Genomic DNA, 57,671 nt, shown 5'->3' on the forward strand with positions numbered 1-57,671 from the left:
AGTATGCTGAGCTAGAATGGCCTATTGATATCGCAATTGCGCTAGTATGGGTATCATATGCGGTGGTGTTCTTCGGCACACTAGTGAAGCGAAACACGTCACATATTTATGTGGCAAACTGGTTCTTCGGTGCCTTTATTATCACAGTAGCAGTACTTCACATCGTGAACAGCATGGCTATTCCTGTGTCACTTGGTAAATCTTACTCGATTTACTCGGGCGCAGTGGATGCGATGGTTCAGTGGTGGTATGGACACAATGCGGTAGGTTTCCTACTGACCGCTGGTTTCCTAGGTATGATGTACTACTTCGTTCCTAAACAAGCTGAACGTCCTGTTTATTCTTACCGTCTATCTATCGTTCACTTCTGGGCACTTATTTCTCTATATATTTGGGCAGGCCCTCACCACCTTCATTATACAGCGCTACCAGACTGGACTCAGTCTCTAGGTATGGTTATGTCGCTGGTTCTATTTGCTCCTTCTTGGGGTGGTATGATCAACGGTATTATGACGTTATCTGGTGCATGGCATAAGCTTCGTTATGACCCTATCCTACGTTTCCTAATCGTTTCACTGTCGTTCTACGGTATGTCTACCTTTGAAGGCCCGATGATGTCGATTAAGACGGTTAACGCACTTTCTCACTACACAGACTGGACCATTGGTCACGTTCACTCTGGTGCGTTAGGTTGGGTTGCGATGGTTTCTATCGGCTCTGTATATCACTTGGTACCTCGCCTATTTGGCCAAGAGCGTATGTACTCTGTTGGTCTAGTTAATGTGCATTTCTGGCTAGCAACAATCGGTACCGTTCTTTACATCGTTGCGATGTGGATCTCTGGTGTAATGCAAGGTCTTATGTGGCGCGCGGTTAACTCTGACGGTACGCTAACTTACAGTTTTGTTGAATCTGTAGAAGCGTCTTATCCGTTCTACTTTGTACGTTTCCTAGGCGGATTTATCTTCCTATCTGGTATGTTCCTAATGGCATACAACACGTACAAAACGGTAAGTGCACCTAAAGAAAGCCTAAAAGCTATCCCACATCCGGCATAAGGAGATTTAAGAATGAGTAATAATTCTAATAATCGCCATGAAATCTTAGAACGTAATGTCGGTTTGTTGGCTATTTTTATCGTGTTTGCTATCAGTTGGGGTGCTCTTGTAGAGATCACTCCTCTGATTTTCCAAAAGCAAACGACTGAACCTGTAGAAAATCTGCGCGCTTACACTCCTTTGGAGATGGAAGGCCGTGATATCTACATCCGTGAAGGTTGTAACGTCTGTCACAGCCAGATGGTTCGTCCTTTCCGCTCAGAGACTGAACGTTACGGTCACTACTCTGTTGCTGGTGAGAGTGTTTGGGAACACCCATTCCTTTGGGGCTCTAAGCGTACAGGCCCGGATTTAGCTCGTGTTGGTGGTCGTTATTCTGACGAATGGCACCGTGTTCACCTGTTAGATCCTCGTGAGCTTGTACCTGAGTCAAACATGCCAGGTTTCCCGTGGCTAGCTGAAAACGTTTTAGACGGTAAGCTAACTCAGAAGAAACTTGAGCTATTTCGTGATCAGTTCGGCGTTCCATACACTGATGAAGAGATCGCGAATTCGGCTAAAGAAGTAGAAGGTAAAACAGAGATGGATGCAATCATCGCTTACCTTCAGTCTCTTGGTCATGCAATGAAGTAAGGGGATCATATGGATTTCGGTACAATTCATAGTATTTATACCGTTGTACTCTTCGCTAGTTTTATTGGCATCGTATGGTGGGCATTTAGTAAAAAGCGTAAAGCACGCTTTGAAGAAGATGCCAACTTGGTGTTTGCTGACGAAGAACAAAAGACCCCTAATAACCAAGGAGTGAAGAAGTAATGACTACATTCTGGAGTCTCTGGATTATCGTGATTACTGTCGGTACGCTAGTAGGCTGTGCGATTCTCCTGACTTGGTGCGCTAAAGATAAAATGGGCGTCGAGGAAGGGGAAGACATGGGCCACGAGTACGATGGTATTCGCGAGCTAAACAACCCTCTACCAAAGTGGTGGACTTACCTGTTTGTAAGCACATTTGTGTTCGCAGCAGTTTACCTTGCCCTATTCCCAGGTCTAGGTAGCTTCAAGGGCTTTTTAAACTGGCAGAGTTCGGCTCAAACCGTTCGCTCACTAGAAGAGTCAAAAGAAGCCATCGCTGCAGCACAAGAGAACAAGCAACTAAACCAATATGCAAAAGAACTGGATGATGCCGACGCTTACTTCGGCGAAGCATTCCGTAAACTTGCGCACAATGACAGTGGTCTACGCCCAATTCCTGAAATTGCGCAAGATCCTGAAGCATTAAAAGTTGGTCAGCGTTTGTTTTTGCAAAACTGTTCTCAATGCCATGGCTCTGATGCACGTGGTCAGAAAGGCTTCCCTAACCTGACTGATGATGCATGGCTATATGGTGGCGAGCCAGCAGCGATCGTTACAACCATCATGCACGGCCGTATTGGTCAAATGCCAGCATGGAAAGATGCCCTTGGTGAGCAAGGTGTTCAAGAAGTTGTAAGTTACACACTTAGTCTATCTGGTCGTAAAGTAAATGCTCGTGAAGCCGCGGCAGGTAAAGCACGCTTCGTAGTGTGTGCTGCTTGTCATGGTACCGATGGTAAGGGTAACCCTGCAGTCGGTGCGCCTGACCTTACAGACCAAGACTGGTTATTTGGTGACTCTCGTGCAGCTGTAACAGAAACCGTAATGAACGGACGCTCAGGCGTAATGCCTGCGTGGAAAGACATTTTGGGTGAAGATAAAGTTCAGCTCGTTGCCTCATATGTCTGGAGTTTAAGTAACTCAGAGAGTAAGTAACTGAGATATTACGTAACATAGCAATAACAGCCCCTTTCATAGGGGCTGTCTTTCCTTTAAATTTAACGCCTTACATTTTTTCATTTAGCTGTTGAGAACTTTTTTATGGTAAAGCCTTGGTATAAACAATTTTGGCCGTGGTTCCTAATCATCCTTCCTCTTACTGTCGTAGTTTGGACTGTGATTACTGTGGTCGTTTTCTCGAACAACTCTGTTTCTTTAGTCGCCGAGGATTACTATAAAAAAGGCAAAGGCATTAATATCGACATTAGTAAAATGAATGTCGCTCGTGACCTAGGTCTTAACGCTGAGATTTCCTCTGAAAATAACAATGTTGTGATTGTTTTCGCTAAAGGGAAGCTACCTCATTACCCTGCTCTAACGGCCACTTTCACTCATCGTACTCTTCCTGATCGTGACTTCACAAAGCTTGTAACAGCGGATGCATCTGGTAATTACCGACTAAAAGCTGAGGAATCTATTCAAGGACCATGGTTTGTTGAACTACAACCACACGACAAGCAATGGATGATCCAAGGTAAAGTTGAGTTTCCTGCCTCTTCAACACCGTTAATGAAGTAAGCATATGTGTAAATCCTGTTATCACTGCGGTGAAGATGTACCAGCCAACACGGATTTCAAAGTAGAAATATTGGGTGAAATTCGCGACATGTGTTGTCCGGGCTGCGAAACTGTGGCGCAGACTATTGTCGATAGTGGTCTTGTATCATATTACCAATACCGCACTGCGCCTGCAGAAAAGGCAGATCTAGTACCAGAGCAACTCCAAGCTTTAATTCATTATGACAATGCGGATGTACAATCTGAATTCGTACGAAATCGCGAAAATGTTTCTGAAGTAACCCTTTCTTTAGAAGGCGTTTCATGTGCTGCTTGTGCGTGGTTAATCGAAAAGCAAGTTTCCAATACAGCCGGGTTGGTATCTATTCGTGTTAATACAACCACCAATCGAGCGTTACTAGCCTGGGATAAAACTCAGGTACGGTTAAGCGAGCTCCTTTCCGTTATTCATAAACTTGGTTACAAAGCTGCACCTTTTGAAGCAGATAAGCAAGAAGCCTCTTACCATCGAATGATGAAGCAATATCTATATCGGCTAGGTATTGCAGGTTTAGCAACCATGCAGGTCATGATGCTCGCCGTTGCACTGTATCTCGAAGTCTTTGGTGATTTAGAGCCAGAGTTTAAAAGTTACTTTCGTTGGGTAAGTTTGATTTTTGCTACTCCTGTTTTGCTTTATTCCGCTCTTCCATTTTACTTAAACGCATGGCGCAGTATCAAAGGCCGAACCCTTGGTATGGATGTCCCGGTTTCTATCGCGTTGATCTTTGCCTATGTTGCAAGTTTAGTTGCAACAGTAACTGAACAAGGCGAAGTCTTCTTTGAATCTATCTCGATGTTTACCTTCTTTTTGTTAGTAGGTCGATTCTTAGAGATGCGCGCTCGTCGCAAAGCTGCTGCAGCGAGTGGTAACCTTCTTAAGTTGATTCCGGCAATTGCTACAACGCTGGACGGTGATCAGATACCCGTGAAGACGCTAAAAGTTGGCGATCGTATTCGCGTTCTACCTGGTGAACATATCCCCGCTGACGGTAAAGTTATTTCAGGCCGTATTCATATTGATGAATCCATGCTAACGGGTGAGTCAGTGCACGTTGTGAAACGAGAAGGCGATATTGTTTATGCGGGAACGCTAAACGGAGACGAATCATTTGAACTTGAGGTAGTAAGCTCAAAGGCCGATTCAATGATTTCTAACATCGTGCGTTTACAAGATGAAGCTCAACACTCCAAACCTAAAATTGCGGAAATTGCAGACATTGTCGCCCGTTACTTTGTTGGTGTGATTCTTATTATCTCTGCTGGTACTTGGTTTTACTGGCATCAAACAAAACCAGATGATGCGTTTTGGATCATGCTGTCTGTGTTAGTCGCTACGTGTCCATGTGCGCTATCTCTGGCCACACCGACCGCACTCACTTGTGCTACCTCTAGAATGGGTAATTTTGGCATTTTACTTCGTAAAGGCCATGTGTTTGAGACATTATGTAAGATCAACCACTTAGTTGTAGATAAAACAGGCACTCTAACGAAAGGTGATATTGAGATCTGTGAAACAAAGGTACTTAGTGATCTCCCACAGAAAGATTGTCTATCACTAGCTGCAGCTTTAGAGGCTCATGCAAACCACCCTATCGCTCGTTCTTTTGCAACTTTCACCAATGATGACTTTATCGTGTCTGATGTGCAAAACGTGATTGGGTCAGGGATTGAAGGGATATGGAATGGCAAAATCGTTAAGATAGGTAGTGCTGCTTTTGTTCAAGGCAAAGAAAGTGGTGAAAGCCAGGCGGTCTATCTGTCGGTTGATGGCAAGCATGTCGCTAGCTTTTACTACCGCGACCCTATCCGAAAAGAAAGCAAAGCCTTTATTCAACGCTTTGCTGACGCTGGAATTAAGACAACCCTGCTAACTGGTGATTCTCTTTCAAACGCCCAACCAGTGGCGAATGAAATTGGTATCGATCACATCGTCGCGTCAGCAAAGCCAGAAGATAAGCTTGCATACCTTAAGAGCTTGGACGAAAACAGTATCACTATGATGGTTGGTGATGGAATCAATGACGCGCCGACTCTCGCCGGAGCTCACCTTTCTGTCGCAATGGGCGGTGGTACAGATGTCGCTAAAGCTTCTGCAGATATGACGTTACTTGGGGATAATCTCGAAAAGCTACTAGAGGCACGTTTGCTTGCACTGCGTACAAGAAAGATTATTCGAGAAAACTTGGCTTGGTCTTTGGGTTACAACCTGTTAATTTTGCCTTTGGCGGTCGCAGGTTTAGTGGCTCCCTACATTGCAGTAGTTGGCATGTCTGCAAGCTCAATTATCGTTGTATCTAACTCTTTGCGCCTGCTCAAAGAGAAATAAGTAGAGAAAGCAAACATGGAAAGTCTTTATATATTGATTCCCATCGCTATCGTTCTCGTTTGTGTTGCTGTCGCCGTTTTTCTTTGGGCGGTAAGAAGCGATCAGTTTGAAGATCTTGAACGGCAAGGGCACAACATTCTTCTCGACGAAGAAGACCAATCTAATAGTGATAAAAAGTAGCGACCTTTATGACTCCTGATTTTATCGGTGCGTTGATGATCGGCTTAGTAGGGGCCGGTCATTGTATGGGTATGTGTGGTGGTATCGCGTCTCTACTTACCATGGGCTCTTCTGCTAAAAATAAAACCACCCCTCTTATCCCCCTCTTCTACAACCTCGGACGATTGTTCAGTTATACCTTAATAGGTGCATTAGTGGGTGGTGCTATATCAGGTTTATCTGAGCTTAGTGGGTTAACGCACTCTCTTGCTTGGTTAAGGCTGATTGCTGCGTTATTCATGATCCTGGTCGCGCTGTATATTGCTAAATGGTGGCAAGGCTTACTTTTAATAGAAAAGCTAGGGCAGTATCTCTGGCGCTTTATCTCGCCGGCAGGGAAGAGTTTGTTACCATTAAAGCATCCTCTTCACGCGTTGCCATTTGGCTTTATTTGGGGTTGGTTACCATGTGGTTTAGTTTATTCAGCGCTTACTTGGTCGGCGGTTTCTGGTAGTGCGATGAACGGCGGCCTAATTATGCTTGCGTTTGGGCTCGGAACGCTACCTGCAATGCTTATTATTGGATACGGTGCCAATCATTTTCAGAAATTACAAAAATCATTAATATTTAGAAATATTTCAGCATTAATCCTTATTGGCTATGGTACGTATACCGCTGTAGGAGCCTTAGCGTTACTCGGTTTCATATAACGTTAAACTCTATTGAGGTGACATTTTTGCTACCCTTTAGGATTAAGCGATGCTAAAATATTGATGTATATCAAATAGTGAAAGGTTGTTATGATTTCTGAAAAACCTGCAACAAAGCGTATCCAATCAGGCGGTTGCGCCATTCATTGCCAAGATTGTAGCATTAGTCAACTGTGTATCCCGTTCACTCTAAATGAGGCAGAACTTGACCAGCTTGACCAAATCATCGAACGTAAGAAGCCTATTCAAAAAGGACAAGAGCTTTTTAAGGCCGGTGATGAGCTAAAATCGCTATACGCTATCCGCTCTGGTACCATCAAGAGCTATACGATCACAGAGCAAGGTGATGAGCAAATCACAGCGTTTCACTTAGCTGGAGACTTAGTCGGTTTCGATGCTATCACTGGTGACTCCCACCCTAGCTTTGCTCAAGCACTCGAAACGTCGATGGTATGTGAAATCCCATACGAAATTTTAGACGATCTATCGGGTAAAATGCCTAAGCTTCGCCAGCAAATCATGCGTTTGATGAGTAACGAAATTAAAGGTGATCAGGAAATGATTTTGCTTCTTTCTAAAAAGAACGCAGAAGAGCGACTAGCTGCTTTCCTTTACAACCTATCAACGCGTTTTTCTCAGCGTGGCTTCAGCCCTAGAGAGTTTCGTTTAACTATGACTCGTGGTGATATTGGCAACTACCTTGGTCTTACAGTCGAAACGATCAGTCGTTTGTTAGGTCGTTTCCAGAAATCTGAGATCCTAAGCGTAAAAGGTAAATATATCACTATCTTAGACCACGATGCATTGATGGAACTTGCTGGTGTAACTAAAGAATAATACACCCTAATTATTGATGTAGCTCGAAAATGAGCTACATCATATTTCTCATAAATTCCTTTCGAAAGTCCTCAAAAAGTTCTCCAAACTAAGCTACAGTAAAAATGTACGGTGAGTACTCCAAAATACTGATTTAATTTACATTCAGTATCTGGTTTTGCAATAGAAGTGGGCTTAGTTATGAGTATATACAGTAAGATCCTTGTTGTAGCTGACATCAATAATGATGAGCAGCCCGCACTTGCAAGAGCTGTTCAATTAGCTCAGAAAAGTGTATCTAGAAGCCGAATCACTTTCTTTTTATCCATTTACGATTTCTCGTATGACATGACGTCAATGCTATCAGTGGATGAAAGAGATGCTATGCGTCGAGGTGTCATTCATCAGCGTGAGCAGTGGATGCGTAAAATTGCTCAACCATACCTAAACGATGGCTTCGACTTTGATGTTTGTGTTGTCTGGCACAACCGCCCTTATGAGGCGATTATTGCTGAAGTCTATGCAGGCAATCATGACCTAGTCATCAAAGGCACACGTAAGCATGATGTTTTAGAGTCTGTCATTTTCACACCGACAGATTGGCACTTGTTGCGAAAATGCCCTATTCCAGTGCTTCTTATCAAGAATGCTGCTTGGCCGGAACAAGCAAGTATCCTTGCCTCAGTACATGTGGGCTCAGAAAACCCGACTCATATTGATCTCAACGATACGATGGTCGAGCGATTAAAAGAAATCACCACTCGGCTTGAGGCCAAGCCATATCTTGTAAACGCCTATCCCGTTACACCGGCGAATATTACGATTGAACTTCCTGAATTTGACCCAACGACTTATACCGATGCAGTGCGAGGTCATCATTTAACGGCTATGAAAGCACTACGCCAAAAACATGGTCTTGATGAAGAACAAACGATAGTTGAGCAAGGTTTACCTGAAGATGTCATTCCGGCAGCTGCAGAGCGCTTGAACGCAGCAATGGTTATTTTAGGTACCACAGGGCGAACAGGGCTTTCTGCTGTCTTTATTGGTAATACAGCGGAGCACGTAATTGATAAAATAAATTGCGACGTGTTGGCTCTAAAACCAAAAGGCTACATTAGCCCTCTCGACCCAAATACAGCAACCTAATCTCTCTTTAGTATTGCTATGTATTGAGCGCTTTCAAATAAGCGCTAATAAATCCCCCGAATACAGGGGGATTTTTGTTTGGGAACAGTTAAAGCGTTGGGTACAAAAAAGGAGGTCTAATTGACCTCCTTTTTTACGAGTTAGATGTTCGTAACATCGATGAACATCGATTCATCAATATTCGTCGAAGAAACGACAGCCTCATTAAATTCATACTCTTCGCGGTTACCTTCACGATCTAGCGGTAAGTTAACAAAGTCGAACAATTCGCGGTCTGCTAGTTGGCTTGGGCTTACGTTTTGAATTGATTTAAAAATTGCTTCCACACGCCCTGGCGTCTTCTTATCCCATTCAATCAACATTGCTTTTATAGATTGACGCTGAAGGTTCTCTTGAGAGCCACAAAGGTTACACGGAATTATTGGGAAATCCTTGTGCTCAGCGTATTTGATCAGATCTTTTTCACGACAGTAAGTCAATGGACGAATGACCACGTTACGGCCATCATCAGAGCGTAGCTTTGGTGGCATCGCTTTAAGGCGAGAGCCGTGGAACATATTCAAGAACATTGTTTCGACGATGTCATCCATGTGATGACCTAGCGCAAGCTTAGTTGCACCAATCTTCTCTGCAAATGAATACAGCGTACCACGTCGCAGGCGTGAACACAGACCACAAGTGGTTTTGCCTTCTGGTACCTTCTCTTTTACGACGGAATACGTGTCCTTATCGACGATATAGTAAGGGATATTCAGTGTTTCGAAATACTCTGGCAGAATGTGCTCAGGGAAGCCCGGTTGTTTTTGGTCTAGGTTTACCGCAACCACTTCAAATTTGATCGGTGCGGCTTTTTGAAGATTCAGCAGGATATCAAGCATCGCGAATGAATCTTTACCACCGCTAATACATGCCATTACAACATCGCCTTCTTCGATCATGTTGTAATCAGTAATGGCATTTCCAACATGTCTTCTTAGGCGTTTCTGAAGCTTGTTGAATTCTAGGGTTTCTTTTCTTGTATCTATTTGGTTCATTGCGGGCTCTCACATCGCCGATAAATCGACTAGGACTTCCTAACATGGGTTTCTTTGGGGCGTGGATTATACGAGCTTTTTACGCAGGATTAAATGCTTGTCTTATTGAGTCTTTAAGAAAAGAGTGTGAAAGATACTTTAGTTACGGTCAAAATTAAAAAAGAGCTGCGATTGCAGCCCTTTCTAAACGTTCAGTGTTCATTTCTTTGCGTTAGGTAGATAAGGTAACACTCGCATCGTCGGTTCTGGTAGTGTCATTGTGCCACCTTGCCCTATTTCACTTAGTGCGACTTGTATCTTGCCATTGACAATTGGCTTTTCGGTTCCGTTTGAGAAAATCACTTTATCATTCAGTTGATTTGCAAACTCCATCGTCACACCTTGAACTTCCGGTGTAAACCAACCCGCAAACATACCGCCTAAATCTTCCAGCATCGTCTGCATTTGAGGTAGAAGAGGCTTAAGTTGCTCGTAAGAAACGTTACCCTGTAATGGTTCTTTGGTCATCACGACAAGTGAGTAATCGCAACGTGTATCTTTTGGGGTATCGATAAAAACCAACGGATTCGCTGACTTTAAGTTTTTATCAACAGGTAAAGGCAACTCTTGTGAAGCAGGGATAACAAACTCTTCATAGTGCTCTTCTTTTTCCATCCAAGCTTTTTCTATCGTACAAATTTGTTTAGTTTTTGCGTCCACAAAAAAGACACCAACTTTCACATCGTCATGCCCTTCTTTATTGTTGTTTTTTAGTTGAGTGTATAACTTTGAGTACGTGAACATGTACTCTTGAGCTTGGGTTATCGGCGATACAAGAATTAGCGCCGCACTTCCCAATAGACTTAGGCTTAACTTTTTCATTTTATCCGTTATTTTATTGCGTCCAGTAGGCGTTGTTATGACGAATCATAGCGCGAAGATCGTGTACATAGGCGATGCCACGTTCAGAATAGGCTAGCAACCCATGCGTTAACTCTGACGCGGTTGCAACCGTTAACAAGCCCTTGTTCTTTTCAGCCAGAGATGTTCTGATTTCACGCAGGTCTGCATACGCTGGGTTTCGATTAACATTCATAAAGTAGCCATGAACAGACTGTTGTACAGAATCGAATTTTTCAACTTCATGAACTTTGTTAGCGCCACGTTGCGCTGGAACAATTCCACAGCCCTTTTTATAACACCATTGGCCGAACAAGTTGTTTGCTTGAGTAGCAAAACGAGAAGTGCCCCACGCAGATTCATTTGCCGCTTGAGTTAGAACCAAGGCTTCAGGTAAGACGTTCACTCGCACAAGCATCTCGTCTAGCCATGCTTGATCAATCTTATCGTTACTCAAGGGCAACGAATACAGAGATGATAACCGCTGAGCATACTCTTGTTGTTCTTGCGTCACTTGTCCCACCTTTAAAGAGGTAAGAAAGGCCCGCTCATGACGAATTCGTTGATTCTCAAGAGCAATTTTAGGCCTTAAAAAATCAAAAAAAGCAGCTTTTTTCTCTTTCGTATCTTTTATTGAATTGAAGTCTGGGATATCACCGATGTATGGCAAGTGTGATAAATCGACATGCTTAATCTTGCCAGAGAGTACGTCAGGATTTTCCACATATTTAAACTGTTTCTCGTAGTGTAAATATGGGCCTATAGAAATAAAAGTGGCGGCTATACAGGTTGCCGCCACTCGTAAACTTATTGATTTCAAAGAATTAGGCATCAAACACCTGTGAGTTACCATCGTGATCATTATCGTTTTTCTGTGTTGTAACGATCTTAAGCTTAATTCCAAACATTTCGCGGTAGAGTATGCCTTTCAAATGGAAGAAGAATGGCAGCACAAAAATCAAGCCAATACCGTAGAACATTGCTGCAATAATAAACATTAACATCACGCCTAAGTAAAGCCCCGCGACCACAAAAATCTTCTTGTTGATTGCGCGAAGTGATAACAGCAACGCTTGCATTGGTGGCACCCTTTTCTCACAAATCAACAAAATAGAGTGACTAAATGCCAAGGAAAGATACAGCGACAGTAAAGGAAAAATCATACCAACCACACCTTGTAGCATTAAGCTCATGAGCGTTGCTAGAATAACAGGAATGGTGAACTGCAACCCCTTTCCAACATGGCGCAACTTAGTCTTCAGGCCGGCGACATGGCTCATAGCCATCAAGCTGATCCCCGCATAAATTGGTGCGCTAATCACCTCATAACTGAAATTCGCGACATAAATAGAAGACACAATATCGTTTGTGAACGACTCTGGGTTCTCAAATGCATCAAGAATAACGCTCAAATCGCCCAACTGCAGTTTTAATGCAATATAGAAAATACCTAACTGGACAAAAAGCAATACAATAATGGCAGGAGAAAATGATAAAAAGTGCTGGATGGTTGCTCGCCAAGCTTCGTTAAAAACCGCGCCAGCTTTAAGCTCGTAGTTGCCAGACAAAGCTCGCTCTACACTCCCCCCAAGATTGAAATCTTTCTCAAAATCGTCGTTCATAGTTTATCCAAGACTAACTTGTAAAATTTTGACTGGAATTCCAGTCAATTAATGTAATCGTCATTATAAAGAAATCTTTCCACATCTAACATCACAACTCACCTACAATCCTTGCAATCTCAACTGTATGGTTGATAATTGACCACTTTCAAGGTCATGAAATTGAAACAATTGTTGAACAAAGTTTAGTGCTATCAAACTGTGTCTAGATGCCAATTAATCTCATAAAAACAGTATGGTAAGGAATGATGGCTTTTTCCTGCAAAATTATTTCTGTTTCAAGATAAGAAAATGCTTTAATTTCACACTTTTGGTGATTATGATGCGCGCCTCAAAAGTGAATGGTTAGTGTCACATCAGCTGGGATAATCCCGGCTTGAACGTGGGGGAAATACAGACGTTGAACGCAAAACCGCAAGCAGGAAAGCCAGTTATTCGTTTATCTGGTATTAGTAAAAGTTTCGATGGTAAGGAAATCATCGGTAATTTAAATCTGGATGTTAATCATGGTGAATTTCTGACGATTCTCGGGCCTTCTGGTTGTGGTAAGACAACAGTTTTACGCATGATTGCAGGTTTTGAAACGGCAGATAACGGTCAAATTATTTTGGATGACCAGGATGTAACACAGGTTCCTGCAGAGCAAAGGCACGTCAACACGGTATTTCAGAGTTATGCACTCTTCCCTCATATGACCGTATTTGAAAACGTTGCTTTTGGTCTTCGCATGCAGAAAACACCTGCAGCAGAGATCGAGCCACGAGTTATGGATGCGCTTCGCATGGTTCGCCTAGAAAAAATGGCACAGCGTAAGCCTCACCAACTTTCTGGTGGTCAACAACAACGTATCGCCATTGCGCGTGCGGTTGTGAACAAGCCAAAAGTACTGCTGCTAGATGAATCTCTATCTGCACTTGATTACAAACTGCGTAAGCAAATGCAAATCGAGCTTAAACAGCTTCAGCGTCAGCTTGGTATTACCTTTATCTTCGTTACGCACGATCAGGAAGAAGCCCTATCGATGTCTGACCGCATTATTGTAATGCGCGATGGTGTTATCGAGCAGGATGGTTCTCCACGTGAGATTTACGAAGAGCCGAAGAACCTATTTGTTGCTCGCTTTATCGGTGAGATCAACGTATTCAACGCAACCATGCTAGAGCGTATCGACGAGAAACGTATCCGTGCAGAAATCGAAGGTGTCGAGTCTGTTGTTTACTACGATCAGGAAGCGCAAGCAGGTGAAAAACTGCAAGTACTACTTCGCCCAGAAGACTTACGTATCGAAGAGATCAAAGAGTCTGAAGAAAAAGGCATCGTAGGTCACGTAACAGAGCGTACCTATAAAGGTATGACGCTTGATTCAGTTATCCAATTGGATTCAGGCATGCGTGTAATGGTTAGCGAATTCTTTAACGAAGATGATCCTGATGTGGACCACTCACTTGGCCAGAAAGTCGCTATCACTTGGGTTGAGAGCTGGGAGGTAGTCCTCAATGATAAGCAAGAAGATTAATCTTCAAAACGCGATCATTACCTTAATCGTCGGTTGGTTAACACTTTTCGTGTTGGTACCAAATGTGATGATTATCGGTACGAGTTTCTTAACGCGTGATGAAGCAAACTTAATCGAAATGACATTTACTTTCGACAACTACTTACGTCTACTCGATCCCTTGTATGCGAAAGTGCTGATGCACTCGTTCTACATGGCGATTGTGGCGACGTTGTTGTGTTTAGTAATTGGTTACCCATTTGCTTACATCATAGCGAAAATGCCAGAGAAATGGCGCCCATTCATGTTGTTCTTAGTTATCGTACCTTTTTGGACAAACTCTCTTATCCGTACTTACGGCCTGAAGATTGTTCTGGGTACACAAGGTATTTTGAACAAATCATTAATGGCGATGGAAATCATCGATAAGCCATTACGTATTATGTACACCGAAACAGCAGTAATGATTGGTCTTGTGTACATCCTGCTTCCATTTATGATTCTGCCGCTTTACTCGGCAATCGAGAAGTTGGACAACACTTATATCGAGGCGGCGAAAGATCTTGGTGCGAACAAGTTCCAAACCATTACGAAAGTGATTCTACCTCTTACAATGCCTGGCATTATCGGTGGTTGTTTGTTGGTTCTGCTACCAGCACTAGGTATGTTCTACATCTCTGACCTTCTTGGTGGTGCGAAGAACCTACTGATTGGTAACGTTATTAAGAGCCAAGTATTGAACGCTCGTGACTGGCCATTTGGTGCTGCGACCAGTATCGCCCTCACCTTCGCAATGGCTGTGATGCTTTACGCTTACTACAGAGCAGGCAAACTATTGAATAAGAAAGTGGAGCTAGACTAATGGGACGCACAGTTAGATTTAGCTTTATGGCGCTGGTATATGCATTTTTGTATCTGCCAATCATCGTCTTAATTGTTAACTCATTTAATGCCAATAAATTTGGTATGAAATGGGGCGGTTTCACCACGAAATGGTACGAAACTTTAGTAAATAACGACAGCCTAATGCAGGCTGCATGGCATTCATTGAGCGTAGCGGTATTTTCAGCGACAGCTGCAACCATTATTGGTAGCTTGACGGCTGTTGCTTTATTCCGTTACTCGTTCAAAGGTAAAGGCGCGGTAAACGGCATGCTGTTTGTCGTAATGATGTCTCCAGATATCGTAATGGCGATTTCATTACTTGCTCTGTTCCTTGTATTGGGCGCACAGCTAGGCTTCTTAACTCTATTGATTGCTCACATCACCTTTTGTCTACCATTCGTTGTGGTAACTGTATACAGCCGCTTAAATGGCTTTGATGTGAAAATGTTGGAAGCAGCAAAAGACCTTGGTGCAAGCGAGTGGGTTATCTTGAAACAGATCATCCTTCCTCTCGCTAAACCAGCGGTTGCCGCAGGTTGGTTATTGAGCTTTACCCTGTCTTTGGACGATGTGATCATCAGCTCGTTTGTAACGGGTCCAACATACGAAATCTTGCCATTGAAGATTTACTCCATGGTTAAGGTGGGCATTTCACCGGAAGTGAACGCCCTAGCAACGGTGATGTTGATTGTTTCTTTGGTCTTGGTAGTAATTTCTCAGTTGCTAGCAAGAGAAAAAGTGAAGTAGAATCCGCACCTGTTAACATCACGAAACAGAATGGTTACATGCCATTCTGTTTTTCTATCTATCGTCCAAAATTGGACAACGTTTGGTTTGGAGCTAACGTCAATGAAAAAATGGGCTACTCTATTAGCTGGTAGTGCATGTGCGCTTTCTCTGTTCTCTGGTACAGCGACAGCGGATGATAAAGAATTAGTATTTATGAACTGGGGTCCTTACATCAACAGTAATATCCTAGAGCAATTTACTAAAGAAACTGGCATCAAAGTAATCTACTCGACTTACGAGTCGAACGAAACTTTGTATGCAAAGCTAAAAACCCATAACCAAGGTTATGACCTAGTAGTACCTTCAACGTACTTCGTGGCGAAGATGCGTGACGAAGGCATGCTACAAAAGATCGATAAGACTAAGCTGAAAAACTTCGGCAACCTAGATAAAAACTACCTAGACAAGCCTTACGATCCAAGTAACGACTACTCTATCCCACACGTTGTTGCGATTACAGGCCTAGCGGTTAACGCAGATATGTACGATCCAAACGACTTCCAAAGCTGGGCTGACCTATGGAAGCCTGAGCTTGAAGGTCAAGTAATGTTGATGGACGACACTCGTGAAGTGTTCCATATCGCTCTGCGTAAACTTGGCTACTCAGGTAACTCAAAAGACCCTAAGCAAATCGATGAAGCGTACGCTGAGCTACAAAAGTTGATGCCTAACGTTTTAGTTTTCAACTCTGACAACCCTGGCGCACCTTACATGTCTGGTGAAGTGGGCGTTGGTATGCTTTGGAACGGTAGCGCCGCAGCGGCACAAAGTGAAGGCCTGAACCTTAAACTCGTTTTTCCTAAAGAAGGCGGTATCGGCTGGGTTGATAACTTCGCTATCTCTTCCGGTGCGAAGAACGTAGAAGCCGCTCACAAGATGATTGACTTCCTACTGCGCCCAGAAATCGCAGAGCAAATCTCTCGTGATACTGGCTACCTAACGGCGGTGGAAGAATCGAATGCTAAGTTTAAAGACGTTGCCCCACTGTTCCCTTCTCAAGAAGACCTTGACCGCGTTGAATGGCAAGATGCGGTTGGTGATCTAACCGTTAAGTACGAAGATTATTTCCTCAAGCTGAAAGCGGGACAATAATCTAGCTTGTGTAACAAGTCATCAACCATAGGAAAATAGGCAGCAATACGCTGCCTATTTTTGTCTTAGGCTGATATAATCGCGCGTTGCTAGGTTTATTTGTCTTGGTATCATAGATTTATCGTCTCATAACAAGGAGACAACGATATTCAAGCTAAATGAACATATTTGTGCTTACTGCGATTTGGCTCAACTTGATAACTCCAGCTAGTATTGACTTGTCCAATCGCGAAACAAAACGGAAAACAAATGAAAAGTAAATTCTACGCAAGCGCTCTATGTGCAGCGACGCTCATCGCTACCCCTGCAATGGCTGCTGATCAAGAACTGTATTTCTACAACTGGTCGGAATACATTCCAAACGAAGTTCTTGAAGACTTTACAAAAGAAACCGGAATCAAAGTTATTTACTCTACATACGAATCTAACGAGAGTATGTACGCAAAACTAAAAACTCAAGGTTCTGGTTACGACTTGGTAGTACCGTCTACCTATTTCGTCTCTAAAATGCGTAAAGAAGGCATGCTACAACAGATCGACAAAGAGAAATTATCTCATTTTGCCGATCTTGATACTAACTTCCTAAACAAACCGTTCGATCCGAACAACAACTACTCTATCCCATACATTTGGGGTGCGACCGGTATTGGTATCAATGCTGACATGCTAGACAAGTCATCGGTTTCTAAATGGGATGATTTCTGGGATAGCAAGTGGGAAGGTCAACTAATGCTGATGGATGATTCTCGCGAAGTATTCCACATTGCATTGACTAAGCTTGGTTACTCACCAAACACGACTAACCCAGAAGAAATCAAAGCCGCTTACGAAGAACTGAAAAAGCTAATGCCAAACGTATTAGTATTTAACTCAGACTTTCCTGCAAACCCTTACCTTGCGGGTGAAGTTTCACTAGGCATGCTTTGGAACGGTTCTGCATACATGGCTCGTCAAGAAGGCGCGAACATCGACATCATCTGGCCAGAAAAAGGCACTATCTTCTGGATGGACAGCTTAGCTATTCCAACTGGCGCGAAGAACGTTGACGCCGCTCATAAGATGATCGATTTCCTACTACGTCCTGAGAATGCAGCTAAAATCGCACTAGAGATTGGTTACCCTACTCCAGTTAAAACGGCACACGATCTGCTACCGAAAGAATTTGCTAATGATCCAAGCATCTTCCCACCACAAGAAGTGATGGACAGCGGTACTTGGCAAGATGAAGTTGGCGAAGCGAGCGTAATGTACGATGAGTACTTCCAAAAGCTAAAAGTGAATAACTAATTCGTTAGTTTTAAAGATATGAAAAAGCGGCTCATGAGCCGCTTTTTTGCTCTTAATGACAAGACAAAAACTCTTCCTGTTGAAGTTATTACGCTCTTTCTTTTCCTTCTAGAGCCAGTATCTCGTCAACTAATTTTGGAACCTCAACGCTTGCTTTTCCGTAGCGTTTTTCCTCAAATTCACTTTCTACCGCACTAGGTTCTAGGTTAATTTCAATGGTATGTGCGCCGTGCATTTTTGCATCATGAACAAAACCTGCTGCGGGATACACAACGCCAGAAGTCCCAATAGAAATAAACAAATCTGCTTCTTCTAATGACGCGTAGATATCACCCATTCGCAGTGGCATTTCACCAAACCAAACAATATGTGGTCGCATTTGTGAAGGGATCTGACAACAGTGACAAAGTTCGCCTGTCTTAATGTCCTCATTGTGCTCTACTACTTGGTTAGATTCACTACAGCGCGCCTTGAGCAACTCACCATGCATGTGAATCACATTCTGACTGCCGCCTCTTTCGTGAAGGTTGTCTATATTTTGAGTGATGACCGTCACTTTACCTTCTAACTCAGCCTCTAAACGACCCAATGCTTCATGCGCTGCATTAGGCTTTATCGCATTATCTTGAAGTTTCTTGCGGCGTTGGTTGTAAAAGTCTTGAACAAGGTCCGGATCGCGAGCAAACCCTTCAGGCGTTGCTACATCTTCGATACGGTGATTCTCCCATAGGCCATCTTGCGCACGAAATGTTTGAATACCAGATTCGGCCGAGATACCTGCACCAGTAAGTACTACAATATTTCTATAAGGGAAATTCATAACTCATCCTTGCTGTTTTTTCATTAGCTTAACACTGAAAGAATAGCAACAGTAGTAATATGGATTAGACCATAGTCGTAATGGTCACTATTAGAATTACAATTTAAGAGGAACAGCAATGAGACAAGTATCTCTAGCGTTTATATTGCTTATGACTTTGGCAGGCTGTCAACTTACCAATGTTGAAGGCGAAGTCGATGATGTAAAGGTAAGAGTCAGCACCAATGATGATGACCATCGAGGTAATGGTAATTTCTGTCCTCCTGGCCAAGCCAAGAAAGGCAATTGCTAACAGAGCGGCTTTATGCCGCTCCCATATTGGCCTCAATCCTCGTTGGTCGAAGATATTTTATGAATGGCTAGGTCAGCGCCATTGAATTCGTCTTCTTCTGAAAGCCTCAGTCCCATACTGGCATTGATCGCACCGTAGACTACAAGTGCACCAAGCACTGCGATGGAAAGGCCCAAAAGCGTTCCTAGAAGCTGAACGATAATACTCACGCCACCTAGCCCACCCAATGCGCTTTGACCAAAAATCCCAGCGGCAATACCACCCCAAGCGCCACATACACCGTGTAAAGGCCAGACACCTAGCACATCATCAATCTTGGTTTTGTTTTGTAGGTGGGTAAAAAGATAAACAAATAGCACGCCAGCAATCGCACCTGTCACTAAAGCACCGATAGGATGCATTAAGTCTGAGCCCGCACATACAGCAACCAAGCCAGCTAGTGGGCCGTTATGAATAAAGCCAGGGTCATTCTTACCAGCCAACAGTGACGCGACAATGCCCCCGACCATTGCCATCAATGAGTTCATAGCCACCAAGCCACTTATGCCTGACACAGTTTGAGCTGACATGACGTTGAAGCCAAACCACCCCACACATAAGACCCAAGCTCCCAAAGCCAAAAACGGAATATTCGAAGGTGCAAAGTTGGTGTGCTTTCCTGCTCGAACTCTGCCTTTTCTCATGCCCAAAAACACGACGGCAACAAGCGCTATCCAGCCGCCAACACCATGCACAACGACTGAACCTGCAAAATCGTGGAAGCCATAACCAAAGGTATTTTCAAACCAACCTTGAACACCAAAGTTTCCGTTCCAGATCATTCCCTCAAATAACGGGTATACGATGCCGACAGTGAAAAATGTTGCGATTAGAATCGGATAAAAACGAGCTCGCTCTGCGATACCACCAGAAACAATAGCAGGAATCGCTGCAGCGAAGGTCAGCAAGAAAAAGAACTTCACCAACTCGTAACCATTGCCTTGAGATAACGTCTCTGCATCAGCAAAGAAGGTGCCGCCATAAGCGACCCAGTATCCAATGAAAAAATACGCAATGGCGGAAATACCGAAATCGGCCAAGATTTTAACTAAAGCATTAACTTGGTTCTTTTGGCGCACGGTTCCTACTTCAAGAAAAGCAAAACCAGCATGCATCAAAAAAACCATGATTGCGCCAAGTAGTAAGAAAAGTGTGTCGGAACTTTGCGTGAGAGTTTGTACAGCGCCGTGTACCTGATTGGCAGTTACACTCATTATGATTGTCTCCGTTGATCTGTAGCGCACTTATCCTGTGCATCAAAGTTAGGCTCATCACCAATTTGGTGAACTTAATTTATAGAGCGTCTATCAGAGCAATTCTCATTCCATAATTTACATTTCTAACACTTACGATTTAATTTATTGTTTTTTATGAACTTTAATAAAATTAGGCATTCTTAAAATGGCGCTTAACACGCTAATAAGTGCACCAATATGGTTTTAGTGCACCAACATGATGCGCACCATATAGCTCAACAAACAGCAAACTTTATACGATAAACGTAAAGGCCACCCCATGAGAGGTGGCTTATATACGGAATTGCTAACTAAAGGAGTTTATCGAGTGATCTTCCCGGCTTTTACTTCTTCTAGCCAACGTCCTTCAACGAGATAGGGGGGGAGCCAACCAGTTTCAACAGATAAACGGTTACCTTTGTCATACCACATACATGCCATACCAAGCAGAGGGAAATTAATGAACGTGCGGATCCCTACTCTATCTGGTCCCAATTCTCTAAGATGATATTTCTCTTGAAACTGTAGGTTTTTAACGAGCACTTCCTCAAAATCATAACCAATATTAGTAGTGAGCGCTGCGAAGGTTTCTAGGATCCCCATCGCAATTTCCAACGCCCAGTTATCTCCTTGAGCTACCGCTGCGTCCATTGCTGCAACCAACTTATCAGGATAATCCGGTGCGCGGTTGTGAAACGACTGAATTACGTCTACTAGCATATAAGACAGCTCACCCGCTTTGGTAGAGCTCTGCCTCATCAAAGAAATTGGAAAGTTCGCCAATACGTCCATACTTGGCCTGTCACGCACAATTGTCGATATGAAATACATATCAATCCATCTATTAGGATTTATGCACCCCGTTTTTAAAATGCCTTCCCCGTCCCACTTTACTTCAGGATAGTCGAGAATCTTGATAGTTAATTCATCATTGGGATTCATAGCAAGTCGATGATAACAAGCGCCCATTAGAGAAGTTTCGTAAAGACGTAATGTACAAATTTGTTCGTCTTCATGCGAGGTTTGAAACCAGGTATACCAGCGAACCTGATCAATGGCGAAATCACCAAGACTGACCAGGTTTTCCCGCCTGATTTTAAGACCCTCTTTTCGCTGATCTAGTATCTTATTGATAAATTCTTTCTCAGAAGAAACTCCACTTTCACTCAACTCAGGGTTTGCTTTGCGTTCTACAACTTTACTTTGCATTTTAACTTAGTCCTTTGGAATCAATTTTAAATTCTGCCACTTCTACTTTTACATCTGAGACATTCCCACCTTCAGGGATGTTTGCTTGAGTATGTATATATCGAATAGGTATACCGAACGAAGCTGCATGTTGAATTTTTCTTGCTGTTATTTTTTCAGTCGTCCCTTCCTTTTTTTCAGACATTAGGTTGGTGATTTCTGCAGTGTATTCCGTTGTCCCTTGCTGATATGCCATATTTCCAATCTTGCGGCTGCCCAGCGGGCTGCTCCCTCCTTTGGCCTCAACAATGATAATTTCACCTGGTGGTGGCTCTTCCACCTCGTAAACCATATCAAAGTCGCCCGGCTTCGAAATTGAGGTTCCAATATCTTTAGGATGAAGCAGCTTAGCATTAGGACGTTTACTCCGGACAAAGTCATCCGCGGCCAACTCACCTACTTTTGCAGACTGTTGGTTAATATTACCAATTTGAGCGTTATATCCCTCTTCGCCAGATCGAGCGTCCATTGCCTCTTGACGCTCTTTCAAGCATTCATCAATTTTTGCTTTGTTTCTTTCTGTTAGCTCATAATCACTCGTATTGAGTTCAGAGTTTTCTTTATACTCTGCTTTATTTAGCACAAGATCTTCAGTAAAGATCGTGCAACCTTCTTCCCCGCCAACTTTCTCTGAGTCAAAAACATGCGCATTGACAAACTCCTCAATCCCAACAACATACTGCACTTCGTGTCGGCTGCCATCTGAATGATTGATATGACGATAAAAAGTAATCTCGTTTCTTTCGCAATCAATATGGTCTAAATCGTATTCATATCGAATATGATTTTTACCATTGGGTTTTCGGATTTTGACTTGCGAGCGAACGCCATCTTCTCCGACGGATGATTCTTTTGCTGCCTCTAAAATCTGATCGCAAACCTCTTGGGGGACATCGCTTTGCGCCTGATACTCTGCCAACATTTGACCCAAGCGTTTTAGCCCTTCTTCACATAGGAAACCTGTTGGGTCAATCCATTGAATTGGGTTGACTGCATATTGGTAATGATTAATACCACCAGCAATAGATATCGGATCTTGTTGGATGAAACGTCCTAGCTTAGGGTCGTAATACCGAGCGAGGTTGTAATGTAAGTTGGTTTCTTGATCGAAATACTGCCCTTGAAAACGTAATGGATTTACTACTTTTTCAATATGTACATGAGCAAAGCCGTGAACATCGTAACTTGCACTCCATACAACATTCCGTTCGCAATCGATTAGTCGCTCTGGCTTACCAACTTGATCGCACTGGTACCAATAAATAACGTCATTTTCTAGCAGTGCCACTGGCGTGTAGGTTTCGGGTTGATATAGGTACCAGCGGAAAGCACCTGAAGAGCGTTCACCAATTAAACGTTCACCTTCCCACAAGAACTCTGTAACGCCTTGTTGTGTAATTTTCTTCGTTCTGCGCCCTAGAGCATCATATTCATATTGACTGATGCCATCGTCGGTGTGAACTTCAATGAGCTGATTTAACGCATCAAATACGCGAGTCTGAACGTGTCCTTGCCCCTCACGTTTTGTCTGATTTCCTTGCGCGTCATATTTGAACCGGACATTATCGTGCACTTCAATACGATCAGCGAATACCTCTGAAGATGGCAAAGTAGGATTGCCAAAACTATCGTATTCAAACTTAGTCACTTCTCCGGAAGCATTGACTCGTTTCAGTTGCCCTAAGGCATCGTACTGATAGTGTGTTGCTCCTGCCGTATTATCAATGATTGATGAAATACGGTTTTGCGCATTGTAAACGTACTTTTTCTCTCTATCAGGCCAATGTTGTTCGACCAAACGACCAACACCATCATAAATGATGCGCTCATTAAAATGTGCCGTTTCAATTTGGGAAACTCGTCCCATTTCATCGTAATGAAATTTGATTTGAGGTAAATCTAGGTTTCCAAACCGAATCGCTGAAAAACGCCCATATCGATCGTAAGAGAAGTTCAGCTCCGTATTATCTGGCAGTACCTGAGATACGCGTTGGCCAACTCTGTTAAACTCCTGCGCTATCTCAAACTGACCTTGAATGCGCTTTGTTAAATGCCCGAATGAAGAGTATTGGTATTGCAATGTTTGATGGCGATTGGATGCGAAAGTAAGTCGCCCACCAAGCGTATAATTGAAGTGGTTCTCTACAATACTGCTACCATTTCCTGCTTTGACGTGCTTGAGATAACCCGCAGCGTCATAGCGATACAGCACCGTCCTATCGGCGACTTGCTTACGATGGATCCGCCCCATATCGTCATAATCAAATTGGCTTTGTAGATTATCAAACCCGACAGTTCCTGACAGCTGGCCTTCATCGTCATACAGGAATTCGAACTCTAAGCCGTCACTCCGAACTAATTTAGTCAGGTTACGTTGTTGATCGTATTCGTAAGAAATATGGCTGCCATCGGGAAAGATGACTGCTTCTTGTTGCGCGAGTGCTCCCCATTGATATGAGGTAATGCCTGCTGGCGTTCGAATCTGAGCAACACGGCTGTGCTCATCGTAAGAATATTCTTCGCTATAACCGACTTTGTCTTCGTCGTTAAAATAACGAACTGATGTACGCCTGCCAAATTGATCATAAGCGAGTTGAGCAATACACCCATCGGGATAAGCAACGCCATTCACCAGATCTTCTTCGTTGTAGCTGTAACGAAGTAATGTACCGTCTATTTCATTCGCGATAAGTCTTTGTTGTTCATCCCACCACCATTGACTTTTCTTACCATCTTCAGACTCTTTTTTGACGACTTGACCGTGTTTATCGTAATCATATTCCGTGACACAGCCGAACTGATCGGTATCCCAAACTCTTTGACCGAGGCTATTGTAGTAAGCCTTCTCGATATCCCCATCAGGTGAAACCGTTTTAACTAACTTACCTAAGCCGTCATAACCATATTGAATTTCTTTTCCAGAGGAATGAAACTTAGAGACTAATTGACCATGCTGATTATATTGATAATTGACCGTTGACTGATCAGGATAGATAGCTTGTGCTTTTCGTCCTAATTCATCATATTGCCATCGCCAAGTTTTACCTGTGGGGCTTATTTTCTCGAGTAAGTTACCCTGCTCGTCATGCAAGAAAGACCATTGATGATCTAACGAGTCAGAATAAGAAGAATGATTTCCCTGATAATGGAAGCGATAGTCATAAATTCCTGCGTCCCCAACGTTCCTGATGCATTTCGCGTTAGCACCTTCGCCATCCCATTCAAAATAATGAGTAAAGCCAGTTGGTCGTACACGCTTAACAATTAAATGGCCGCGGTATTGATACTGTTCCTTTAAGCCTAAATGATTAGTTGCACTGACCAAATCATCGTGCTCATCATAGGTATAAGTTGCCAGAACTTTTTGGGACTTTGCATTAAGCAGTTCTACAAGCCGTCCTTGCTTATCATATTGACATTCAAGAACCGGACGCTTGTTATATGCGATCTCGATCAATCGATGGTTTCGAGAATACTGCAATTGAAACGTTGAAAACGTGCCATTTCTAACTTGTTTAACAAGCCAGCGATCATCTTTTTGCTCAAACCGATATTGATGCCCATTAGCGAGCGTTACAATCCGAGTTGTTGAGCTCAGGAAATAACAGCTCGCACCAGCGTATATTTGATAACTTGTTGCTCCAATATCTACTGGCTCAAATTCTGTGATATCGGCCTTATCGTCAACAAACTCCCAAGCGATAACATTGTCTTTCTCGTTCGTCTTTTCGCGTAATTCAAACTGAAATGCATGTCGCCAACCAAAGCCCATTCCATGATTTACATCCGACTGCGAAGAGCGGTAAGTACGCTGCCAAGTAGTACCTTGTTGTAGCTCGATATCATAGAGTTCGAGAATTTCTTCACCCGTCACAAGTGATACAGGATCACAGGCTTTCTCATGTTTTTCGCTGCTTTGTTGCTGAGGCTTGTCGGATGCGGCACTTCTGCCACTCTTTTTATTCGACTTCCCCTTTCCCTTCGATGGTTTTGCATTGACGGTATTTTGAGTCGGTGGAGGCGTAACCGCTGACGAGAGTGCGTAGTTTTCGCCGGTAGGTACAATTCGAGCGACATGCAAGTCACCGTTCACCAAAGCATTGGCAAACGTTGAATTATAGTGTTGGGAAGTAAGCTCACCGTCAGGTATGTTTGGCTTGAATTGACCAATCGTATAGAACAAGTCCTCGACAGAGCGAAGGTCAAGCTCACCAAAGCTCTCAAGAAACTCTATTGCCTCTTGTTTGGTCACGAATGTTTTAGGTTCGCCGCTAGTAAGTAACTGACCAGAGAAGTGATAACTTTCGCCAAAGCGATTCGTGATAGGAATGACGAATTGAGGGATCATAGCCGTAACGTGTTTGTCCTTTTCTTACCTTGCCGCATCATTTAATGCTCGTTTCGCTCTTTTTATTTGTGAGAGCAAGATGCCTTAATCAAACATCCTCCGATAGAGATTCCTCTGTATGCGTAGACTGAATGTATTGATGGCAATTTTCACGTATGCAACTCTTTGAATTTCTGAGCGCAGCGTACTTTAACGGGACGATGAATCCTGAGTAAATGAACAATAGCGTGAGTGAGACTAATGTCTCATCGTGACGCGATTTTTTTACATGTTTCTTACTTAACTATGATTTTCTGCCCAGTTACGTAAATTCACTCAATAAGTTGCATCAAGTATCACCACTGCGACTCAACGCTTCATATTTGAGACAAAACAGCAACAAAAAAACCGCCTATTACGGCGGTTTTGCTTAAAGAATACTGATTAAAGGTTTGGACCTGTCGATGGTCTGTGTGGTTGGTTATTGAGCAGTTGCTGCATCCCTTGAAACATTCGCATAAACCACACCAAGATGGCTAATGCAGCAAACACCATCCCTACCCAAGGAATAAAGTAAGCGATGGTTTCAAGCAAAGTACTATGCAACCAATAATCACTCACGCCAACGAGTACACCGTTAGAAGTCGCGACGGTGACGATCAACACAACAAAAAACGTCAGGTAGAGAAAGAAGGTGCGAATTAAACCGTAGTAATGAGAAATCACTACGTCGCTGTCTTCTCCCTTATCTAATCGGTAACCCGCATAGATAATTGCGATAACGCCTGAGATCAGAAACGTAAACGGGGTCAGACAGCTCAGGATGTACGCAACCCAAATCCCGTTATGAGGTTTGTTCATTCGCTTTCGCTCCTTTTACTTCCGTTTGTGCCGTATCTGTTTCACCCATCGCTTCTTTGGACTTCACTTCCTCATACCAAAGATCGTGATGCTCTTTCGCCCATGTTTCATCAACTTCACCTGTCACCATGCCTTCTAGCGCACCTTCCATACCGAATAGACCAATATAGATGTGGAAGATAAAGCCACAGATTAGAATCAGCGCCGAAATCGCATGAACTAAGTTAGAAAGCTCCATGTCACGGCGAGTTTGGCCAAAGATAGGAAAGTCCAGAACTAAGCCACTCACTGCCGCGATAGCACCAAAGAAGATTAACAACCAATAGATTGCCTTCTCACCACCGTTTGAGAAACCAGCTGACGGATGTGTGCCTTTGTGTTTACCAACCATGCCGCCCATTTTCATAAACCAACGAACATCTGTCATGTTTGGAATCGACTTGCGCCACCATTTAAAGAGCACGAGCATCAGTAAAATGAAGAACAATGGTCCCATGTAATTGTGGTACTGCTTCGCCAACATGACGATAAAGCCCCAGAACTCAGTAGGAACGTACGGTTTTAAGAAGTGCTTACCGTAAACCAGCATCAAACCACTGAATGCCAACGTTAAGAATGTAAACGCCATACTCCAGTGAAGCGCGCGGTCTAAACGAGACCAACGCTTCATCTTTTTGCCTGTACGAGGCTTACTTAGCATCAAAGGGCCAACAAATACGTAAGCCATGATAACCATCGCGATACTGCCGAAAATCGCGACAGCACCAGCAGGAGACATCCATTTCTCTTTTAGAATGTACCAAGTCTCACCGGGTTTACTGATCAATACGCCATGTTCTGGCGATTGAGACGTGGTGTAGCCTTCTTGCCCCTCTCTGACTTCGCGCCAATAGTCTGCCCCGGCGAGTTGCGTGATCTCCTGTTGAATAACTTTAGAAGATTGTTCCTCTGCTGAAGCAGGCATTGCAAAAGTCAGCAGCAATGCCGTCATCATTGACAGCATTGCTAGAGATGCACGTTTAAGCGTGTTTAACATGTGCCTCTCCTTACTTAGCTTTTCGTCGCATCGTAAGAAAGATCGTTTCCGTCTGTCCAACCTGCGTTTTTCGCGCCGCGTTCTACCACACGTTGACGGAAAATGTCAGAGACTTTCTCTGCGTCACCCGCAAGCAGCGCTTTGGTTGAACAAAGCGATGCACACATCGGTAACTTGCCTTCTGCGATACGGTTCGCACCGTATTTTTGACGTTCTTCCTCAGAGCCAGGCTCTGTTTCTGGGCCGCCCGCGCAGAAAGTACATTTATCCATTTTGCCACGTTCACCAAATGCCTCTTGTTTAGGGAACTGAGGCGCGCCAAACGGACAAGCAAACAAACAGTAACCACAACCGATACACAGATCTTTATTGTGAAGAACGATGCCGTCTTCGGTATGTTCGAAACAATCAGCTGGACAAACTGCCATACAAGGCGCATCGGTACAGTGCATACAAGCAACAGAGATAGAGTTTTCACCAGCTTCACCGTCGTTTAGTGTTACCACGCGGCGACGTTGAATTCCCCATTCAAGCGCATCGTCGTTTTCGTTCTTACATGCAGTAACACAGCCGTTACACTCGATACAGCGTTTGGTGTCACATAGAAATTTCATTCGTGCCATTGTCAGACTCCTTACGCTTTACGAATGTTACATAGGGTTACTTTGGTTTCCTGCATCAAGGTAACCGGGTCGTAACCGTAAGTGGTAGCCGTGTTAGCCGATTCGCCAACAACGTAAGGCTGTGTACCTTCTGGGTATTTAGGACGTAGGTCTCCACCTTCGAACTTACCGCCAAAGTGGAACGGAATGAACGCCAAGCCAGGTTTCACACGACGTGTTACCATCGCTTTCACCTTGATTCTTCCCTTCTCTGCACCTTCAACCCAAACATCATCACCATCTCTAAAGCCAAGATCGTTCGCGTCTTTCGGGTTCACTTCAACAAACATTTCTTGTTGAAGCTCGGCAAGCCAAGGGTTTGAACGCGTCTCTTCACCACCACCTTCGTATTCAACCAGACGGCCAGAAGTCAGAACGATTGGGTACTCGCCCGATTTGTCCTGCTCTTGAATGGATTTATACAACGTAGGTACACGGAAGATTGCATCTTTGTCTTCCCAAGTTGGGTAATCCGTTACAAGGTCACGACGTGGTGTGTAAAGTGGTTCACGATGCAGTGGCACACGGTCTGGGAACGTCCAAACAATCGCACGCGCTTTCGCGTTACCAAATGGAATACAACCGTGCTTGATCGCGACACGCTGAATACCGCCAGACAGATCTGTTTTCCAGTTTTTACCCTCTGCTGCCACTTTCTCTTCAGCAGTTAGATCGTCCCACCAACCAAGTTGTTTCAACAACTTGTCAGTGAACTCTGGGTAACCGTCTTTGATTTCACAGCCCTTCGAATAGCTGTCTTCAGCAAGTAGGCTCTTGCCTTCAAATTCCACACCAAAGCGCGTACGGAAGTTACCGCCACCTTCTGCAACCGTCTTAGACGTATCGTACAGAATGTGCGTGCCTGGGTGTTTCATTTCCGGTGTACCCCAACATGGCCAAGGTAGACCGTAGGTTTCACCGTTGACAGGGCCACCTTCCGCTTCCAATGTGGTTTTGTGGAACGTATGCCAGTTTTGTTGGTGCGCTTTCAAACGCTCTGGGCTTTGGCCTGTGTAACCAATCGTCCACATGCCTTTGTTGAATTCACGCGTCAGGTCTTCAATCACCGGCTGGTTGTTTTCAACACGGATGTTTTTGAACAGAAGATCGGAATAGCCCAGTTTCTTCGAAAGCAGGTACATGATTTCGTGGTCTGGTTTTGATTCAAACAAAGGTTCAATCACCTGATCACGCCATTGTAGAGAGCGGTTAGAAGCGGTAACACTGCCGTGTGTTTCAAACTGTGTTGTTGCAGGAAGCAGGTAAACGCCGTCGGTACGGTCGTTCATTACCGCAGCAACCGTTGGGTAAGGGTCCACAATCACCATCATGTCCAACTTCTGCATCGCTTTTTTCATCTCAACACCACGTGTTTGAGAGTTCACTGCGTGTCCCCAGTAGAACATTGCACGGATGTTTTCGCGTTGACGAATGTTGTCTTTGTTTTCCAGTACACCATCTACCCAACGAGATACTGGGATACCTGCACTGTGCATTGGTTTCTGACCGCTGTAAGCATTGTCATCGAAACGACCTTTGATCCATTCGTAATCGATTTCCCACACTTTTGACCAATGACGCCAAGCGCCTTCAGAAAGGCCGTAGTAGCCAGGTAGCGTGTCAGAAAGTACGCCAAGGTCGGTTGCGCCTTGTACGTTATCGTGACCACGGAAGATGTTTGCGCCGCCGCCTGATTTACCAATGTTACCAAGCGCTAGCTCAAGCACACAGTAAGCACGTGTGTTGTTGTTACCAGTAGTATGCTGAGTACCACCCATACACCAAACAATGCAGCCTGGGCGATTTTCAGAAAGCAGTTTTGCTGTTTGGTAAACGTCTTCTTCGCTTACGCCTGTTACGCGCTCAACTTCTGCTGGCGTCCATTTCTCCACTTCAGCACGGATTTCATCCATACCGAATACACGTTGACGGATGAACTCTTTATCTTCCCATTGGTTTTCGAAGATGTGCCACAACACACCCCAAATAAATGCTACGTCAGAACCAGGACGAAGTGAGACATAGTGATCCGATTTTGCTGCCGTACGTGTACGACGCGGATCCGCTACGACGATCTTACAGTTGTTCTTCTCTTTCGCGATCAGAATGTGCTGCATCGCTACTGGATGTGCTTCAGCTGGGTTTGAACCAATGAACAGCATCGACTTACAGTTGTGCATGTCATTGAAAGAGTTGGTCATCGCACCGTAACCCCAAGTGTTCGCTACACCCGCCACGGTTGTTGAGTGACAAATACGCGCTTGGTGGTCAACGTTGTTCGTACCCCAAAGTGATGCCATTTTGCGGAACAAATACGCTTGTTCGTTGCTGTGCTTTGCGCTTCCCAAGAAGTAAACCGAATCAGGCCCAGACTCTTTGCGGATGCCCATCACCTTGTTACCGATTTCTTCGATCGCTTGATCCCAAGAAAGCTTTTTCCACTTACCGTTTTCAAGCTTCATTGGGTATTTAAGACGGCGCTCACCGTGACCATGTTCACGCAGTGCTGCGCCTTTTGCACAGTGACCACCGGCGTTAAATGGGTGGTCGAATGCAGGCTCTTGACCCGTCCAAACACCATTTTGAACTTCTGCGTAAATACCACAACCCACTGAACAGTGAGAACAGATAGTACGTTTTACTTCTGTTTTCGCTTCTGGATCGACTGATTTTGCTTGCGCTTTTTTCATCATTCCCGGTGCGAATAGACTAGCACCAACCACTGCGCCACCAGCGGCAAGCGAAGTGTTTTTCATGAATGCACGACGAGATACGCCAAGCTGGTTCGTTTCTTTGCTCACACTGTCGGAGCGTTTGACAAGTTTCATCCGTTATCTCCTAAAGTGTGTCGTAGTAATCGCGAATGTGTTGAGTTTCACGATACCCTTTCTTCTTCACATCGTTTTCAGAAGGCTCAACCGTTTCTGAAGCAACGGCCACTTTCGTGGTTCCCGCAACAACAGCACCGGCAACGGCAGCGGTTGTGAAGCCTTTTAGGAGATCCCTACGGCTTGTGTTTATTTCTTTATTATCTTTCATCATTGCTTCCTTACCTTACGGTAGATCTTTGGAGACTCATGCCTCTCTATCGATATGACCAAGTACTGCTCGATTACTCGTAATCAGTGACGTTTTTCACATCAATTTTTAATTTGTTCTTACTGCTTTTGGTGTTCACGCTAAAGCGCACTTGCTCTAACGTTAAAAACGCATCGCAAAGCTGTGCAGCTGGCTTGTAGAAGTTCACGCTTTCTGCGCTCTCTAGTTGGCGCGTAAAAGATTGGAACCAAGGGGCGATGTGTTTGTTAAACACCGCTTGTTGAAGTTCTTCCTCTTCACCTGTCAGCATTGCCATCACTTCGCACAGTGCAGAAATATGGTCTTCAGGCTCTTTCACGTTCTCTTCTCGTTCGATGCCTAAAAGATCCAAATCGCGACGAATTTCCGCTAACGGTTTTTCCATCATCGAGCCAGTGCGATGCCAAGATCCGAATGGCACAACTTCACCACGTCCAATGCCAATAAACAGATCTTGATATTCTTCTTCTAACGCTTCTCGCTGCGCTTCGTTCGCGGCTTGTTGCAGTGCGAGCCAAGCTTTTTGCATCGCGCTCTCAGACGGCTCAATTTCTAGCGATTTCAGGAACGCCAGCATTTCATCACTAGGCGCACTACGAAACAGTGCAGATAGAACGAGATAAATGTCTGTTCTCAGTGTTTGTTCTTGTTGTGTGTCCACTGCGAGCTCCTAGTATTTCAATTGTTTCATTGGGTCTTCTGCCATCGACTCAAACATGTCGATCACACGGCAGTCTTCACACATCGCGATACGATTGATCGCCGCTTCATCAGAGAAATGAGAGTGACCGCGTAACTTGTTTTGTAGCATGTCGATCATCGATTGCGGAGCAAAGGGCTTGTGACAACGAATGCACTCGGCTGCCTTTTCTGCATGAATCACAACCGCTTTCTGGCGTTCTTCTTTCACCCAGTTCATACGAGGAGTAAGCGTCAGCACTTTCTCTGGACACGCTTTCTCGCACAGCCCACATTGAATGCAGTCTTGCTCGACGAATTTAAGCGACGGAGATTGACCATCGGTATGAAGTGCACGTGTAGGACAAACTGCCACACAGCTCATACACAACGTACAATCTTTGCTCTCACAAGAAACAGTGCCGTAAGGTGCGTTTGCTGGCAGTTCAACAATATTCTCAACTGGAATACGAGAAGACGACATCGCATCAAGCGCCGTAAATAGACGCTGACGTTTGTTACCTTGCAAATCACCTAATGCCAAATCAAAAGACTCGGTACAAAGTGTCGGAGCACCTTCACGTAGTGACTCTAGATACAGAATGTCGATGGTTTCTTTGGCGATACCAAGCTGACCGAGCAGCTCTTGAGCAATACCTACTTCGCTATTAAGCACACGAATAATGGTTTGAGGCATAAAACGTGAAGCCGCAAACAGCACCTGAGTAGCACCATTCACAAGCGCGGCGAACCAAGTATCAATACCAACCGAAGGCAGTTCTTCCACCACAATTGGAATCACATTATCTGGCAGTGCTTTTAGTGCCATCACGTTGTAGCTCTCGTGGCGAGAACTACAAATCAATACGATAGGATCTAAACCACCCGCTTGCTCATAGTTAGCTAGCGTACGTTCAATAAACTTTTGCGTATCTTCAGGGTTTGGCAGTGCGTAATGAATCGCTTCTGTCGGACACGCTGTAGCACAAGTACCCACGCCTTGACATAGGTATGGATTGATCTCGATGCGATGGCCCGTTCTGTCGCTGCCTTCACTCGATAGTGCCCCTGCCGGACAAGCATCCACACACCGTTCGCAACCTTTTACGCCACGAGAGCTGTGTGCACATAAATCGGTATCTAAACGGAAGAATTTCGGTTTATCGAACGTCCCCATTAAGGTTGGAATCTCTTCCAACGCTTCAGCCAGTTTCGGATAGCCACGACCTACTGGGTAGTAGCCCGGTACTGGGACTTCTTCCGACATGCAGCTGTTAAGGCAAAGATCGAGTACGATATCGAAACAATCGCTATTGATCGCGACCTTGGCAAGATTGTTGGTCGAACCATGATTTTCAATCAGAACTTCAAACGTACCTAAGAACCCTGAAACCTGAACCGAATTGGCGTAATAAAGCTCGGGATTTGTGCCCTTTTCGCCATCGGTAGAAAGCAGCGTTAGGCTGTTCATTTGCGACAATTGTACTGCCGCACTTTCGATGATTGCCGTTGGGCCCACAATCAAAGTGTTACCGCCGCTTTCATAGCTTACGGTTGGTGGAATAAGATTGGTCAACTCTACGGTATTTTCGAAAGCGTACAGCCTCGCTTTACCGTTATTGGAAGTTGCTTGTTCTAATAATTGTTTCAGCATTGCTCAATTCCATTTATGAACATGGATAGTCTTTTCCATCTCTTAGTGTAGTTAGCGCCGGAGATTCTGCTGATTAACTTATCAATGAGCATTCTTATTCCGCCGTCTACAGGCGATGAATACTACGCAGTGCGTCCGTACTAACTTCAACCAGATTGGTATTGAGCAACAGATAGCAAGTGTCATGCCAATAAAATATCAACTAAAAATCAATAGGTTATAAACTTTACTGACAAATAGTAGGGATAAAAAAACCGGTTGAGACATTTTGTCTCAGCCGGCTCATTGAGTGTTTAGTCAAAATGTACCTATTCTTTGTGTGGTATATTTTGTCTCACCTCGTTAGGCTGTGATTCTTCAGCAAAAGTATCACTTTCACTAGATACTGTGTTTATATACAGCTCACTTTCATCTTGAGTAATTTGGCCACTTTTGTCGGTGTTTGACTCTGCGTCTTCAACTACCTCAGATGCGATATCGTTAGCGTTAAGCTCAGACCCTTGCGCAGTTTCGGCGCCTGGTTCGTCTTCCACTTTGTCTTTAACCCAATCACGCAGCGTCTCAGCGACGTCTTGAGAAAGTGACTTTAAGTTACTGTAATCATCATCGTAATCGTCTAGGCCGTCACGCACGTTAAATTCTTCGGACAAGAACATTTTGCGCAGCGCGGCTTTCTTAACACTTTCTGAAGCTTCAGAAACCAGCAGTTGCGCCACAGACATTTCTTCGGTTTTTTCAGTCTCTACACTCGCGGTAATGTCTGGAGCCTGACTATCCTCATTGACGTTCAAAGCATCTAAGCTTTCGTCAGCGTTTGAAAGCGCTGTGACACTATCTTCGGATTGCTCCGTCTCTGCTATCGGCGTGATCTCTTCAGCATGTTGGGAAGATTCTTCTAGTTTACGTTTCGACCAACGGCTTAAAAAACTAGTTGCCATTTGCTCTGCCTGCTCCTTTGCGTTTCTTGCGTCTTACTTCTAACAACTCACCGTGACGACCAATAAAGGCTTCCATCCAAGCCTGAACGGCTAACGGCATATCGTTAGATAGTACAAGGTTATCACCATCCATATATTGCGCCGCAACAGATTGTGAAGCCGTCAGTAACTGTATCGCTGGTTTTTCACCAGACTCGACGTTATCCATCACTAAAAAGAGTTTAGGTTGCTGAGAGCTTAAGTTAAAGCGGTAGTCTGTACGTTCATCTTTATGTAATTGCAACGGACAAACATCTGGAGTCTCTTCCGTCGGATTCAGCGCAAATCCTGTCAACTGCCATTGGGTTGTCACCCAAATCCCTGTACTGATCTCATGCTCAACAAGCTCTACGCCGATTGGCCATGTATCCTCAGTCTTTTCGTAATTTTTTTCGAAATCTTTCTTATCCGACATAACTCACCCAGTCTTTCTATTTTTGGCCTGAAAACACACAAGAGATTTTGCCCCCGTTTTCGACCATTTTTATTGTCTTCGAAGCAATAAACGCGCCAAGCTGATATAACTTAGTCTATATACTCCCTCAGGCTATAAGTACCAAACTAGACGAAACTCAAATGTATTGATGTGTCATTACTGCGAACTCGCAGTTTTAATGCATTGTTGACATAAAACCTCGCAATTTCTGTGGGAACCGCTATTTTGGAATGAGATTTGCTAGCCACTTAACAAGCTAAAATGCGTAGCAACCTAACGCTCTTAATCACTAGGACACGACTGTGCTGAAACCAAATATTATTAAAACCAGTGAAAATCCCCTGCAAACCATTGAAGTCGATGTGTACGACGAGTACGGCGAAAAGCTCACGAAGCAAATCGCTTGCGAGCGTCCTCTTACGGTCATGCTGAACTGGAAAGAAGTGGTCACGCTCATGACGCTAGGTTCGCGTCCAGAAGCACTAGTACTGGGTTATTTAAAAAACCAAAGCTTCCTGTCCGATCCAGCCGCGATTGAATCCGTTATTATTGACTGGGAAACGCATTCCGCAGCGGTGATTACTAAAGAAAACACTGAACACTTAGAAGGCGCCCTGAAAAAGAAAACCGTCACCTCAGGTTGTGGCCAAGGCACCATGTATGGCAACGTGATGAAGCAGCTTGAAAATTATCAAGTGCCTCAAGTTTCTCTTAAGCAGTCAGAAATTTATTCTGCGCTGGAAGCGTTAACTCATTACAACGACACCTACAAAAAAGCGGGCGCAGTACACGGCTGTGCGGTTTGCAAAGGTAATGAAGTGTTGTCATTTGTGGAAGATGTCGGCCGTCACAACGCAGTGGATACACTTGCAGGTGAGATGTGGCTCAAAGAAGAAACAGGTGAAGATAAAATTTTCTACACAACTGGTCGCCTTACATCAGAGATGGTGATTAAAGTGGCTCAAATGGGCATTCCTGTTCTGCTTTCTCGCTCTGGCGTTACTCAAATGGGGTTAGATCTAGCGAAGCAATTTGGTATTACGACCATTGCGCGTGCGAAAGGTTTGCGCTTCCAAGTGTTTACAGGAGCCGACAAGGTTGAATTTGATGTAAAAGGCAACCAATAACACCTTTTCAGTGTAAACTAAAACCAATAATGCGGATTCACAGAGGATGTGGACTATGAATAATGACCAATTGTGGAATTTTCTGCTTACGCCCAGCGGTATCATGCTTTCTATGATTATTACCTTTGGCGTGGTCGGGCTCTATGCGTATATAACCGGTCAGTTTAAGGATTAAGGCCAAATATCAAAAAAGCCTCGCTAAATAGCGAGGCTTTTGCTTTTTAAACGCTTTGCGAGTAATTACGCGTCAACGCCACGAGATTTTAGGAACTCAGAGTAAGTGCCTTTAAAGTCTGTGATTTTACCATCGCGGATTTCGATAATACGCGTTGCTAACGAGTCTACGAATACACGGTCGTGAGAGACGAAGAACAACGTGCCTTTGTATTGCTCAAGCGCGGTGTTCAAAGATTCAATTGATTCCATGTCCATGTGGTTGGTTGGTTCGTCCATTAGCAGCATGTTTGGCTTGTGCATCATTAGCTTACCAAGCAGCATACGACCTTGCTCACCACCAGACAGTACTTTTACTGACTTCTTAATGTCATCTTGACCAAACAGCATACGACCAAGGAAACCACGAACGACTTGCTCGTCATCACCTTCTTGACGCCATTGACCCATCCAATCCGTTAGATTCATATCTTCTGCAAAGTCATGCGCGTGGTCTTGCGCGTAGTAACCGATGTTTGCATTTTCAGACCATTTGAACTCACCAGCACGCGGTTCAAGTACACCAGCAAGCGTGTTTAGAAGTGTTGTTTTACCCACACCATTTTCACCGATGATCGCAACGCGCTCTCCCACTTCAAAAATTGCATTGAAGTCTGAGAACAAGTCCTCTTCAAAACCTTGGCTCAGGTTTTCTACAATCAGAGCGTTACGGAACAGCTCTTTAGACTGTTCAAAACGAATGAATGGGTTTTGACGACTAGACGCTTTCACTTCGTCCAATTTGATCTTGTCGATTTGCTTAGCACGAGATGTCGCTTGTTTTGCTTTCGATGCGTTTGCAGAGAAACGCGCAACGAAAGTTTGTAGCTCAGCGATTTGTGCTTTCTTCTTAGCGTTGTCGTTTAGTAGACGTTCGCGAGCTTGAGAAGCCGCCGTCATGTACTCGTCGTAGTTACCTGGGTAAACACGTAGTTCACCGTAGTCCAAGTCAGCCATGTGTGTACATACTGAGTTTAGGAAGTGACGGTCGTGCGAAATGATGATCATTGTGCAGTTACGCGCGTTTAGCGTGTCTTCCAACCAACGGATTGTGTCCATGTCCAAGTTGTTGGTAGGTTCGTCAAGAAGCATCACATCTGGGTCTGCGAATAGAACCTGCGCTAGAAGCACACGAAGTTTCCAGCCTGGTGCTACTTCACTCATTAGACCGAAGTGTTGCTCCATTGGGATACCTACAGCAAGAAGAAGCTCGCCCGCTTTGGCTTCTGCCATGTAGCCGTCCATTTCAGCAAACTGAACTTCTAAGTCAGCCACTTTCATGCCGTCTTCTTCGCTCATTTCAGCAAGTGAGTAGATGCGGTCACGCTCTTTCTTCACTTCCCATAGCTCTTTATGACCCATGATAACGGTATCGATTACAGTAAATTCTTCGTAAGCGAACTGGTCCTGGTTCAGTTTTGCAACGCGCTCGTTTGGATCGTAGCTTACGTTACCACTGGTTTGCTCAAGCTCGCCGCTGAGGATCTTCATAAAGGTTGATTTACCACAACCGTTAGCTCCAATTAAGCCATAGCGATTGCCTTCGCCGAACTTAACTGAAATGTTTTCGAATAGCGGCTTAGCGCCGAATTGTTGAGTAATATTCGCTGTGGAGATCAAAACCTTTACCTTAGCAATTGGGGTGTATTTAGAAAAACCGGGCAACGGTACTTGTTCATGCTACATACTGCAAGTGTTGTTTTTATTAATTCACTCCAAGTGAAATCATTGTAAGGTTTCTAAGAAGCAAAAGCGTAAACATAAATGCTTCATCAAATACAAAAAAGAGCCACTATCGTCAGTGGCTCTTTTTCCATTAATACTTCAAAAAAGTGACTAAGCGATGTTCGTCACCTCTAGGATCAGTTCGGCTTTTTTAGGTAAATAAATACTGAATTTACTGCCTTTTCCCCATTCAGACTCTGCTTTTAACTCACCACCCGTTTGGCTGAGAATACTTTGGGAGACCGATAGCCCTAACCCTGTGCCTTCTCGTTTCGTTGTGTAAAATGGCGAGAAGATTCGACTCAAGTTTTCTGGTTTAATACCGCAGCCCTCATCGATAACATGAATCGCGGCTCCTTTCACTTCGCCCTCTTCAATCCAGTCTTCACTGACTACTGTTAATGTTCCTTTACCGCTCATTGCGTGAATGGCGTTCATTTGCAGGTTAACTAAGATTTGTAGCAAATGATGGCGGTTTATCTCAACTGACGTATGTGCTTGTAGATCAGTCACAAACTCGACGTCGCGTTTCTTGGTGCCAGTTTTAACCAAGGTGATGCTTTCATCAATGATAGGATTGACATGTTGCCAAGTGATTTCATCTTGAACACCGCCTTGGCGACTGTATTGCAATAAACTGCGTGTGATATTGCGGATACGATCAATTTGCGCGTGAATCGCATCAATTTCTTCTTGTACTCGACTTGCATCGTCACCCAATTCAAAATGGATCAATTCTACGTTGCCAAGAATCACGGCGGTTGGGTTATTAATTTCGTGAGCAATCCCCGCGGTGAGTTCTCCCAGTGCTGCCAGTTTTTCATGAACAACGAGTTTGTCGCGGGTTTGGTTGAGCAATTGAATATGCAGTTCAAGATCTTGGGTTTTTTCTCTCAGGCTTGCCGTACGCTCTTGAACTTTGCATTCAAGTTGAGCTGCGGAGTTTTTCAGTTCAATTTTGCGCTCTTCTAGCGCGTCTAACATATCATCAAACTGTCTGGCTAACTGCGCAAGTTCATGATCGGCATCTAATCCTAACGGACCAATCCGTTTTTCTTTACCTTGTTGGACCTGCTTCACCACTTTGTGAATGCGTTCGATCGGTCGAAACAGATCATAAGAACCGCGATATACCATCACGCCGGAAACCAGCAATAACATAACCGTAATCAAGCTGATTTCGGCAATGTTGGTCATGTAGGCTTTAACGAATGGCCACATTAGGTAACCGGTATAAAGCATACCAATGACGTTGTCGTATTGGTCTTTGATCGGTTGATACGCCGTAATATACCAAGCGTCATACACATATGCTCGGTCAACCCACTGTTCACCCTTCGAAAGTACTTGGTTATACACTTCTGCGCTCACGCGAGTGCCTATGGCGCGCCCTAGTCTATGATCGCTGTCTAGAGGAACGTTGGTGCTCACACGCAAATCATCGAGAAATACCGTCAACGTACCCACAGGGCGAAGGCGGTCATTATCACTTAAGTAAATGAGGTCGCGGATTTGATCCACCAGCACTGTGCTGTTGTTAAGGAGCAAACCACCATCAAGAAAGCCGATCAAATCGTTCGCTTGGCTGTATACCGGAATCACGGTCCGACTGACTAACCCACGCACCTCCCTGTCACCATCAGCAAGAATAGGCACTTCTGCTCGTTTGGCGAGTTCAGGATCGAGGCGTTCGAGTTCTTCTTTATTGAGCACATCAAAAAACGATTCGCGCTTGGTGAGATCCATAAAGCGGAATTTGTTTTCCATGGAATTAACGCGTTGGAAAGAGAGAAAATCTAAAGCATATCTTTTCTTCTGCTCTGTGACCCACTTTTGCAGGTCACCTTGTGGCGTTCCTTGATTAATACGAATACGGAAATCGTACGAATCGGCAAACGCCCGCACGTAATTGGCTTGCTTTTGCTGTAACAACGTTACACTGTTATTTGCAACACCAAGACGTTCCGAGACATCAAGCAGCGCATTTTGCCACGTGTAATGAATAGACCAATAAATGGTAATGCCGATCAGAGCTAACAATGTGAGGAAAATCGGCGCAGAGGTTAAGAATAACAAGCGATAACGCACCATGGTTTTAAAACGGTGCGTCCATTTTGACAATCCTTTGTGCTGTGGGCCGTTAGTCGGCATATTCCTCACCCTCAGAATCCCATTCTTTGTACTTACGTTCTAAGGTCTTGCGAGCTACGCCCAAGTCACGAGCAGCAGCAGACTTATTACCTTCATGCAAGTTAACGACTTGTTTAATATGTGCCTTCTCGACTTCTTTTAACGTCCAGCTGTTTGGATAGCCTTCGCCAGTAAATTCTTTGCCTTCTCTAAAGGTTGGTAACTCAGCAGAGTGAGAAACAGTAATCGATACATTAGGCAGTGAATGCCCGCCATTCAGCTCTCGCCAATAGTGTGCAGGTGGTTTGCCAAGCAAGATACAACGCTCAATCAAGTTTTTCAGCTCACGAATGTTTCCCGGCCAATCGTACTCACTCATGGCTTCCATATCCTCGTGAGCCCATTTGGGCGCAGGCATACCGAGCTCGCGCGTCAGCATATTGCTGAAAAATGGCACCAACTCAAATAAGTCGGTTTTGCGCTCTCGCAGCGGACACACTTCAATTTTCAGAACGTTTAAACGGTAATAGAGGTCACTGCGGAAATTACCTTGATTGACCTCTTCTTGCAGGTTTCGGTTGGTTGCCGCTACGATACGGACATCAATACTGATCTCTCTTTCTGAACCGACAGGGCGAATCGTACGCTGCTCTAACACACGTAATAGTGATGCCTGCATTGCAAGTGGCATCTCCCCGATTTCGTCAAGAAATAAGGTGCCACCGTTAGCAACACGGAACAAACCTTCACGCGATTTTTTTGCACCGGTAAACGCGCCCGATGTATGACCAAACAACTCACTCTCTAAAAGCTCAGGTGCAATCGCGCCGCAGTTGATTGGCACAAACGGGCCCGTTCTCCCACTCGCCTGGTGGATACCTCGTGCAACTAGCTCTTTACCCGTACCCGACTCACCTTCCACCAAAACAGAAGCGCGTGATGGTGCAAATTGGTTAATAAGTTGCTTAAGCAGGCGCGTTTTTTCTGAGCCGCCGATGATCTCTGAGGTATTGTGACGTTGGTAATCGCGTGTCATGGCGTACTGCATGCGTTCGTTCAAACGGCGATCCATACAGCGACTGACCGCTTTTAACATCTGCTCAAGGTTGAATGGTTTGAGGATAAAGTCGGAAGCACCGAGCTGTAGCGCTCGAATGGCAATTTCTAAATCCGCATAACCCGTCATAAAAATCACATCGGCACGTTTGTCATCATCTTCAAACGCTTCTTCCCACTCAATTCCAGAACGCCCTGGCAGATTAATATCCAGTAAGATCAGATCATAATGTCGAGAATTACGCAGTTGTTCTGCTTCTTCGATGCTACCAGCTGTATCGACATGTGAAAAAAGCTTACCCAATGCCTTTTTCAAGATGGCTTGCATGCCTAATTCATCATCGACGACCAGTACGGAAAAGGCGCTATATTGTTGGTTTGTACTAAGATGGGATTGAGTAGACATATTTACCCCAGATGGATTTCGATGGGACAGAGTGTACCAAGTTTAAACAGAGATACCCTACAAAAAGTGCGACATTTTGTACCAACGCAAACTTTTATGCAAATAACCCCATGATTTAGTGCATAAACCAAGCACTTTAAGCTTGTAAAAGGTTGGCATCTTGTTTGCTATAAGGTGGATACGGAGCGCATTTAAGTGATCTCAGGATGTTGATGTTTGCTTATTCCAACACCCTAAGACAACTTGCGTATTACGCTAATCGCTATCGTCCAAAAAGGCTTCTCCCTAAAACCTGGAGAGATTCCAAAGAATCATTGGAAAGGAACACATAAAAATGAAAAAAATTGCGCTAACTCTGGCTGCAACGTCAATCACGCTTGTAAGTTACTCTGCGTTTTCTGCTCAAGACGGAGAACACGTTCGCCTTGCAACCACAACCAGTACTTACCATTCAGGTTTACTTGATTACCTGCTTCCACAATTTGAAAAAGACACGGGCTACAAAGTCGATGTTATTGCTGCAGGTACGGGTAAAGCCTTAAAAATGGGCGAAAACGGTGACGTAGATTTGGTGATGACACATGCACCAAAAGCTGAAGGCGCATTTGTTGAGAAAGGCTACGGCGTTTTACCTCGCAAGCTAATGTACAACGACTTTGTGATTGTAGGCCCGAAAGCTGACCCAGCAACAATCAAAAATGACGAAGGCGTGTTAGATGTATTCAAAGAGATCGCAAACAAAAACGCAACGTTCATCTCTCGCGGCGATGATTCTGGTACACACAAAAAAGAAATGGGCTTCTGGGCTCAAACTAAAATCGAACCGAACTTTGGTGGCTACCGTAGCGTAGGTCAAGGTATGGGCCCAACTCTAAACATGGCGTCTGAAATGCAAGGCTACACCATGACGGATCGCGGCACATGGCTGGCTTACCAAAACAAATTGGATCTAGAAATTCTGTTCCAAGGCGATGAAAAACTGTTTAACCCGTACCAAGTTATTCTTGTTAACCCTGAGCGTTACCCAACGATTAACTACCAAGGTGCGAAGGCATTCAGTGATTGGTTGGTAAACCCTCGCGGACAGGAACTTATCAATGGTTTCCGCCTAAACGGTAAACAACTGTTTGTTGCGAATGCTGAGAGCAAATAACGCAATATGAATCTTGCTGATACAACACTGGAAGCGCTTCGCTTACTGGTGAATTTTGATGCAGACCTATGGGAGATCGTTGCGGTCTCCTTTAGTGTTTCTATCACGGCAATATCCCTAGTGGTATTGCCGGCTATTTTGATGTCCTTTGTACTGGCGTATACCGACTTTCGCGGTAAATGGTTTTTGTTGTCGATCGTAAATACGCTGCAAGCGGTCCCTACCGTGGTGATTGGCCTGTTGCTGTACATGTTGCTGTCGCGTGCTGGCCCTTGGGGAGACTGGCAAATGCTGTTCACTCAGAAGGCAATGATCTTCGGCCAAATGGTGATCTGCTTCCCTGTTTTGGTATCGATGATGCATGGTGCATTACAATCTAGCGACCGTCGTGCAGTGGAAACTGCCATCACGCTGGGCGTCTCCATTCCGCGCTTGGCAGCTACGATGATTTGGGAAACCCGCTTTCCTCTACTTGCGGCTATCATTGCAGGGTTTTCACGTATCGTGACCGAGGTGGGCTGCTCAATGATGGTTGGTGGGAACATTATGGGAGTGACGCGAAATATTCCCACGGCTATCGCAATGGAAAGCAGTAAAGGTGCTTTTGCGCAAGGAGTTGCATTAGGAATTGTATTACTATCTTTAGCGTTGGCTCTAAACTTCTTCTTATCAAGCATGAGAGGCAAAGGCTACCTCAGAACATAGAACATGAAGCAAACAAACGACTCACCATTAACCCCATGTCGAGGCGAATTATGACTATAAAAATCACCGCCGAACAGTTATCCATGCGCTTTAAAGAGCGTGTGCTTTTCCACATCCCTGAGTTAGCCATCGGCCCAAATGATGCCATTTATCTCAAGGGTGACAATGGTGTGGGCAAAACTACCCTACTCAAAATCCTTGCTGGCTTGCTCAAACCCTCTACTGGTGATGTTGTTGCGCCAAAAGATACGTGGCTAAAAAGACTGACGCGTCGCAATGGTCGTGTCGATGTGATTTATCTCCACCAATCCCCTTACCTTTTTGACGGCACTGTATATGAAAACGTAGTCTATGGAGTGAAATATCAACAAGACACGCAAAAAGATAAGCGAGCTCAAGTTATTCACGCGCTGCGCATGGTAGGTTTAGAAACCTTAGCGGACGAACATATTTCCGTGTTGTCCGGCGGTGAAAAACAGCGCGTTGCCATGGCAAGGGCTTGGATCTTAAAGCCGTCGATTTTATTGATGGATGAGCCAAGTGCGTCTTTAGACCAAGAATCCATTGAACGATTGGTGGTGATGGCGAAAGATCTTTTGGATCGTGGTTCCAGTATCGTGGTGACAAGCCATCAGGCCAACGCACTGACCGACTTATGTAAAAAACAGTGGTGGATTAAAGACAAGACTTTGATAGAGTCTCCTCTGTTGTATGTCATACCAAAAGAAACATCCCAAGAGAATGCATATGCTTCAACCAACACAAACTAGTTGGGTCATTTTGGCTGGTGGCCAAGCCAGCCGTATGGGTGGAAAAGATAAAGGTCTGATTGAGTTAAATCAGAAGCCACTCATCGAGCACGTTATTGAACGTTTATCTCCACAAACTCCACGCATTTTAATTAATGCCAACCGAAACCAAGATGCGTACAGCAAATTTGGTTTCGTATTTAGTGATCAATTCAAAGATTTCCCTGGGCCTATGGGCGGTATTCACGCGGGTTTGATGCATGCTGAAACTGACTGGGTCGGATTTGTACCTTGCGATAGTCCACAAATTAACACCGACCTTGTCGAGCGTTTCTGCCAGTTCGTCAAAGAAGACAGCGATATTTTGGTCGCGCATGATGGTGACCATCAGCAACCTGTTTTTACGCTCTACCACAAGCGCGTACTGCCAAAACTCACCGCATTTTTAGAACGTGGCGACCGCAAAATCATTCTGCTCTACAAAGAGTGCAACACTAGTTACGTTGACTTTAGCGACTCACCAAACTGTTTCGTCAACTTGAACACTCCGGAAGAACTGGCGCAATTTGGACAATTAGAATCATGAAACACACGCTAAACATTCCTATTCTTGGTTTTGCAGCTTATTCAGGCACAGGCAAAACCACGCTACTTGAAGCCCTATTGCCAAAGCTGACCGAAGCAGGTTTACGCATTGGCATGCTAAAACATGCACACCACAACTTCGATGTCGATAAGCCGGGTAAAGACAGCTACCGTTTACGCAAAGCTGGCGCATCTCAAATGCTGATTGCTTCTCGCAACCGTTTTGCGTTAATGACAGAAACGCCAGAAGCCGAAGCGGAGTTTGAATTCCTATTAACACGTTTTGATGAAGACATGCTTGATGTGGTTTTGGTCGAAGGCTGCAAAAACATCGCGTTTCCTAAAATCGAATTGCACCGTGAAGAAGTCGGCAAGCCTTGGCTTTATCCAAACGATGAAAACATCATCGCTATCGCTTCCGACACTGCGGAGTTAGATTCTGAGCTCCCTCAAATGAACATCAATGATTTGGATGCCATCGCTCAATTTGTTCTTCAATACGTTCAAGAGGCAAAAGCACCAAAATCTCAAGAGAAAGACGCCGCATGTTGCGACACACTTTCTCCGGCTTTCCTTTCTGTGGTTCAAGGCCAAGAAAAAATCCTTTCTTTGGTGAACACGGTTTCGGAAATAGAAGCATGCAAGATTGAAAACGCCTATGGCCGCGTTCTTGCGGAACATATCGTTTCACCAGTAAATGTGCCGCAATACACCAACTCCGCGATGGACGGTTATGCCATCCGCAGTGATGATGTTGACCGTGATAGCTACCAAGTGGTTGCTGAAGTGATGGCGGGCCATGCTTACGATCAGCCTCTGGAAGTTGGTCAAGCAGTTAAGATCATGACTGGCGCACCAACACCACGTAACGGCGATACAGTGGTCATGCGTGAGCAAGCCACTCAAGAAGGTGACAAGGTCACTTTTAACGGTGCGAATATCAAAGCAGGTCAAAACGTTCGTCAAGCAGGTGAAGATCTCGCTATCGGCAGTGACGTCTTTACCGCAGGCACTCGCCTCGCCTCTCCAGAAATGGGCATGGTCGCTTCGCTTGGCTTTGGTGAAGCGAATGTATTCCGAAAATTGAAAGTTGCCGTGTTCTCCACCGGTGACGAAGTACAAGCGCCGGGAACAGAGCAAAAAGCGAATTCTATCTACGATTCCAACCGTTTTACCATCATGGGCATGCTTGAAAAGCTCGGCTGCGAGATCTTGGACTTCGGTATTCTGGAAGACAACGAACAGCTAATGATTGAAGCGTTGGAAAACGCATCGGCGCAAGCAGACGTGGTTATGACTTCTGGTGGCGTGTCCGTTGGTGATGCGGATTACATCAAACTTGCCTTGGATAAACTTGGTCAAATCGATTTTTGGCGAATCAACATGCGTCCGGGACGTCCATTAGCGTTTGGTCAAATCAACAACAAGCCGTTCTTTGGTCTGCCGGGCAACCCTGTGGCAGTGATGGTTTCATTCATCAACTTTGTTGAGCCTGCACTGCGTAAGATGCAAGGCGAACAAGGCTGGAAGCCTCTGAAAGTGAATGCCATCGCGACTGAAAACCTTCGCTCTCGACAAGGTCGTACCGAGTTTAGCCGTGGCGTCTATGAACTGGATGCAACTGGCCGTTTAACCGTTCGTACAACAGGCAAGCAAGGCTCTGGTATTTTGCGCTCAATGAGTGAGGCAAACTGTTTGATCGAAATCTCCCCAGCTATTGATACAGTAAAAGCGGGAGAAAGCGTGACAATTATCCCACTTCAAGGCAGAATCTAGCTCAAACTAGAAATTCAAAGGTCAGCGAGTCTGGCCTTTTTGTTTAATATACAGAAACCTTTTCAGAGAGACAGCTATGGCTCGCACCATTCTTTACACTTACAAAGACCAAGACAAAGAACTGACGTTCTCATACCAGCAACACCGCAACATTCAAGAAGCAGTTGCAGAAGCCGAAGGTATCGATATCACTGAGTTCCTAAAGATGGAGCAACAAATCGAAGCAGTGTCTGACACTAAAGCGGTGCGAAACTACCGCGACAACTACTTCAGAAAATTAGGCTTTAGCAAAATCACCCTAGCTCAAAAAGAAAACCTGGGCGTAGGCAAAAAGAACAAATAAGCTTAGCTGCAAACAGAAAACTCACGATTCGTCGTGAGTTTTTTATGCATGCTACTTTTGTTCATGATCCATACCCGAGCATACCGAAATTACTTAGGTATGTGAGTTACTTGGGTATACAAGTTACTTCGGTATATAAGTAAAAGCCCCGTTTAACCTTGAAAGTCTAAACGGGGCTTTAAATTTCTTCTTACTTTATATCGAGTAAGGTTTAAGTCATTACTTGATGTTTAAGAACGCAGCGCCGCGTACACCACCTGAATCACCGTGTTTTGCTTTGATGATCTTAGGACACTTAGCCACAGACAATAAGTGTTTAGGGATGCGTTTTGGCATCTCTTCGTAAATCAATTCGAAGTTAGATAAGCCGCCACCAAGTACAACGGTGTGTGGGTCTGTTGCAGTAAACAGGTTTGCAAAGCAGATCGCTAGCAGCTCCATAAAGCGCTCGACGTGCTCTACTGCTTTCTCTTCACCCTCTGCGTGCGCTTTAATAATGTCGATCGCTTTCTTCTCTTCGCCGTAGTAATGCGCGTAAAGAAGCTCGAAGCCACGACCCGATAGGTAACTATCTAAACAACCTTTGTTGCCACAGCCACAGCCAAGTAATGGTGCGTTTTCACCCAGGTGGAACCATGCGTCGATAGGAAGACGTGTGTGACCCACCTCACCCGCTACGTGGTTGCGGCCAGAGAATACTTTACCTTCGTAGATAAAGCCGCCACCAAAACCAGTACCAAGGATCAAACCTAGTACAGATGGTTCATCTTGAAGATCTTCGTCCCAGGCTTCAGAAAGCGCGAAACAGTTTGCATCGTTTTCAATTTTTACGCTGCGACCGATTTTAGCTTCCAGATCAGCACGAAGTAGTTTGCCTTTTGCCGCAGGAACGTTAACTGTTAGTACCGTTGCATCATCGGCGTCTTCCATACCTGGTAGGCCAAGACCAATCGTACCTTCGCAGCCAAACTCTGTATCGTATTTATTCACCAATTCCGCAATGGTATCAACCAGCAGCTCGTAGTTGTCTGTTGGTGTAGGTACACGTTCCGTCGCTACACGCTCAAGCTTCTCGTTAAATGCACCAAATTCAATTTTAGTGCCACCGACATCAAAGCCGTAATACATGTATTTCTCTCCTAAAAAATGCTTCAAACGACTCTCAAAAATGGCTAGAGTCAAAAGTATAAACTGATGGCATTATCCATATCTGTACGCCTGCAAACCGTGACCGAATGCAGATTTATCCCCTCACCGAAGCCAGTTGAACAACATACCATCAACAAAAGCTCATTCCTTAGAGTCAGCTCTCGGTTTTCATCCACTCTTTGAAACGTTTCAAGTGTGGCTGGTTAGGGTCGTTTTTGACTCGAGTCTTGCTCAGCATGTAAGTTTCTCTGAAGGCTTCAAACCACAATTGAAGGCATTCCGCAGCTTTCGGCTCACCAGCTTGTTTTAAAACTAATGTCGCGACTTCGGCGGTTGAAAGATGCTGCTCATTCTCGGAGCGGCGCATGATGTATTCAGACAGAGATTCCGGCTCAATGGAAAGCACAGGCAAAGATTTAAGAAAATCAGAACGACGGAATATCTTTCGCGCCTCACGCCAGCTACCATCAATAAAGATCAGCAACCATTTTTTGTTCTCGACATCTTCTTTTACCAATCGCCCTGGCTCTAGATCTTCAATTAAACGAGAGGGATCATCCACATAGTCTGCAGGAAATACAATCACCGGTTGGTAACTGTCATCCTGTAGTAGCGCTAGCATCTCTTCAGACGGTTCTGTTCGGTTCCATTGATACACGTAAGTCTCTTGAATCGTATCAGCGATTAGACGACCGGTATTACTTGGCTTAAACACTTCGTTTTCAGAAACAATCAACATACATGCAATATTGGCCTTGATGTTTGGCTGAAGGTCGCACAAACAGTGTTGCTCAGAAACCTGGCAATATTGGCAACGAACCACTTTACATCCACGCGCGTTGAAAGGCTTGGTTGAGATAGATTGTCGGTACTGATATAAACGGTGGAAAGCGTGAATTCTCATGGTAAGTAATGCCAAGTAAAAAGTAGAGCGCGATTCTACTGATATTATGGTTTCGCCTCAAGATAAGCCCATCAGCAGTGTGTTGAAATAATTTCACTCTTATCTCGGTCATAGATAAAGAAATAAATAAGGGAATGACAGTGACAGAAACGACATTTCAAGAACCCTCATGGCTCAGATTAGGCTTTTTCCTTGGCGTATTATTGCTTTGTGCCATTTGGGAAAACAAATTGCCTAGAAAAACACTGACCGCTTCGCGCAGGTTTCGCTGGGTCAATAACTTGTCATTGGTCGCTTTTAACAGCCTAGTTATTGCTTTAATCATGCCTATCGCCGCCTTTCAAGCTGCGGTCATAGCTCAGGAGCAACAATGGGGGCTGCTGAATATTCTGTCCCTCCCCGATTGGTTAAACATTTTTCTAACCGTCATTTTGCTTGATTTCGTCATTTACGCTCAGCATGTTGTCTTTCATCATGTAAAACCGCTGTGGAAGATTCACCGAATGCATCACGCCGATCTCGACATAGACGTCACTACAGGCGCACGCTTTCATCCCTTCGAAATAATCATTTCAATGGGAGTAAAAATTGCAGCCGTGTTTATCTTAGGTGTTTCACCTATCGGAATTGTGGTATTTGAAATTGTGCTTAATGCGAGCGCGATGTTTAATCACAGTAATGCAAAACTGGCTTTATCTATGGACCAAAAACTGCGAAACGTCATCGTTACACCAGACATGCATCGCGTGCACCATTCAGTGATAGTAAAAGAGACCCACTCAAACTTTGGTTTTTTCCTTTCAGTTTGGGACCGCTTTTTTGGGACATACCGAGCTCAGCCTAAGTTGGGTCATGAAGATGTTGTTATTGGTGTGCCGGAAATTAGAGACGAAGAAGAGCAAAGATTAGATAAGCTTTTAACGCAGCCCTTTCGCTACAATAAAGAGAAGAAGTAATGGTTGAAAAAAATATTGTTGGATGAAGTATGTCAACAAAACGAATAGACCAAGCCTAAACCCCTGTTAAACACTTCTTCATCCTCATGATGTGTAAGAACAGATTAGTTTTCTGCTAGCTGACGCTTTTTGTTTAACTGAGTAATACCAACAAATAAACCAACAACACCAAGCACTGCACATGCCAAAGCATTGGTGTTCATTACTTGCTGTGCCTCCATTGAGCTGTATAGAAAAGCAAGGCTGAAGAAAGTGGTGGCAAAGCTCAAACCTGTCAGTACGCTGAAACCAGCAAAACTGGCCAAGTATTTAAAATCGTTCATAACGAGTCCCTGTTTACAATCCTTAATCGAGTGTTGTGAAAATAATAATTAACGAAATATTTGGCGCGATTGACTATGTTTTCGCGCATTCCATAACCAGATAGATACCCCAAATGAGAACCCTAAAAACAGTGTCTTCATTTGTAGGGCGACGTTGTTATCTAATATTTCTAATGTATAGTGAGCGTGGGAACTAAAGATAACATTGGTTATAAGAATCAATAACATAACAACTAGGCCAGAGCGGCGATGCTTGACCAATAGATACGCTGCTAATAAGTCCAATAGTCCCAAAGCGCTCCAATACATATTCAACCAGCGTGGCGCAAAATCGTAAGGTAAAAAGCCACCAACAATGTTGTCATAAAGATGAACCACTCCGCCAACTGTCATAAAAAGGCATAAGAGAAACACGACGAATTTATCCATTACCGTTTCCTTATCTGAATGAATGAGCAAAGCATATAGAAGTCACTTAAACATTTGTAATCTCATCGCCATTTTTGAGATCGACAGTGCCATTATCAACACGATCAGAACAGTAACGGCTGCTCTACCTTCTTTATTTGCTTCTAGTAGAAGCATAGTGTTTGCTGTGGCGTTTCGCCCAAATCCGCCAATGCAATGACAGAATCCTCCTTTAAATCACGCCTTGGTTTATCAACTCTCGTACCTTTTCCAGCCCGCGCTGAAACACAGTATGTGCATTCGCGGGAAGGCCGCTCTCGACATCGTGCCAGAAGAACGCAAAATCATGTCCGCCATCGTCTTGCGTATGAAACAGCCATGAATTAGCGAGGCCAGCACACTCACACAAAACAAAATGCCATACTTGATTTTGAAAGCCACTGTCCCATGAGCATAAATATCGTGCGGAACGAACATGTGTGATACCAGACTCCTCAGCGAGCTCCCGCTTGGCTGCTATGATGTAACTTTCATCAAACACTTCAACAGTGCCCTTGACGAGCTGAACACCCGCCAACGGATGTTTAAAAAGTAGGATCTCTTGATTTTGATTACGTAGAACAACGGGGCAAACTTTATCGATCACAAAACCACTCCTTATGCTTCAAGCAAAAGGCTTTAGCTTTCTCTGGATATAAAGAAATCGAGTGAAGTTGCTCTACACGCACCCACTTCAAATGGTACTGATTAACATCTGATTTTCTGATTTGCTCTGGCCCACTCCCTAGTTTCACTTTTAAGTTCCCTACATAAGAAAGAAAATAGGTTTCTAAGCGACCTTGATTTTCGAGTTCCAAAACTTTCTTAACCGAGCCAAGTTCTATTGAGGTTTCTTCCAGCGCTTCTCTTTTAGCAGCTTCAACAGGTTTCTCACCTGCTTCAACACTGCCGCCAGGGAAAACCCAATACTGTCTGTCGTTTCGAACGCGGTGGATAAGCAAAAGCTCTTGGTGATGATTAACTAGTATGAGGCTGGCTCTTTGTGATAACTGCATGATTCGTTCCTTTGAATTCTAGCGACATTCTAGTCAACGAGTCCCTCGAACAAAGCATTAACATCACGTTGTGATAACTAAACCCTTTAGAAATGAACGAGATGAGATGTAACTCACTTTTGCAATGCAAATAGGAGCCATTGAATGGGTAGCCGTAACAAAAAAGCAGAACCGAGGTTCTGCTTTTAGTCGGTGGAAACATCTCATTTACTTGGTCTGATGAAGCTCATACTTGTGCAGCATTGCTTGCTGGTGCCCGGCAATTTCCGCCACTTGCTCAGAACTCTCAACCATAGACTCAAGCTGCAGCTTTGTGCGTTCGCCAAGATCAGAAATATGCGTGATGGATTGAGATACATCTGCCGTCGCTCGTTCTTGTTCTTCTGTAGCAACTGAGATTTGCTCAACACGTTCTTGAATGTACTTAACCGCGAGGTTGATATCAGAGAATGTCGATTTCACTTCATTACTGGACTTTAGCGCGTGGGTCATTTCTTCTCTTGAATCATTAACTGCTTGGCGCGAACGCTCTGCGGCAGTAATAAGCTCGCTCATCATTTCTCGGATGTTCGTAGTTTGTTGAGAGGTATCACTTGCAAGTTTGCGAACTTCATCAGCGACAACCGCAAATCCACGCCCTTGCTCACCAGCACGGGCAGCCTCTATTGCCGCGTTGAGAGCAAGCAAGTTGGTGTTGTCCGCGATCCCACTGATCATATCTACCATTTCACGAATCTGTTTAACACGCTGGTCTAGCTCTAACATTGACTGTTCATTTACATCCAAAGAGCTTTCTAATGACTCCAAACGTTCGCGGTTTTGTTCCACGACTTGAACCCCTTTTTCAGTGTGTTGGGTTGCAAGGAGCGAGTCCTGTGAAGATGCATTTGTCACCATTGCTATTTCACGAATAGAGGCTTCAAGCTGCGTTATGGTCGTGATCATACTCGACAACGCTTCATTTTGTGTTGCCAACCCATCACTTGTTTGTTCGGCTGCACTGTGACTTACTTCTGCCGTCTGATAAAGCGTTTCACAATTGCGCGTCACCGTTTGAATGGAGTCATGTGTGGAATCGATTACTTGATTCAACTTTCGTGCTACTTCTTTCAGCTCATAGGGGCCGACTTCTTCTGCCTTGTCACGAAAATCATGTTCGGTAAGTGCTGAAAGACGCGTTAGTACATTCCTTAACCCTCGGTTTGTCCATGACTTGAGACTAAACCAAGTAACCAGAATAATAAAAGAAATCACACACGCCGCAAACACGAGCACAACGCTCACCGATTCAATGGTCTCGTTGACCACCCGCTCTTTTTCATCGATCAACTGACCAGCGGTTTGGGAGATTTGATCAAGTAACCGCATGGTTTCATCCGCAAGCATCGAAGCCTGTTTAAACTCTGAACGTTGCAATTCCCCTTGTTCTAGTTTGGCGAGGATCAAACGCAGCACGCCCTTTTCACTAAAGCCTTGTTTCACCATCTCATATGGTGCGGTTAAGCTTGCATATTCACTTACTTCAGGATGGAAAGATTGGAAGTCTTCATAGGCGAGTTTAATACCTGCTATGCGATTTCGCATTTCTCGGTATTCTTTTTCGGCTTTGTTTAATTCTGAGTGCATCATCATGACTAAGAACGTACTTTCCATTGAGCTTGCAGAAGCAATGAAACGGTTAGCGGCATCGCTCGACTCAGGATTATCAGCACTAAGGAACGAACTGATTCGATTCATTTCCGGACCGATAGAGCTAAGCCCATAGCGAAACCCACCTACAGCGGCATCAATATCCATTTGAATTTGTATCACCGAAGATTGCTTCAACAAAATGGACTGCGTGATGTTATGTAAACGCGCTAGTTTGGTGTCTAACTCCTCCGAGAGTTGCTGAGCTACACCAGACGCTTCCACAACCAAAGTTGTGCTTTGAGTTGCAAGAGAGTCGATTTGCTCTTTTATGAGAGGCAACTCTTTCGGCTCAGTAATCTGCATACCATGGTTGAGTAGCTTAACCATCTCCAATACATTCCTGGTTAACTTTGCGTTTGCCATCGCGATTGGTAATGCTTTTTGCGACAAGTCTTCAAATTGTTCCCCTACCTGTTCCATTCCTTTGAAACTTGAGACAGAAAGGGCTATAACAAGAACAATGATAGTTAAAAATGTTGCACTGACAGCCTGAATCAGTGAAAGTGATGTGCGTGAGCGTTTTCGCTTTGCCATAATCAATTTTTATTCTTTCTTAAGGTTGAATCGGTTCTGCAGTGATTCCGTCACATTTGTGAGACAAAACCGTGATTTGCAGCCCATACTATGGATTGGTTATGACACTAATATTTCAGTTGTGAGTCATAGAGATGACAGGTGGTGATTTGCGTCGAGTATATTTTCCTTTGATAATCAGTGTGCTACTAAGCGCCTGCTCTTCTGGGCCTGAGCCTAGTGAGCAAGCACAGGTGACAACACCTACAAATCAGCTATTGTCGGACAACCCTGACTTGTTCGACTTTTACTCAGAGTGGCACGGCACGCCTTATCGCTTAGGCGGGACACAGAAATCTGGAATTGATTGCTCAGCATTTGTACAAAAAGCGTTTATTGAGGCTTATCAGCTCTCGTTACCAAGGACAACGAAGCAGCAATCAAAGCAAGGTGTGGAGTTAAGTTGGACGGATGCCAAGCAAGGGGATCTAGTGTTTTTTAAAACAAGACGTACAACTTATCATGTCGGAATTTACTTGGGTAACAAGCAGTTCATGCATGCATCGACGTCTAGAGGTGTGATTATTTCAAGAATCGACAACCCATACTGGGCATCTAAGTTTTGGCAAATAAGAAGAGTTACAATGTAACTCCTCTCACTCTTTAACCGGACATTGCTGTAAGTTAAAACAATATCAGTCGTAAGTCGCAACAGCATTATCGAACAGATTTTTGACCAGAGCGATGTATTCATCAAGGAACGTGATCTGTTCATTGGTCGCTTTTTTATGCCATACCCCAGCCAATATCTCACCAAGATCTTCAACAACTGCATCAGCCTCTTTCAACAATTTGAAGCGTACGCTCGAGTGAAGTTCTGGATTTTGCTCAAAAATCGCCATGATGTTTGAAGCCACCATATCGGTGACAACATCTTCGATGCTTTCGGATCCAGTGTCGCCAATTTCGGTCGTAAAAATATCTAGATTTAGAGACAAGTGCTCGATAAGAGCGAGATATCCATCGGTTTCTAAAACCACTGTTTTTCTCCGTTTATTGCAAGCCTTCGAAGCTGAAAGCAGAATAGTTTCAATAGTAAGACATGCCGAGAAAATTTCATTAACTTATTTCATATTAACAAACATTCACGAACCAACTGGATGATTTTCAAACAATTGAGCTTTGCTTCACTGAATTCGGATACAGGGTTTCTTCAAACCTTTTTATATTTCAGTCATTTTCATGCAAACAGGTTTGGTTACGACCATTTTCTTTTGCACGATACAGCGCAGCATCGGCACTCTTTAACCATTGAGTGTGAGTTTCAAAATAAGGCTTATACTCGCAAACACCAATACTTATCGTGTAATTAATCAAAAAATCTTCCACTTTCACGATCTCTTGCTCAATTCTTTTGCGCAAACGCTCTGCGAAATAGCAAGCTTGCTCCTGGTTTGTGTGAGGAAGTAGTACCGTAAACTCTTCACCACCAAAACGACCGCAGATGTCACTGCTCCTTGCTGTTTTTCTCAACAAGGCAGAGGTTCGACGAATGACTTCGTCCCCTGTCGGGTGACCATAAGTATCATTCACCTTTTTAAAGTGGTCGATATCGAATATTACTAATGAGCATGGTCCGTCGATAACTTTTAAGTGAGCAAACTCATCTTTCAATGATTGCTCCCAATAAGCGCGATTAAATAAACCTGTTAAACCATCTTTGCGACTGATTTCCGACAAATGTTGATTTGTTTCTTTCAAATGAATGCGATTTCTCGCAGTTTCAGAAACATCATTGACTTGAATCGCTATGTGGCTGACCTCTCCAGAGAGCCCAATTAACGGCGTGATCACGATATCTTGATACATAAAATCACTGCTGTTTGAAACCGGAGAAAAATTGTTGAACTTAAAAAGGTACGGTCGGTTTTCCCAGCTAGAAAAAGAACGAGTTTCCAGATCGGCGGCAGCTTTTATCTTGGTTTCTAGCCAAGTTCTTGGCAGCTCTTCAAAATGCTCAAATAAACATTCACCAAGAATTTCTTGTGATAGAACGCCACTGTATGACTGCATAAAACTGTTCCACACACACACTTTATACTCTTGATCCAAAACAATAAGCCCTGAATCCATCGTATCGAGAATTTGCGTGACCCAATGAAAGTCTGCTATGTCCAGCGTGATATCGGACATTAGATTAGCTCCATGATTTCATAGATTATTTCTACGGATGGCTTATCAATTAAAAACAGTACCTCGCACTCGAAATCGAGCGCTTCTGCCATGTAGGTGTATTCAATAGTAAAGAGCTCACCCAACTCGCCTTGCTCTTCACAATAAGGTGTTAAGGTATCCACAATGCCTGGCTGACGAAGTGAGAATTGCTTGTCGAGTTGATCGCCTAACGACGTGAGAAATGACGAAACCAGTAGGTTAGAGATATTCAAGATGATTTCATTATGAGGCGTAAACTCAAGGAGGTAACCTAATTTTTCCCCAATCTGATTGATATCCCTACCACGTAAGCACACCAGTGCCTCTCCGTGAATACCACCACCGACAAACCTCTGCGCTACCGCAACGGAACTGTCACGCCCAACCACATCAACCAGTGTCATATGAAGCTCGCCGTAGGACAAAGGTCCAACATGAGGAACAGGAAGTTGGATGAACTCATGTAAATGGTCGGCCATAATCGCAGCCCCTTTACCAAGGGCAATGTTCGCAATTTCACGGAATTTGGCTAGTAAGGAAAGCTCTTCGCAACCCTGGTTTTTAGAATCAACCGAATGACTAGGTTTGAACGCATAATGCAGCCCTAATTGTTCGTATAGTGGGAGCACCTGCTCTTCTGTCAGAGGCTTAGCGATAAAAGCTTGAGCACCAAGATCGAGACAGCGCTGTTTTGCCTCTTGTTGAACATCTCCAGAAATAATGACGATTTTGGTCGGGTACTGACTAACAGGTAATGATTCGAGGACCTCAAAACCATCCATTATGGGCATCGTTAAATCGAGAAACAAAATATCGATATTTTGCTCAGCAAGAATATTAAGCGCCTCATAACCATCTTGCGCTTCAATAAGATGCAATGATGTATCTTGTACGATAGAACGCGCAATAAGCTTTCTTGCAACAGCTGAGTCATCACATATCAGTATTTTCATGCCACCAATGGAACTAACGTCAAAAAAATCATAATACCTGTTGTAAACGTTCATCTCCATATGCTAAGCCAACAAATCAGAGGCTTATAAGCGATTTGATTCACATTTATACAAATTGACTACACTAAGAGGAAGGTTTCTTTACTAAGTATGCTCAACATAGCGCCAACTCCCTGCTATTTATCCTAAACTATTGGTGGTCAAATAGATTCGCGAGGTTTTGTATGTGGCAAGCAATATCGCAACAGCTTTCTGATACTTTATTGTTCGATTACCAGATCACGGAAAAAGTAAGGCTGTCTGGTGGGGATATCAGTGAAAGCTACATGATCAATGATGGCGAGCAACGTTATTTTGTGAAAATTAACGATCGCGAGTTTTTGTCTAAATTTGAGGTAGAAGCTGAAAGCCTGCATCTTTTGCGTGAAACATCCACCCTATTTGTACCTGAGGTGGTATTGGTTGGTAAAACCAAAAA

56 protein-coding genes (2 of these 56 cut by a window edge) are annotated in these 57,671 nt (G+C 44.2%); 26 read left to right on the forward strand and 30 right to left on the reverse strand.

What is annotated here, in order from left to right; translation table 11 throughout:
- The 10 genes from ccoN to uspE all read left to right on the forward strand — a co-directional run.
- Positions 1–1,058, forward strand: the 3' portion of a protein-coding gene (gene ccoN / locus R7Q09_RS09600) for a cytochrome-c oxidase, cbb3-type subunit I (protein WP_005396488.1). 370 nt of this gene lie to the left of the window's left edge; 1,058 of the gene's 1,428 nt are visible here — the last part of the coding sequence; its start codon lies off the left edge, out of view; it ends in the stop codon at positions 1,056–1,058.
- A gap of 12 nt (positions 1,059–1,070) precedes the next feature.
- Positions 1,071–1,691: a cytochrome-c oxidase, cbb3-type subunit II gene (ccoO, locus tag R7Q09_RS09605; protein ID WP_005377475.1), complete on the forward strand. Its 621-nt coding sequence runs from the start codon at positions 1,071–1,073 to the stop codon at positions 1,689–1,691.
- 9 nt (positions 1,692–1,700) lie between these two features.
- Positions 1,701–1,874 carry a cbb3-type cytochrome oxidase subunit 3 gene (locus R7Q09_RS09610; RefSeq protein ID WP_005377485.1) on the forward strand — a complete coding sequence of 58 codons (174 nt, stop codon included), beginning with the start codon at positions 1,701–1,703 and terminating at the stop codon, positions 1,872–1,874.
- Complete coding sequence (gene ccoP / locus R7Q09_RS09615) at positions 1,874–2,848, forward strand: cytochrome-c oxidase, cbb3-type subunit III (RefSeq protein ID WP_005377487.1); 975 nt, start codon at positions 1,874–1,876, stop codon at positions 2,846–2,848. Before R7Q09_RS09610 ends, ccoP begins: the two co-directional genes overlap by 1 nt.
- 105 nt (positions 2,849–2,953) lie before the next feature.
- Positions 2,954–3,430: a FixH family protein gene (locus R7Q09_RS09620; RefSeq protein ID WP_005377489.1), complete on the forward strand. Its 477-nt coding sequence runs from the start codon at positions 2,954–2,956 to the stop codon at positions 3,428–3,430.
- A gap of 4 nt (positions 3,431–3,434) precedes the next feature.
- Positions 3,435–5,798 carry a heavy metal translocating P-type ATPase gene (locus tag R7Q09_RS09625; protein WP_064353934.1) on the forward strand — a complete coding sequence of 788 codons (2,364 nt, stop codon included), beginning with the start codon at positions 3,435–3,437 and terminating at the stop codon, positions 5,796–5,798.
- A gap of 15 nt (positions 5,799–5,813) precedes the next feature.
- Positions 5,814–5,978, forward strand: a complete 165-nt coding sequence (ccoS, locus tag R7Q09_RS09630; protein ID WP_005377493.1) for a cbb3-type cytochrome oxidase assembly protein CcoS — start codon at positions 5,814–5,816, stop codon at positions 5,976–5,978.
- 8 nt (positions 5,979–5,986) lie between these two features.
- Positions 5,987–6,667: a sulfite exporter TauE/SafE family protein gene (locus R7Q09_RS09635; RefSeq protein ID WP_064353933.1), complete on the forward strand. Its 681-nt coding sequence runs from the start codon at positions 5,987–5,989 to the stop codon at positions 6,665–6,667.
- Between the two features lie 90 nt (positions 6,668–6,757).
- Positions 6,758–7,504, forward strand: a complete 747-nt coding sequence (locus R7Q09_RS09640) for an FNR family transcription factor (protein WP_005377497.1) — start codon at positions 6,758–6,760, stop codon at positions 7,502–7,504.
- A 180-nt stretch (positions 7,505–7,684) separates the two neighbouring features.
- A complete protein-coding gene (gene uspE / locus R7Q09_RS09645) occupies positions 7,685–8,632 on the forward strand; it encodes a universal stress protein UspE (protein ID WP_005377500.1) in 948 nt (315 codons plus the stop codon).
- A 140-nt stretch (positions 8,633–8,772) separates the two neighbouring features.
- Here uspE and ttcA read toward each other — a convergent pair whose 3' ends face one another.
- The 4 genes from ttcA to R7Q09_RS09665 form a co-directional block, all read right to left on the reverse strand.
- Positions 8,773–9,666: a tRNA 2-thiocytidine(32) synthetase TtcA gene (ttcA, locus tag R7Q09_RS09650; RefSeq protein WP_005377502.1), complete on the reverse strand. Its 894-nt coding sequence runs from the start codon at positions 9,664–9,666 to the stop codon at positions 8,773–8,775.
- Positions 9,667–9,864: 198 nt separating this feature from the next.
- Complete coding sequence (locus R7Q09_RS09655) at positions 9,865–10,527, reverse strand: DUF2987 domain-containing protein (RefSeq protein WP_042522976.1); 663 nt, start codon at positions 10,525–10,527, stop codon at positions 9,865–9,867.
- Between the two features lie 13 nt (positions 10,528–10,540).
- A complete protein-coding gene (locus R7Q09_RS09660) occupies positions 10,541–11,377 on the reverse strand; it encodes a glucosaminidase domain-containing protein (protein WP_017634900.1) in 837 nt (278 codons plus the stop codon).
- Positions 11,370–12,167, reverse strand: a complete 798-nt coding sequence (locus tag R7Q09_RS09665; protein WP_005389175.1) for a hypothetical protein — start codon at positions 12,165–12,167, stop codon at positions 11,370–11,372. Before R7Q09_RS09665 ends, R7Q09_RS09660 begins: the two co-directional genes overlap by 8 nt.
- A gap of 400 nt (positions 12,168–12,567) precedes the next feature.
- On the opposite strand from R7Q09_RS09665, the gene potA reads away from it, so the two are divergent.
- The 5 genes from potA to R7Q09_RS09690 all read left to right on the forward strand — a co-directional run bounded on the left by potA (position 12,568) and on the right by R7Q09_RS09690 (position 17,715).
- Positions 12,568–13,683, forward strand: a complete 1,116-nt coding sequence (potA, locus tag R7Q09_RS09670) for a spermidine/putrescine ABC transporter ATP-binding protein PotA (RefSeq protein WP_047102297.1) — start codon at positions 12,568–12,570, stop codon at positions 13,681–13,683.
- Positions 13,664–14,524, forward strand: coding sequence for a spermidine/putrescine ABC transporter permease PotB (gene potB, locus R7Q09_RS09675; protein ID WP_005377512.1), 861 nt, complete (start codon positions 13,664–13,666; stop codon positions 14,522–14,524). The genes potA and potB overlap by 20 nt, the downstream gene beginning before the upstream one ends.
- On the forward strand, positions 14,524–15,294 hold the full coding sequence (gene potC / locus R7Q09_RS09680; RefSeq protein ID WP_262653770.1) for a spermidine/putrescine ABC transporter permease PotC: 771 nt from the start codon (positions 14,524–14,526) through the stop codon (positions 15,292–15,294). The genes potB and potC overlap by 1 nt, the downstream gene beginning before the upstream one ends.
- Positions 15,295–15,396: 102 nt before the next feature.
- Entirely contained in the window at positions 15,397–16,428 is a 1,032-nt protein-coding gene (locus R7Q09_RS09685; protein WP_017634902.1) for an extracellular solute-binding protein, read from the forward strand.
- A 249-nt stretch (positions 16,429–16,677) separates the two neighbouring features.
- Positions 16,678–17,715, forward strand: a complete 1,038-nt coding sequence (locus R7Q09_RS09690; RefSeq protein ID WP_033905298.1) for an extracellular solute-binding protein — start codon at positions 16,678–16,680, stop codon at positions 17,713–17,715.
- An 88-nt stretch (positions 17,716–17,803) separates the two neighbouring features.
- Here the strand turns inward: R7Q09_RS09690 and cobB are convergent, their stop codons facing one another.
- Positions 17,804–18,535 (reverse strand): Sir2 family NAD+-dependent deacetylase, encoded by a 732-nt coding sequence (gene cobB, locus R7Q09_RS09695; protein WP_005377522.1) that lies wholly within the window; start codon positions 18,533–18,535, stop codon positions 17,804–17,806.
- A gap of 118 nt (positions 18,536–18,653) precedes the next feature.
- Between cobB and R7Q09_RS09700 the strand changes: the two genes are divergently transcribed.
- A complete protein-coding gene (locus tag R7Q09_RS09700) occupies positions 18,654–18,827 on the forward strand; it encodes a hypothetical protein (RefSeq protein ID WP_165401620.1) in 174 nt (57 codons plus the stop codon).
- A gap of 32 nt (positions 18,828–18,859) precedes the next feature.
- On the opposite strand, the gene R7Q09_RS09705 is transcribed toward R7Q09_RS09700, so the two are convergent.
- From R7Q09_RS09705 to R7Q09_RS09760, 12 genes are all read right to left on the reverse strand, one after another.
- Positions 18,860–20,080, reverse strand: a complete 1,221-nt coding sequence (locus tag R7Q09_RS09705; RefSeq protein WP_318070745.1) for an ammonium transporter — start codon at positions 20,078–20,080, stop codon at positions 18,860–18,862.
- A gap of 342 nt (positions 20,081–20,422) precedes the next feature.
- The gene (locus tag R7Q09_RS09710) at positions 20,423–21,310 is read right to left on the reverse strand and encodes an immunity 49 family protein (protein WP_318070744.1); all 888 of its coding nucleotides are present in this window, start codon (positions 21,308–21,310) and stop codon (positions 20,423–20,425) included.
- Position 21,311: 1 nt separating this feature from the next.
- A complete protein-coding gene (locus tag R7Q09_RS09715; RefSeq protein WP_318070743.1) occupies positions 21,312–25,697 on the reverse strand; it encodes an RHS repeat-associated core domain-containing protein in 4,386 nt (1,461 codons plus the stop codon).
- 423 nt (positions 25,698–26,120) lie between these two features.
- Entirely contained in the window at positions 26,121–26,537 is a 417-nt protein-coding gene (locus tag R7Q09_RS09720) for a membrane protein (RefSeq protein WP_005377532.1), read from the reverse strand.
- Positions 26,521–27,573 carry a formate dehydrogenase subunit gamma gene (locus R7Q09_RS09725; protein WP_005377534.1) on the reverse strand — a complete coding sequence of 351 codons (1,053 nt, stop codon included), beginning with the start codon at positions 27,571–27,573 and terminating at the stop codon, positions 26,521–26,523. The genes R7Q09_RS09720 and R7Q09_RS09725 overlap by 17 nt, the downstream gene beginning before the upstream one ends.
- Positions 27,574–27,587: 14 nt before the next feature.
- Entirely contained in the window at positions 27,588–28,196 is a 609-nt protein-coding gene (fdh3B, locus tag R7Q09_RS09730) for a formate dehydrogenase FDH3 subunit beta (RefSeq protein ID WP_005377536.1), read from the reverse strand.
- Between the two features lie 11 nt (positions 28,197–28,207).
- Entirely contained in the window at positions 28,208–31,063 is a 2,856-nt protein-coding gene (locus R7Q09_RS09735; RefSeq protein WP_318070742.1) for a formate dehydrogenase subunit alpha, read from the reverse strand.
- Between the two features lie 10 nt (positions 31,064–31,073).
- The gene (locus R7Q09_RS09740; RefSeq protein WP_005377542.1) at positions 31,074–31,274 is read right to left on the reverse strand and encodes a twin-arginine translocation signal domain-containing protein; all 201 of its coding nucleotides are present in this window, start codon (positions 31,272–31,274) and stop codon (positions 31,074–31,076) included.
- A 73-nt stretch (positions 31,275–31,347) separates the two neighbouring features.
- Entirely contained in the window at positions 31,348–31,974 is a 627-nt protein-coding gene (locus R7Q09_RS09745) for a molecular chaperone (RefSeq protein WP_017820684.1), read from the reverse strand.
- A 9-nt stretch (positions 31,975–31,983) separates the two neighbouring features.
- Positions 31,984–33,645 carry a 4Fe-4S dicluster domain-containing protein gene (locus R7Q09_RS09750; RefSeq protein ID WP_318070741.1) on the reverse strand — a complete coding sequence of 554 codons (1,662 nt, stop codon included), beginning with the start codon at positions 33,643–33,645 and terminating at the stop codon, positions 31,984–31,986.
- Positions 33,646–33,953: 308 nt separating this feature from the next.
- Complete coding sequence (locus R7Q09_RS09755; RefSeq protein ID WP_318070740.1) at positions 33,954–34,583, reverse strand: DUF3306 domain-containing protein; 630 nt, start codon at positions 34,581–34,583, stop codon at positions 33,954–33,956.
- Positions 34,573–35,037, reverse strand: coding sequence for a DUF3305 domain-containing protein (locus R7Q09_RS09760; protein ID WP_005377550.1), 465 nt, complete (start codon positions 35,035–35,037; stop codon positions 34,573–34,575). Before R7Q09_RS09760 ends, R7Q09_RS09755 begins: the two co-directional genes overlap by 11 nt.
- A 323-nt stretch (positions 35,038–35,360) precedes the next feature.
- Here R7Q09_RS09760 and R7Q09_RS09765 point away from each other — a divergent pair, with 323 nt between their 5' ends.
- On the forward strand, positions 35,361–36,185 hold the full coding sequence (locus R7Q09_RS09765; RefSeq protein ID WP_005377552.1) for a formate dehydrogenase accessory sulfurtransferase FdhD: 825 nt from the start codon (positions 35,361–35,363) through the stop codon (positions 36,183–36,185).
- A 240-nt stretch (positions 36,186–36,425) separates the two neighbouring features.
- Here R7Q09_RS09765 and R7Q09_RS09770 read toward each other — a convergent pair whose 3' ends face one another.
- The 3 genes from R7Q09_RS09770 to R7Q09_RS09780 all read right to left on the reverse strand — a co-directional run bounded on the left by R7Q09_RS09770 (position 36,426) and on the right by R7Q09_RS09780 (position 41,715).
- Positions 36,426–38,018, reverse strand: a complete 1,593-nt coding sequence (locus R7Q09_RS09770) for an ABC-F family ATPase (RefSeq protein WP_025766654.1) — start codon at positions 38,016–38,018, stop codon at positions 36,426–36,428.
- A 216-nt stretch (positions 38,019–38,234) separates the two neighbouring features.
- On the reverse strand, positions 38,235–40,274 hold the full coding sequence (locus R7Q09_RS09775; protein WP_017634912.1) for a cache domain-containing protein: 2,040 nt from the start codon (positions 40,272–40,274) through the stop codon (positions 38,235–38,237).
- Complete coding sequence (locus R7Q09_RS09780) at positions 40,264–41,715, reverse strand: sigma-54-dependent transcriptional regulator (protein ID WP_064353911.1); 1,452 nt, start codon at positions 41,713–41,715, stop codon at positions 40,264–40,266. Before R7Q09_RS09780 ends, R7Q09_RS09775 begins: the two co-directional genes overlap by 11 nt.
- A 334-nt stretch (positions 41,716–42,049) precedes the next feature.
- Between R7Q09_RS09780 and R7Q09_RS09785 the strand changes: the two genes are divergently transcribed.
- The 6 genes from R7Q09_RS09785 (at position 42,050) to R7Q09_RS09810 (ending at position 47,026) form a co-directional block, all read left to right on the forward strand.
- Positions 42,050–42,868 (forward strand): substrate-binding domain-containing protein, encoded by an 819-nt coding sequence (locus tag R7Q09_RS09785; RefSeq protein WP_005389522.1) that lies wholly within the window; start codon positions 42,050–42,052, stop codon positions 42,866–42,868.
- Between the two features lie 6 nt (positions 42,869–42,874).
- The gene (locus tag R7Q09_RS09790; RefSeq protein ID WP_005389524.1) at positions 42,875–43,573 is read left to right on the forward strand and encodes an ABC transporter permease; all 699 of its coding nucleotides are present in this window, start codon (positions 42,875–42,877) and stop codon (positions 43,571–43,573) included.
- 50 nt (positions 43,574–43,623) lie between these two features.
- A complete protein-coding gene (locus R7Q09_RS09795) occupies positions 43,624–44,343 on the forward strand; it encodes an energy-coupling factor ABC transporter ATP-binding protein (protein ID WP_025766658.1) in 720 nt (239 codons plus the stop codon).
- Positions 44,321–44,908: a molybdenum cofactor guanylyltransferase MobA gene (mobA, locus tag R7Q09_RS09800; protein ID WP_005377572.1), complete on the forward strand. Its 588-nt coding sequence runs from the start codon at positions 44,321–44,323 to the stop codon at positions 44,906–44,908. Before R7Q09_RS09795 ends, mobA begins: the two co-directional genes overlap by 23 nt.
- On the forward strand, positions 44,905–46,683 hold the full coding sequence (locus tag R7Q09_RS09805; protein WP_318070739.1) for a bifunctional molybdopterin-guanine dinucleotide biosynthesis adaptor protein MobB/molybdopterin molybdotransferase MoeA: 1,779 nt from the start codon (positions 44,905–44,907) through the stop codon (positions 46,681–46,683). Before mobA ends, R7Q09_RS09805 begins: the two co-directional genes overlap by 4 nt.
- A gap of 76 nt (positions 46,684–46,759) precedes the next feature.
- On the forward strand, positions 46,760–47,026 hold the full coding sequence (locus R7Q09_RS09810; RefSeq protein ID WP_005377584.1) for a DUF2960 domain-containing protein: 267 nt from the start codon (positions 46,760–46,762) through the stop codon (positions 47,024–47,026).
- A 219-nt stretch (positions 47,027–47,245) separates the two neighbouring features.
- On the opposite strand, the gene nagK is transcribed toward R7Q09_RS09810, so the two are convergent.
- Both nagK and R7Q09_RS09820 read right to left on the reverse strand, forming a co-directional pair.
- On the reverse strand, positions 47,246–48,154 hold the full coding sequence (gene nagK / locus R7Q09_RS09815) for an N-acetylglucosamine kinase (protein ID WP_318070738.1): 909 nt from the start codon (positions 48,152–48,154) through the stop codon (positions 47,246–47,248).
- A gap of 175 nt (positions 48,155–48,329) precedes the next feature.
- Entirely contained in the window at positions 48,330–49,079 is a 750-nt protein-coding gene (locus tag R7Q09_RS09820) for a tRNA-uridine aminocarboxypropyltransferase (RefSeq protein ID WP_021033873.1), read from the reverse strand.
- 140 nt (positions 49,080–49,219) lie between these two features.
- On the opposite strand from R7Q09_RS09820, the gene R7Q09_RS09825 reads away from it, so the two are divergent.
- A complete protein-coding gene (locus tag R7Q09_RS09825) occupies positions 49,220–50,035 on the forward strand; it encodes a sterol desaturase family protein (RefSeq protein WP_025766660.1) in 816 nt (271 codons plus the stop codon).
- A 104-nt stretch (positions 50,036–50,139) separates the two neighbouring features.
- Here the strand turns inward: R7Q09_RS09825 and R7Q09_RS09830 are convergent, their stop codons facing one another.
- The 5 genes from R7Q09_RS09830 to R7Q09_RS09850 all read right to left on the reverse strand — a co-directional run bounded on the left by R7Q09_RS09830 (position 50,140) and on the right by R7Q09_RS09850 (position 54,047).
- On the reverse strand, positions 50,140–50,358 hold the full coding sequence (locus R7Q09_RS09830) for a hypothetical protein (protein ID WP_262634165.1): 219 nt from the start codon (positions 50,356–50,358) through the stop codon (positions 50,140–50,142).
- Positions 50,359–50,406: 48 nt separating this feature from the next.
- Positions 50,407–50,787, reverse strand: a complete 381-nt coding sequence (locus R7Q09_RS09835; protein ID WP_005377611.1) for a hypothetical protein — start codon at positions 50,785–50,787, stop codon at positions 50,407–50,409.
- 211 nt (positions 50,788–50,998) lie between these two features.
- On the reverse strand, positions 50,999–51,412 hold the full coding sequence (locus R7Q09_RS09840; protein ID WP_005389540.1) for an NUDIX hydrolase: 414 nt from the start codon (positions 51,410–51,412) through the stop codon (positions 50,999–51,001).
- Positions 51,402–51,821 carry an NUDIX domain-containing protein gene (locus R7Q09_RS09845; protein ID WP_053307086.1) on the reverse strand — a complete coding sequence of 140 codons (420 nt, stop codon included), beginning with the start codon at positions 51,819–51,821 and terminating at the stop codon, positions 51,402–51,404. Before R7Q09_RS09845 ends, R7Q09_RS09840 begins: the two co-directional genes overlap by 11 nt.
- A 207-nt stretch (positions 51,822–52,028) precedes the next feature.
- Positions 52,029–54,047, reverse strand: coding sequence for a methyl-accepting chemotaxis protein (locus tag R7Q09_RS09850; protein WP_262634168.1), 2,019 nt, complete (start codon positions 54,045–54,047; stop codon positions 52,029–52,031).
- A gap of 134 nt (positions 54,048–54,181) precedes the next feature.
- Here R7Q09_RS09850 and R7Q09_RS09855 point away from each other — a divergent pair, with 134 nt between their 5' ends.
- Positions 54,182–54,676 carry an NlpC/P60 family protein gene (locus R7Q09_RS09855; protein ID WP_186584267.1) on the forward strand — a complete coding sequence of 165 codons (495 nt, stop codon included), beginning with the start codon at positions 54,182–54,184 and terminating at the stop codon, positions 54,674–54,676.
- A 45-nt stretch (positions 54,677–54,721) separates the two neighbouring features.
- On the opposite strand, the gene R7Q09_RS09860 is transcribed toward R7Q09_RS09855, so the two are convergent.
- The 3 genes from R7Q09_RS09860 to R7Q09_RS09870 all read right to left on the reverse strand — a co-directional run bounded on the left by R7Q09_RS09860 (position 54,722) and on the right by R7Q09_RS09870 (position 57,193).
- The gene (locus tag R7Q09_RS09860) at positions 54,722–55,066 is read right to left on the reverse strand and encodes a DUF3802 family protein (protein ID WP_005377620.1); all 345 of its coding nucleotides are present in this window, start codon (positions 55,064–55,066) and stop codon (positions 54,722–54,724) included.
- A gap of 190 nt (positions 55,067–55,256) precedes the next feature.
- The gene (locus R7Q09_RS09865) at positions 55,257–56,219 is read right to left on the reverse strand and encodes a GGDEF domain-containing protein (RefSeq protein WP_025766666.1); all 963 of its coding nucleotides are present in this window, start codon (positions 56,217–56,219) and stop codon (positions 55,257–55,259) included.
- Positions 56,219–57,193, reverse strand: a complete 975-nt coding sequence (locus R7Q09_RS09870; RefSeq protein WP_021033872.1) for a response regulator — start codon at positions 57,191–57,193, stop codon at positions 56,219–56,221. Before R7Q09_RS09870 ends, R7Q09_RS09865 begins: the two co-directional genes overlap by 1 nt.
- 224 nt (positions 57,194–57,417) lie before the next feature.
- Here R7Q09_RS09870 and R7Q09_RS09875 point away from each other — a divergent pair, with 224 nt between their 5' ends.
- Positions 57,418–57,671: the start of a fructosamine kinase family protein gene (locus tag R7Q09_RS09875; RefSeq protein WP_005377623.1), read on the forward strand. The gene runs 613 nt beyond the window's last position; only the first 254 of its 867 coding nucleotides appear in the window; its start codon is at positions 57,418–57,420; the stop codon falls past the right edge of the window.

Source organism: Vibrio sp. 2130-1 (assembly GCF_033339515.1).

Coding starts and splice junctions, on each gene's coding strand:
- ccoO (WP_005377475.1), top strand. CDS start 1,071: ATGAGTAATAATTCTAATAATCGCCATGAAATCTTAGAACGTAATGTC.
- R7Q09_RS09610 (WP_005377485.1), top strand. CDS start 1,701: ATGGATTTCGGTACAATTCATAGTATTTATACCGTTGTACTCTTCGCT.
- ccoP (WP_005377487.1), top strand. CDS start 1,874: ATGACTACATTCTGGAGTCTCTGGATTATCGTGATTACTGTCGGTACG.
- R7Q09_RS09620 (WP_005377489.1), top strand. CDS start 2,954: ATGGTAAAGCCTTGGTATAAACAATTTTGGCCGTGGTTCCTAATCATC.
- R7Q09_RS09625 (WP_064353934.1), top strand. CDS start 3,435: ATGTGTAAATCCTGTTATCACTGCGGTGAAGATGTACCAGCCAACACG.
- ccoS (WP_005377493.1), top strand. CDS start 5,814: ATGGAAAGTCTTTATATATTGATTCCCATCGCTATCGTTCTCGTTTGT.
- R7Q09_RS09635 (WP_064353933.1), top strand. CDS start 5,987: ATGACTCCTGATTTTATCGGTGCGTTGATGATCGGCTTAGTAGGGGCC.
- R7Q09_RS09640 (WP_005377497.1), top strand. CDS start 6,758: ATGATTTCTGAAAAACCTGCAACAAAGCGTATCCAATCAGGCGGTTGC.
- uspE (WP_005377500.1), top strand. CDS start 7,685: ATGAGTATATACAGTAAGATCCTTGTTGTAGCTGACATCAATAATGAT.
- ttcA (WP_005377502.1), bottom strand. CDS start 9,666: ATGAACCAAATAGATACAAGAAAAGAAACCCTAGAATTCAACAAGCTT.
- R7Q09_RS09655 (WP_042522976.1), bottom strand. CDS start 10,527: ATGAAAAAGTTAAGCCTAAGTCTATTGGGAAGTGCGGCGCTAATTCTT.
- R7Q09_RS09660 (WP_017634900.1), bottom strand. CDS start 11,377: ATGCCTAATTCTTTGAAATCAATAAGTTTACGAGTGGCGGCAACCTGT.
- R7Q09_RS09665 (WP_005389175.1), bottom strand. CDS start 12,167: ATGAACGACGATTTTGAGAAAGATTTCAATCTTGGGGGGAGTGTAGAG.
- potB (WP_005377512.1), top strand. CDS start 13,664: ATGATAAGCAAGAAGATTAATCTTCAAAACGCGATCATTACCTTAATC.
- potC (WP_262653770.1), top strand. CDS start 14,524: ATGGGACGCACAGTTAGATTTAGCTTTATGGCGCTGGTATATGCATTT.
- R7Q09_RS09685 (WP_017634902.1), top strand. CDS start 15,397: ATGAAAAAATGGGCTACTCTATTAGCTGGTAGTGCATGTGCGCTTTCT.
- R7Q09_RS09690 (WP_033905298.1), top strand. CDS start 16,678: ATGAAAAGTAAATTCTACGCAAGCGCTCTATGTGCAGCGACGCTCATC.
- cobB (WP_005377522.1), bottom strand. CDS start 18,535: ATGAATTTCCCTTATAGAAATATTGTAGTACTTACTGGTGCAGGTATC.
- R7Q09_RS09700 (WP_165401620.1), top strand. CDS start 18,654: ATGAGACAAGTATCTCTAGCGTTTATATTGCTTATGACTTTGGCAGGC.
- R7Q09_RS09705 (WP_318070745.1), bottom strand. CDS start 20,080: ATGAGTGTAACTGCCAATCAGGTACACGGCGCTGTACAAACTCTCACG.
- R7Q09_RS09710 (WP_318070744.1), bottom strand. CDS start 21,310: ATGCAAAGTAAAGTTGTAGAACGCAAAGCAAACCCTGAGTTGAGTGAA.
- R7Q09_RS09715 (WP_318070743.1), bottom strand. CDS start 25,697: ATGATCCCTCAATTCGTCATTCCTATCACGAATCGCTTTGGCGAAAGT.
- R7Q09_RS09720 (WP_005377532.1), bottom strand. CDS start 26,537: ATGAACAAACCTCATAACGGGATTTGGGTTGCGTACATCCTGAGCTGT.
- R7Q09_RS09725 (WP_005377534.1), bottom strand. CDS start 27,573: ATGTTAAACACGCTTAAACGTGCATCTCTAGCAATGCTGTCAATGATG.
- fdh3B (WP_005377536.1), bottom strand. CDS start 28,196: ATGGCACGAATGAAATTTCTATGTGACACCAAACGCTGTATCGAGTGT.
- R7Q09_RS09735 (WP_318070742.1), bottom strand. CDS start 31,063: ATGAAACTTGTCAAACGCTCCGACAGTGTGAGCAAAGAAACGAACCAG.
- R7Q09_RS09740 (WP_005377542.1), bottom strand. CDS start 31,274: ATGAAAGATAATAAAGAAATAAACACAAGCCGTAGGGATCTCCTAAAA.
- R7Q09_RS09750 (WP_318070741.1), bottom strand. CDS start 33,645: ATGCTGAAACAATTATTAGAACAAGCAACTTCCAATAACGGTAAAGCG.
- R7Q09_RS09755 (WP_318070740.1), bottom strand. CDS start 34,583: ATGGCAACTAGTTTTTTAAGCCGTTGGTCGAAACGTAAACTAGAAGAA.
- R7Q09_RS09760 (WP_005377550.1), bottom strand. CDS start 35,037: ATGTCGGATAAGAAAGATTTCGAAAAAAATTACGAAAAGACTGAGGAT.
- R7Q09_RS09775 (WP_017634912.1), bottom strand. CDS start 40,274: ATGCCGACTAACGGCCCACAGCACAAAGGATTGTCAAAATGGACGCAC.
- R7Q09_RS09780 (WP_064353911.1), bottom strand. CDS start 41,715: ATGTCTACTCAATCCCATCTTAGTACAAACCAACAATATAGCGCCTTT.
- R7Q09_RS09785 (WP_005389522.1), top strand. CDS start 42,050: ATGAAAAAAATTGCGCTAACTCTGGCTGCAACGTCAATCACGCTTGTA.
- R7Q09_RS09790 (WP_005389524.1), top strand. CDS start 42,875: ATGAATCTTGCTGATACAACACTGGAAGCGCTTCGCTTACTGGTGAAT.
- R7Q09_RS09795 (WP_025766658.1), top strand. CDS start 43,624: ATGACTATAAAAATCACCGCCGAACAGTTATCCATGCGCTTTAAAGAG.
- mobA (WP_005377572.1), top strand. CDS start 44,321: ATGCTTCAACCAACACAAACTAGTTGGGTCATTTTGGCTGGTGGCCAA.
- R7Q09_RS09805 (WP_318070739.1), top strand. CDS start 44,905: ATGAAACACACGCTAAACATTCCTATTCTTGGTTTTGCAGCTTATTCA.
- R7Q09_RS09810 (WP_005377584.1), top strand. CDS start 46,760: ATGGCTCGCACCATTCTTTACACTTACAAAGACCAAGACAAAGAACTG.
- nagK (WP_318070738.1), bottom strand. CDS start 48,154: ATGTATTACGGCTTTGATGTCGGTGGCACTAAAATTGAATTTGGTGCA.
- R7Q09_RS09820 (WP_021033873.1), bottom strand. CDS start 49,079: ATGAGAATTCACGCTTTCCACCGTTTATATCAGTACCGACAATCTATC.
- R7Q09_RS09830 (WP_262634165.1), bottom strand. CDS start 50,358: ATGAACGATTTTAAATACTTGGCCAGTTTTGCTGGTTTCAGCGTACTG.
- R7Q09_RS09835 (WP_005377611.1), bottom strand. CDS start 50,787: ATGGATAAATTCGTCGTGTTTCTCTTATGCCTTTTTATGACAGTTGGC.
- R7Q09_RS09845 (WP_053307086.1), bottom strand. CDS start 51,821: ATGCAGTTATCACAAAGAGCCAGCCTCATACTAGTTAATCATCACCAA.
- R7Q09_RS09850 (WP_262634168.1), bottom strand. CDS start 54,047: ATGGCAAAGCGAAAACGCTCACGCACATCACTTTCACTGATTCAGGCT.
- R7Q09_RS09855 (WP_186584267.1), top strand. CDS start 54,182: ATGACAGGTGGTGATTTGCGTCGAGTATATTTTCCTTTGATAATCAGT.
- R7Q09_RS09865 (WP_025766666.1), bottom strand. CDS start 56,219: ATGTCCGATATCACGCTGGACATAGCAGACTTTCATTGGGTCACGCAA.
- R7Q09_RS09870 (WP_021033872.1), bottom strand. CDS start 57,193: ATGAAAATACTGATATGTGATGACTCAGCTGTTGCAAGAAAGCTTATT.